The organism is Streptomyces nogalater, assembly GCF_039532885.1.
GTDB lineage: Bacteria > Actinomycetota > Actinomycetes > Streptomycetales > Streptomycetaceae > Streptomyces > Streptomyces nogalater.
In genome coordinates, this window is record NZ_BAAASM010000037.1 from 328,257 (window position 1) to 371,078 (window position 42,822).

Here is a 42,822-nt window from a genome sequence, read left to right on the forward strand (position 1 = left end):
CGCACGCTGATGCCGTGCCGTGGGTCCTGGAAGGTCTCGCCGGGGGTGAAGGGGGCGTCGGAGAGTTCCGCGTGGACGTTGGGGCTGCGGGTGCAGCCGCCGCTGCCGCGGTGGCTGTCGAAGACGGTGACCGGGCCGCGGCCGGTGTCCACCGCCGCGTCGATTCTGTAGATGAGGACGCCGGGACGGCACACCGCCTCGTCGTTGCCGCCCTGGGCGCGGACCTCCAGCGCGTAGGTGGTGCGCGCGGTGACGGGGATGAGGACCAGCTTGCCGCCGCCCTGCTGGTACAGCGGGGAGAGGGTGAACTCGGCGCTGCCCGGCGCCGCCGCGCAGCCGACCTGGCCGCCGTCCAGCCAGCCCAGCTTCCACTTGTGCCAGCCGAGCAGGTCGTTGTTGGCCCCCCAGTCCTCGCTCATGATGTCCCAGTGCCCGACCGTGCCCCCGCCGTCCTGCGTGTACAGGTCGGGCAGGCCGAAGGTGTGGCCGTTCTCGTGCGGCAGCACCCGGTACCCGGTGCGGTCGTAGGACCCGGAGCCGTCGTCCTGGCGGGAGTAGACGAAGGAGGCGTTGGCGATGCGCACGCCGTCGGCCACCGGGGCGTCGTCGTTGCCGGCGAAGGTCACGGACAGCACGGTGTCCAGGGCGGAGGGGCCGGCGTTCGGGGTGACGAGCACGTTCAGCAGGTCGTAGTCCCGGAAGTCCACCGTCGGGTCGGCGGCGGCCACGAGGTCCTGCACCAGGCTGCGGTAGCCGGGGTCGAAGGGCGCGCCGCGCTCTATGCCGTACTCCTGGAACGGCTTCGGCATGCGCAGCCAGGTGGTGACGGGGGTCTCGGGGCGGTAGTCGAGGCGGCCGTACGACGCGGTGTGGAACCAGTCCTGGGTGCGGGGGAAGAACTCGTGGAAGCGGTCCATCGCGTCGCCCTCGCCGGGCGCGTCGGGGAAGTCGACCATCAGGGTCAGGGCGTGGACCGTGCCGGTGGAGCGGGAGTAGCCGGGCGGGGTGGGCAGGCCCTCGGTCATCTGCACGTCCAGACCGCCACGGATCATGCAGGGAAGGAGCGCGGAGGAGCGGGCCGGTCCGACGGGTCCGGCGGTGGTGGGCGCCGTCAGGTGTCCGGTCCCGGCCGAGGTGCCGACCGCGAGGGTCAGTGCGGTCACCAGGGTCAGGGCGGCCACCCGGCGCGGGCGTATGCGGCGGGGCTGCGGCTGCGGCTGCATGCAGGGACCTTTCGCGCCACGGCAGCCGCCGTCTCCGGCTGCACCCTTGCGCTCACCCTGGGGCGGCGGGGCGGCGGGCGCGCGCTGGAGGAGACCGACGGTGGGAAACCGGCCGCGCGACCGGGTGAAACTCGGCGGCCGGTGATTGTGTCCCAGGTCACAGCGTTTCTTCGGGTGGCCGGGAAATAACCGGGGACGCCTTCCCCGTTTAGCCCTGTGTCCGAACGAAACGGGGACTGGCTCCCCGGATCGCCCCCCGACCAGAGGAGTACTCCGTGCCCGCCGCCACCGCCCCCGCCGAGCGCAAGGTGACCCGGCCGCGCGCCGACGCCCTGCGCAACCGGGAGCGGATCGTCGCGGCCGCCCGGGAGATGTTCGTCGAGCACGGCCCGGAGGTGCCGATCGACGAGGTCGCCCGCCGGGCCGGCGTCGGCAACGCCACGGTGTACCGCAACTTCCCCGACCGGGACGCCCTCGTGCGCGAGGTCGTCTGCTCCGTCATGGACCGCACGGCCGAGGCGGCCGAGCTGGCCCTCGCGGAGAGCGGGGACGCCTTCACCGCCCTGGAGCACTTCGTACACGCCGCCGCGGACGAGCGGATCGGTGCGCTGTGCCCCATGGTGTCCAGCACGTTCGACCAGCACCACCCCGACCTGGTGGCCTCCCGTGAGCGCGTCGAGCGGCTCATCGAGGAGGTCATGGGCCGGGCCAAGGCGGCCGGGCGGCTCCGGCCGGACGTCGGCGTGGGTGATCTGATGATCGCCGTGGGCCAGCTGAGCCGGCCCCCGGCCGGCACGGACTGCCTGCGCGGCGACCGCTTCGTCCACCGCCTCCTGCAGTTGTTCCTCGACGGCCTGCGGGCGCCCGCCCGCTCCGCCCTGCCGGGTGAGGCCCTGAGCATCAGGGAGCTGCGCGCCTCCTGACCGACCAGTTCAGCTCCCGCGCCCGGTCCACCGACAGTACGGCGGTCCGTACGGCCGTTCCCTTCCTGTTCACCGTCCCGCCTTACTCCGTTTTCTCATCATTTTTCACCACGCCGACCGTCGCCCTGCCGACCGGCACCACGCCCTGAGTTGTGAAGCTCCGAAGTCCTGAAGTGGGTATCTCCATGTCCGAAACAGCCCGCAAGGCTGCCGGCCTCGCCGCCCCGAGCGGTGACGCCAACCGCTGGAAGGCGCTCGTCTTCATCGCGCTCGCCCAGCTGATGGTCGTCCTGGACGCCACCATCGTGAACATCGCCCTGCCCGCCGCCCAGGAGGACCTGGGCATATCCGACGGCAACAAGCAGTGGGTGATCACGGCCTACGCGCTGGCCTTCGGGGGTCTGCTGCTGTTCGGCGGCCGGGTCGCCGACCTGTGGGGCCGCAAGCGCACCTTCGTGCTCGGCCTGGCCGGCTTCGCCGCCGCCTCCGCGCTCGGCGGTGCCGCCACCACCGGCCCGCTGATGTTCGGCGCCCGCGCCCTCCAGGGTGTCTTCGGCGCGCTGCTCGCCCCGGCCGCGCTGTCCCTGCTCGCCGTGATGTTCACGGACGCCAGGGAGCGCGCCAAGGCGTTCGGCATCTACGGCGCCATCGCGGGCGGCGGCGGTGCCGTCGGCCTCATCCTCGGCGGCTTCCTCACCGAGTACCTGAACTGGCGCTGGACCTTCTTCGTGAACATCCCGTTCGCCGTGGTCGCCGCGGCCGGCGCCTACTTCGTCATCCGCGAGCCGGAGGGCAGCCGCAACCGCAACCCGCTCGACATCCCGGGCGTCCTGCTCTCCACCCTGGGCCTGGTCGCGCTCGTCTACGGCTTCACCCGTGCCGAGTCCGACGGCTGGAGTGACACGGTGACCGTGGCGATGTTCGTCGCGTCCGTCGTGCTGCTGCTCGCGTTCGTGCTGGTCGAGGGCAAGGTCAAGGCCCCGCTGCTGCCGCTGCGCGTGGTGACCGACCGCAACCGCGGCGGTATCTACCTCTCGCTGGGCCTGGCGATCATCGGCATGTTCGGCCTGTTCCTCTTCCTGACCTACTACCTGCAGATCGTGAAGGGCTACTCGCCGGTCAAGACCGGCTTCGCCTTCCTGCCGATGGTGGTCGGCATGATCACCGGCTCCACCCAGATCGGCGCCCGGCTCATGAACCGGCTGCCGGCCCGGCTGCTGATGGGCCCCGGCTTCCTGGTCGCCGGCATCGGCATGCTGCTGCTGACCCAGATGGAGATCGACTCCTCGTACCCGGCGCTGCTGCTGCCCGCCATGCTGCTGCTCGGCCTCGGCATGGGTACGGCGTTCATGCCGGCGATGTCCCTGGCCACCATGGGTGTCCAGCCCCGGGACGCCGGTGTCGCCTCCGCGATGGTCAACACCTCGCAGCAGGTGGGCGGCGCGATCGGCACCGCTCTGCTGAACACCATCGCCTCCTCGGCGACCACGTCCTACGTCAAGGACCACATCGGCGCCGCCGCCGGCAAGCCGCAGCAACAGCTGGTGGGGCTCCAGGGCATGGTGCACGGCTACACCGCCGCGATCTGGGTCGCCGTCGGCATCCTGGCGCTGGCCTCGCTGATCGCCTTCACCTTCGTCAACGCCGGCCGCCCGGACCCCACCACCGTGATGACCGGCGAGGGCGTCGAGGACGAGGTCCCGGTGCCGGTGGTGGCCCACTGACCCGCACGGTGGGCCACCCGGCGCGCTAGCGGCGCCAGGGCAGGTCCGCACCCGCTTCCGTGGGCTGGAGGCCCTCGGCGACGATCTCCATGATCTCGCCGAGGGCCTTCTGCTGTTCCGGGCTCAGCCGGTCGAACAGCGCCTGGCGTACGGCGGCCACATGGCCGGGCGCGGTGCGCCGCAGCACCTCGAAGCCCTCGTCGGTGAGCACGGCGAACTGGCCGCGCTTGTCGGCGGGGCAGTCCTCCCGGCGGACCCAGCCGTTCTTCTCCAGCCGGGCGACGGCGTGCGAGAGCCGGGAGCGGGTGATCTTCGCCTGCATCGCCAGCTCGGTCATCCGCAGCCGGCGGCGCGGGGCCTCGGCGAGGCCGACGAGCAGGCCGTAGTAGACGTGCGGCATGCCCGCGTCGCGCTGGAGCTGCCGGTCCAGGTGGTCGTCCAGAAGGGTGGTGGCGTGCAGGTAGGCGCGCCAGACGTGCTGTTCCTCGTCGGTCAGCCAGCGGGGCCCTGCGGCGGAGTCCGGTGCCTTGTTCATGTATCCCACTCTACGAGCGGCCTTCTTGAAACTTGAATAAGTGACGGGTAATATTCCGGGAGAAATTTTAGAGTTCAAGTATGCCGCCCGGGAGGAACCGCCGCGATGTCCGCCACCGCCCAGGAGCGCATGCCCGCCCTGTACCTCAGCCACGGCGCCCCGCCGCTCGCCGACGACCCGGTCTGGCCCGACCAGCTCGCCGCCTGGTCCGCGGCCCTGCCCCGCCCCCGCGCCGTCCTCATGGTCTCCGCCCACTGGGAGGAGGCCCCGCTCGCCCTCGGCGCGGTCGAGACCGTCCCGCTCGTCTACGACTTCTGGGGCTTCCCCGAGCGCTACTACACCGTCCGCTATCCCGCCCCGGGCGCCCCGGCGCTCGCCGACGCCGTCCGCAAGCTGCTGCGCGCCCCCGGGCTCCCCGTACAGGACATCCCCGACCGGGGCCTCGACCACGGCGCCTACGTCCCGCTCGTCGAGATGTACCCGGCCGCCGACATCCCCGTCCTGCAGATCTCCCTGCCCACCCTCGACCCGGTCCGCCTGATGGACCTCGGCCGCAGGCTCGCCCCGCTGCGCGACGAGGGCGTGCTGATCGTCGGCTCCGGCTTCTTCACGCACAACCTCGCCGCCCTGCGGCACACCGGGCCGGGCGTGCCGAGCTGGTCGGCGGAGTTCGACGACTGGGGCCGGCGCGCCCTGGAGGCCCGCGACTGGGACGCCCTGCTCGACTTCCTGGACAAGGCCCCGGCCGGCCGCTACGCCCATCCGCGCACCGAGCACTTCGCCCCGCTGTTCGTCACCATGGGCGCGGCGGAGGCCGGCGGCGGCCTGGACGCGCAGAAGTCGGTGATCGACGGCTTCTGGATGGGAATGGCGAAACGGTCCGTGCAGTTCGGCTGAGAGGAAGTCCCGCTCAGAGCTCTTTCTCGTACCAGGCGACGTCCCAGTAGCGGCCGAACTTGCGGCCGACCTCGTGGAACGTGCCGACGTGGCGGAAGCCGAAGCGGGCGTGCAGCCGCTCGGAGGGTTCGTTGGGCTGGGCGATCCCGGCGTAGGCGCGGTGGACGTCCTGTCCGGCCAGGGCCTTGAACAGGGCGTCGTAGAGCAGTGTGCCGACACCCCGGCGGCCCGCGTCCGGGGCGACGTACACCGAGGTCTCCACGGACGTCCCGTACGCCGGCTTCGGCCGGTAGGGGCTGGAGGTGGCGTATCCGAGGATCCGTCGCGTGCCGGTGTCCGTGGCAACCATCAGCCGGTGTGGGCCGTCTTCCGGGTGGGAGAGCAGCCAGGGGCGGCGCTCGGCGGGGGTGAACACCGTGGTGTCGAATGTGATGGCCGTCTCACGGACGTAGTGGTTGTAGATCGCCGTCAGGGCTTCGAGGTCCCCCTCGATTCCCGGTCTGACCTGCACTTCGGCCTGCTCCGACGACATCTCGCCTCCCCGTGTGGCCGACAGGGTACTGCATGATCAGAAAATTTGCGGGGCGGGTTGGGAATTCTGTCCGGATTCCAGTCGTTGTTTCCGTCGGATGCAGGGCACTCGAAGAGAGTCCCGGAGACAGCCCCTTCAGTGCCGCGCGTTCGCAGGACCACCCGCCCGACCACCATCGCAAGGGAGCACGCATGGCAACCCGTGCCGTCGCCCGTCGTCAGTCCGCCACCGGCGAGACGGCCGACTCGGCAAGCAGTGTTCGCGCTCATGGCGGCGAGATCGCAGACCGCGACCTGGTCGGCATGTACCTCGACGAGATCGCGCGTACGCCGCTGCTCGACGCCGCCAAGGAAGTCGAGCTGTCCCAGACCATCGAAGCGGGTGTGTTCGCGCAGCAGGTGCTCGACGGCGAGGAGGAGTCCCGTACGGACGCCACCCGCGAGGAGCTCCAGGCCCTGGTCGATGCCGGTGAGCGCGCCAAGGACGTCTTCATCCGCTCCAATCTCCGCCTGGTCGTCGCGGTCGCCCGGCGCTACCCGCGCAGCGGTCTGCCCCTGCTGGACCTGATCCAGGAGGGCAACGCCGGCCTGGTGCGCGCCGTGGAGAAGTTCGACTACCGCAAGGGCTTCAAGTTCTCCACGTACGCCACCTGGTGGATCCGCCAGGCCATCACCCGCTCCATCGCCGACCAGTCCCGCACGATCCGGCTCCCCGTCCACCTGGTGGAGGAGCTGGGCCGCATCCGCCGCGTGCAGCGCGAGTTCAACCGCGAGCACGGCCGCGACCCGGAGCCCGCCGAGGTCGCCGCGGAGCTGGGCTCGACGCCGGAGCGCGTCATCGACGTCCTGGACTGGGCCCGCGACCCGGTCTCGCTGAACATGGCGGTGGACGACGCGGGCGAGACCCAGTTCGGCGACCTGCTGGAGGACACCTCGGCGGTCTCCCCGGAGCAGTCGGTCCTCACCCTGCTGCGCAGCGAGGAACTGGACGACCTGATCGGCCGCCTGGACCAGCGCACGGCCTCCATCATCAAGATGCGGTACGGCATCGACGACGGCCGGGAGCGCACCCTGACCGAGGTCGGCAAGGAGCACGGGCTCACCCGTGAGCGGATCCGCCAGATCGAGAAGCACGCCCTGCTGGAGCTGAAGAAGCTGGCCCGCGACACGGGGTTCGACGCGGCGGCCTGACGGACGGAAGCGCCGTGGAGCGCACCGCGACCACGCCGTGCGCGCGCCGGGTGGCGCGGGTGGCGAAAGACGGCGCAAACATGGCGCGGTCCCGCCGCTTCAACGGCCCGGCCCGAGGGAACAACCCTTCCGGGCCCGCAAGCGGGCCCGGGGCCGGCACTCCCCACCACCCCCACACCGCACCCCCGGCCGTGCCGACGACGACGTCGGCCGACCCACGCGAGCCACGTCCCGACGCAACCCCCCCCGGCGCCGGGACTTCCCGAGCCGGGCTTCGGCGCCTATCCCCCCCCCGGGCGCCGGGGCCCGGCCCCTTTCTGCCCGGTGAGGCGCTCCCCGTGTCCCGTAAGGGCCCCGCGCACTGGAACGGCGGCCCACCCCGTACCTGAACCCCGGGGTGGACCGCCGGATGGCAGATTCTGCCACACGGGCATAGCCTGCCGGGCATGAGCACCACCCAAACCCCCGCCCACCAGCCGTTTTCCGCCTCCGCGCCGGTGTCCCTCACCGAACGCCGGAAGGCCGAGACACGGATGGAGATCGCCCGGGCGGCGGCGGCCCTCTTCGTCCGGCAGGGCCTGCGGGCGACCCGCGCCGAGGACATCGCCCAGGCCGCGGGCATCGCACCGCGCACGTTCTACCGCTATTTCGCCACCAAGGAGGAGGCGGTCGCCCCCCTCTACGCCGCGGGCGCCCAACGCTGGATCGAGGCGGTCCGCACGGCCCCGGCCGACCTGCCCGTCCCGCAGGCCCTGGAACACGCGGTCCGCCACACCCTCACCCCCGGCCTCGGCGTCTCGGCCGCGTCCTGGGAGTGGCTGCGCACCCTGGTCCGCCTGGCCGGCACCAGCCCCGCCCTGCGCAAGGTCTGGGCGGAGGTGTGCCAGGCGTCGGAGGGCGCGCTGGCGGAGATCCTCGCGGCCCGGGAGGGCGGCCCGACGACACCGCCACCCCGCGGCACCCCACCCCACGGCACCCCGGCCCCGGCCAGCCCCGGCCCGGAGTGCGACACCACGGCCCCATCTCGCCCCGGCCCGGAGCGCGGCACCGCCGATCCCTCACCCACCGGCCCGGAGCGCGGCGCCCGGGATCAGGCTCCGTCCGGCGCGGAGCCGGTGTGGCCCACCCCGCGGCTCCGGTTCGCGGCGGCCGTGGCCGGGGCCGCCGTACGTGTGGCCGTGGAGTCCTGGGCCGCCACGGCGTCCCGTCCCACCGGCCCCGAGGGCCCGGCAGGCCTGGCCGTACGCAACCTGCGCGCGCTGCGCGACTTCGAGTGGGGCGGGGATCACGGGGACGACCGGGCCGGGAGCGACGCGCAACGGCCCTGATGTCCCCCTAGCGGGGCCCTTCCTGAACCTCCGGAGCCTGCGGAGCCTCGGAAGTCCCCGGTCCGGCCTGCGCGGCCCTGCTCAGGCGGTCACCCAACCGCCGTACGCACTGCACCAGTTCGTCCGGCGCGTGCACCGCGAACTCCGCCTCCGCCATCGCCAGCCGCACCGCCAGCCACTCCATGGGGTCGCCCGTGGTGCCCCGCAGGACGCAGCCGCCCGCGTCGTCGTCCTCGGGCACCCCGAGCCACGCGGGAACCCGCGCGGAGACCTGTTCCGCCGGCGCGGCGAACCGCACCTCGAAGGCGTACGTCTCCTGCCGCCGGTGGATGGACTGGCGCAGATACTCGGCGGCGCTCCCCGTGGGCAGTTCCCGCGGCGCGAACCGGACGCCGGTCGCGAGCGGCTCGCTGACCCGGTCCACCCGGAACGTACGCCAGTCCGCCCGGTCGACGTCGTAGGCGACCAGGTACCAGCGCCGTCCCGTCGACACCAGCCGGTGCGGCTCGGTCAGCCGGCGGGAGGCGCTGCCGTCCTTGTCGCGGTAGGCGAACCGCAGCCGTTCGTGTCCCGCCACCGTGGACGCCATCACGGTCAGCGTCTCCGGCGCGATGCCCGGCCCGTCGCCGAGCGCCAGCGGCGTCGTCGCGGCCTGGAGCGTGGACACCCGGTGGCGCAGCCGGGACGGCAGCACCTGCTCCAGCTTGGCCAGCGCCCGCACGGCCGCCTCGTCCACCCCCTCGATGGCGTGCCCGGCACCGGCCCGCAGCCCCACCGCGATCGCCACGGCCTCCTCGTCGTCCAGCACCAGCGGCGGCATCGCCTTGCCCGCCACCAGCCGGTACCCGCCGTCCGCCCCCCGCGTCGCCTGCACCGGATACCCCAGCTCCCGCAGCCGGTCGACATCCCGCCGCACGGTCCGCCGGGACACCCGCAGCCGGTCGGCCAGCTCACCCCCGGGCCACTCGCGAGGCGTCTGGAGCAGGGACAGCAGCTGAAGCAGCCGGGCCGGCGTGTCGGTCGTCATACGACGAGCATGGCGCACCTTTAGGACAGGATCTGGCCTATCCGGGCCCTAGGTTCCTCCCATGACCACCACCCCTACGCCGCCGACAGCCCCTGCCGACCGGACCCGCTGGCTGGCCCTCGCCATCGTCATGGCCGCGGCCTTCATGGACCTCGTGGACGTGACGATCGTCAACATCGCCATCCCGTCCATCCAGCGCACCGAACACGCCTCGGTCGGCCAGATCCAGTGGATAACCGCCGGCTACGCCCTCGCCTTCGCCGCCGGACTGATCACCGGCGGCCGGCTCGGCGACATCCACGGCCGCAAGCGGGTGTTCCTCGTCGGCATCGGCGGCTTCACCCTCGCCTCCGCCCTGTGCGGTTTCGCGGCCAATCCGGAGATGCTCGTCGCCTCCCGCTTCCTGCAGGGCGGCATGGCCGCGCTGATGGTGCCGCAGGTGCTGTCGATCGTGCACGCCACCTTCCCGGCCCACGAACGCGGCAAGGTCTTCGGCCTGTTCGGCGCGATCGTCGGCCTCGGCGCGGTCTCCGGCCCGCTGCTCGGCGCGCTGCTGACGCAGTGGAACCTGTTCGGCCTCGAATGGCGGCCCATCTTCCTCATCAACCTGCCCGTCGGCGTGGTCGCCTGGCTGCTGGGCCGCCGGTTCATCACCGAGTCCCGTGCCCCCAGGGCGCTGAAGCTGGACCTCGTCGGCGTCGCCCTGGTCACGCTGGGCCTGCTGATGCTGCTCTACCCGCTGACCCGCGGGCGCGAGCTGGGCTGGCCGCTGTGGGGGTACGCCTCGATGGGCGGCGCCCTCGTCGTCTTCGCGGGGCTGGTGGCGTACGAGCGGCGCAAGGCGGCGCGGGACGGCTCCCCGCTGGTCGAGCTGTCGTTGTTCCGGGTGAAGAGCTTCGCCGCCGGTATCGCCGTACAGACCGTGTTCGGGGTCGCGCTCGGCATCTTCTTCCTGGTCTGGACGCTGTACATGCAGATGGGGCTGGGCTGGAGCCCGCTGCGGGCCGGGCTGACCGGGGTGCCGTTCTCGCTCGCGGTGTCCACGGCGGCCGGGCTGTCGGTGCAGCAGCTGGTTCCGCGGTTCGGCCGCAAGGTGCTCCAGGCGGGCGCGCTGCTGATGGGCGCGGGCGTGCTGCTCTACCTGTGGGAGGCCGACCACTACGGGCTCTCCATCGCCCCCTGGCAGATGGCCCTGCCACTGGTCGTGATGGGTCTCGGCATGGGCCTGATCGTCGCCCCGCTGACCGACGCGGTGCTCTCCGAGGTGCCGCGCGAGCACGCCGGTTCCGCGTCCGGGCTGATCAACACCGTGCAGCAGATGGGCAACGCGCTCGGGCTGGGACTGGTGTCGGTGGTCTTCTTCGGGCAGATCGGCGACCGGCTCGCCCCCGACCGGGTCGGCCCGGCCTTCGTCCACGCCTTCCAGCACGCGCTGTGGTACGTCGCCGGGATCATGGGCGCGATCTTCCTGCTGATGTGCGCCCTGCCGAAGCGCCCGGCCCGGCATGTGGAGGGCGCGGGCGAGGAGACGCCGGCGGGCGAGCGGGCGTCGGAGCCGCAGCTCGTGCACTGAGCGGAGACGGCGACGCGGGGCCCGGGGCCGTACCGGCCGCCGGGCCGCCGCGCTGTCCGGACCGGGCCGAGAAGCCCGGCCGGAAGTCCGTTCATGCCCGAGTCGGGTCTGTATCTGTTTACTTTCCGGGAATCCGGCCGTAGCCTCCCTGTGAAACCACACGTTCGGGCACAGGCGGAGGCGAACGGACATGTACGCACCGGAGCGGCAGCAGGAGATCCTCCGGCTCGCCCGGGACGGCGGCCGGGTGGACGTGCTGTCGCTGGCCGAGGAGTTCCAGGTCACCGCGGAGACGATCCGCCGCGACCTGAAGGCCCTCGACCGCGCCGGTCTCGTCCGCCGGGTGCACGGCGGTGCCATCCCGGTCGGCCGCCTCGACTTCGAGCCGGACCTCGCCGAGCGCGAGTCCACCGCCGCCGACGAGAAGGACCGCATCGCCAAGGCGGCCCTCGCCGAACTGCCCGCCCAGGGCACGGTGATCCTCGACGCCGGTACGACGGTGGCCCGCCTCGCCGCGACGATCCCGCTGGAGGCGTCCCTCACCGTCGTCACGCACAGCCTGCCCATCGCCGCCCGGCTGGCCGACCACCCGGGTATCCAGCTCCATCTGGTCGGCGGCCGGGTACGGCACCGTACGCGCGCCGCCGTGGACGCCTGGGCGCTGCGCGCGTACGGCGAGATCCGCGCCGACGTGCTGTTCGTCGCCGCCAACGGCTTCTCCGCCGAGCACGGTCTGACCACCCCCGACCTCGCCGAGGCCGCGGTCAAACGGGCCGCGGTCGGCGCCGCGCGGCGGGTGGTGCTGCTGGCCGACTCCGGCAAGCACGGCCAGGAGCACTTCGCCCGCTTCGCCGGCCTGGGCGAGGTGGACCTGCTGATCACCGACAGCGGGCTGGGCCCGGACGACGCCGCCGCCATCGAGCGCGGCGGCACGGAAGTGGCGCGCGCATGATCCTCACCGTCACCCCCAATCCGTCCCTCGACCGCACCTACGAGGTGCCCGCCCTGGAGCGCGGCGAGGTCATCCGCGCCGGCGGCGAGCGCGTGGACCCCGGAGGCAAGGGCGTGAACGTCTCCCGGGCCGTCGCCGCCGCCGGCCGGCGCACGGTCGCCGTCCTGCCCCTGGGCGGGGCGCCGGGCGCGCTCGTCGCCGATCTGCTGGCCGCGCAGGGCATCGAGGTCGCGCCGGTCCCGGTGGCCGGCGCGACCCGCTCCAACATCGCGCTCGCGGAAGCCGACGGGGTGCTCACGAAGATCAACGCGCCGGGCCCGGAACTGTCGGCGGCCGAAGAGGAACTCCTGCTGGACACCGTACGGTCGCACTCCCGCGCCGCCGACTGGATCGCCTGCTGCGGCAGCCTGCCCCGGGGGCTCGCGCCCTCCTGGTACGCCGACCTGGTCACGCGGGCGCACGCCGCGGGGGCGCGGATCGCGCTGGACACCTCGGGGCGCGCCCTTGTGGAGGCACTGCGCGCGCGGCCCGATGTCGTCAAGCCGAACGCCGAGGAGCTGGCGGAAGCCGTCGCGCGCCCGCTGGCCACCGTGGGCGACGCGCTCAAGGCGGCCGAGGAGTTGCGCGCGCTGGGCGCCCGCACCGTCCTGGCGAGCCTGGGCGCCGACGGACAGCTCCTGGTGGAGGACACCGGCGCCTGGTTCGGCAGCGCGCGGGTGTCCGCCGTGCGCAGCAACGTCGGTGCCGGGGACGCCTCCCTGGCCGGCTTCCTCATCGCCGGCGGCACCGGCCCCGAGGCCCTCGCCTCCGCCGTCGCCCACGGCGCCGCCGCGGTCCGGCTCCCCGGCAGCGTGATGCCGACCCCCGCCGACCTGGACCCGGCGTCGGTGACCATCACGGCGGACCTCCCGCTCGACCGCGAGCTGACGGAGCCGGTCTCGTGACCTCGCCGGTGACCGTCTACGGCGGACCTCCCGTTCGGCCGGGAGCCGACGGGGTCGGTCTCGTGACCTCGCCGGTGACCGTCGCGGCGGACGCCGCCGGTCTCATGACCTCGCCGGTGACCGTCTACGGCGGACCTCCCGTTCGGCCGGGAACTGACGGGGTCGGTCTCGTGACCGCGTCGGTGACCGTCGCGGCGGACACCGCCGGTCTCATGACCTCGCCGGTGACCGTCACGGCGGACCTCCCGCCCGACCGCGAACCGACGGGTCCGGTCTCGTGACCCCGCTCGTCCGCCACCGCACCCGCCCGGGCTTTGTCCGGCTGGGTGGTCAGGCCGGTCCCGCCCCGCGTACCGGCCCGTCCCCTCACCGCACCCCCGTCCCCCCACCCGCCGACCCCGGTCCCCGGGCGGCCCGCGCGCAGAGGAGCCCGCGATGAGCGACATGATCAGCGCGGACCTGGTCGACCTCGACCTGTCCGCCGACACCAAGGAGGCGGCGGCCCGCGCCCTCGCCGCACGCATGGTGGCCCGGGGCCGGGTGACCGACCTGGAGGGTTTCCTCGCCGACGTGGCCGCCCGGGAGGCCCAGATGCCGACCGGGCTCGACGGCGGCATCGGCATCCCGCACTGCCGCAGCGCCCATGTCACCGAGCCGACCCTCGCCTTCGGCCGCAGCGCCGCCGGTATCGACTTCGGCGCCGCGGACGGCCCGGCCGACCTCGTCTTCCTGATCGCGGCACCCGCCGGCGCCGACGACGCCCACCTCACCATCCTGTCCTCCCTCGCCCGCAAGCTGATGAACGCCGAGTTCACGACCGCGCTGCGGGCGGCGGACAGCCCGGAGACCGCGGTGGCCCTGATCCGCGGCGACCAGACACCGGCGGAGCAGGCACCCCGGGCCGCCGCGAACGCCTCCGGGACCACCGCGGGAGCCACGCAAGCCCCCGAGAACGCTCCCGGGGAAACCCCGAGCGCCCCCGAGACCACCGTCGCAGGAGCGTCCGAGGGCGCCCGGAGCGTCCGTGGCGGCAGCGCGGGCCTTTCCGGCGACACCGTCGGCGCCCCCGAAGCAACCCCGGACGTTCCCGAGGGGGGCCGGAGCGGCCTCAGGTGTGCCGCAGGGGTCCCCGCGAGCGCCCCGGGCGCCCGTGAAGACACCGCTGTGGCTCCGGCGGCGGCCTCCGCCGGAGCCACAGCGGGCAGCACGGCCGGCGCGGCCGGTGCGAGCGCCGCCGAGCCCGGCGCGCCCGCCAAGGCCGGTACGCCGAGCGCGTCCCGTGCGGGCGACGCGGCGGGTACGCCCGGTGAGCCCGGCACGCCCGCCGTCGCCGCCGCCCACGCCCCCGGCCCGGGTGAGGCACGGCCCTTCCGGGTCGTAGCCGTCACCTCCTGTCCCACCGGTATCGCCCACACCTACATGGCGGCCGAGTCCCTGGAGAACGCGGGCCGGGAGGCCGGTGTCGAGCTGGTCGTCGAGACGCAGGGCTCGGCCGGGTTCACCCGGCTGGACCCGGCGGTGATCGCGGCGGCGGACGGCGTGATCCTCGCGCACGACGTCCCCGTACGCGACAAGGACCGCTTCGCCGGCAAGCCGACCGTCGACGTGGGGGTGAAGGCGGGCATCAACCGCCCCGCCGAACTCATCGCGGAGGTCCGCGAGAAGGCGGCGCGCGGCGAGGTCAGCACTCCGGCGCACGCACCGGCGGGCACACCGGTCGAACGCGCGGGCGACGCCACCGAGGGCTACGGCACCAAGCTCCGCACCTGGCTGATGTCCGGCGTCAGCTACATGGTCCCGTTCGTCGCCGCCGGCGGTCTGCTCATCGCCCTCGGCTTCGCGATCGGCGGCTGGCAGATCGACAAGGCCCCCTCGGTCATGGACCACTTCGTGTGGACGCGGGCCGACAGCTGGGGCGCGCTGCTCTTCCAGATCGGCGGCGTCGCCTTCACGTTCCTCGTCCCGGTCCTGGCCGGCTACATCGCCTACGGCATGGCCGACCGGCCCGGCCTCGTCCCCGGCTTCGTGGGCGGCGCGATAGCGCTGGACGCCGGCGCGGGCTTCCTCGGCGGCCTGGCGGCCGGCCTGATCGCCGGCGGCGTGGTGCTGGCGGTCCAGCGGGTGCGGATCCCGCCGGTGCTGCGCGGCATCATGCCGGTGGTGGTGATCCCGCTGCTCTCCTCGGCGGTCACCGGCTTTTTGATGCTCGTCGTGATCGGCAAGCCGATCGCCTCCGCGCAGAAGGGCCTCACCGACTGGCTGAGCGGGCTCACCGGCACCAACGCCGTCCTGCTCGGCGCCCTGCTCGGCCTGATGATGTGCTTCGACCTGGGCGGCCCGGTCAACAAGGTCGCCTACGCCTTCGCCACCGCCGGCATCGCCGTCACCGACCCCAGCGACTCGGCGATGCAGATCATGGCGGCGGTGATGGCGGCCGGCATGGTCCCGCCGCTGGCGATGGCCCTGGCCACCACGGTGCGCGGCCGGCTGTTCACCCCGGCCGAGCGCGAGAACGGCAAGGCCGCCTGGGTGCTGGGCGCGTCCTTCGTCTCCGAGGGCGCGATCCCGTTCGCGGCGGCCGACCCGCTGCGGGTCATCCCGTCCGCCATGGCGGGCGGCGCGCTCACCGGCGCCCTGTCGATGGCCTTCGGCGCCACGCTGCGCGCCCCGCACGGCGGTGTCTTCGTGGTCCCGCTGATCGGCAGCCCGCTGCTGTACCTGGTGGCCATCGCGGCCGGGGTGTGCGTCACCACGGCCCTGGTGGTCCTCCTCAAGGGACTGCGCGGGCAGGCCCTCGGGGCCGGGACCACCGGCCCCGCCGCGAACCCGGCCGCGGCTTTGGAGGAGACCGGGCAGCCGGTGGCCGCCTGAGCGCCGCGGCCCCGGCCGCAACCCTCAGGGCGTCTTGTCCCTTTGGGGTGCTGTGAGTTGTTCACGGCACCTGCGAGATACGTCACGGTCCGGGGCCGAAGTCCCGGACCGTGGTGTGTACTGGGGTGTATGCCTGAGCACGCCCCGACTCTCCAGCTGATCGGCGTGACCGTCCTCGCGGTGGCGGCCGTCGTGTGGGCCGGCGTCCTGCTGCGCCTGCTGCGCCGCGCGGGTCTCTACGCCGGGGCGGCCGGCGCCCGGCGCCGCACCGCGCCGCTCCCGGCCGTGCCGCGCCAGAGGCGGGTCGGCCCGCCGCGGGAGTCCGTCGAGCTGACCCCCGCCGAACAGGACGCCTTCGCGGGCCTGGTACGGCACCTCGCCAACGGCTGACCGTCAGGCCCACCCCGCCGGCCCCGCGCCCGCCGGACACCGCGCCCGCCGGAGACCGGGGCCGCCCGTGTCACCTCTGCCGCGCCGCGCGCCGCTCCATCGCCTCCCGGGCCGCCTCCTGCGACATGTACACCTCGCACATGTGCCGCCCGTCGGGCGTCGCCGTGTGCTCCACCTCCCACAGGGAGACCTCGGTGCCGTCCGGCAGCAGGAAGGCGTGTTCGTACAGCGCGTAGTTCAGACCCGCCCGGCCCGCCCGTCCCGGCCGGCCGAACGCCTGGGTGATCTCGTGCGCGGTCGCCGTCGCCAGCAGCGCCGCCGTCTCGGCGCCGGGTCGGTCGGGGTTCTCCGCGCGGCGCAGCAGCCGGCGCGCGTGGTCCGCCGAGTCGTCCGAGGCGAACACGTGCCGGGGCTCTGGGATCGCCCACAGCCGCATCAGCGCGGGCAGTTCCGCCTCGGGGGTGTCCGGCGGCAGCCCCAGCCGGGCCGCGGCGGTCTGGAGTTCCTCCTCGTCCAGATACACCTCGTGCTCCGGGGCGCTGCCCGGAGTGGAGTTGTGCACCAGCTCCCACAGCGTGATCGCCGAGCCGTCGGCGAGCAGCCAGGTGTGCCGGTGGGTTTCCCGGCGCAGCCCCGAGCTGTGGTAGGCCGAGTGCAGCGAACTGTCGTGCGCCAGCGCGCAGTCCAGCTGCCGTATCACCTCGTCCGGCAGCTCGAAGGAGTTCAGGGCACGGCCGAGGAGTCGCGCGAGATGCTCCTCCGGAGACTCGGGCGACTCGGCTGGTTCGTACGCTTCGGTCTCGTACGGAACGCTCAAGGCTTCTCCCGGCGTTGCTGCATGTCACCTTGTGGGTGCATACCGTAGCCCCTCGGTCGGACATCATGCCCGGGAACCGAGAAAACGTACGCCGGGAAAACGCGCGGGCCGCGCGAAGAGTTCCCGCGCGGCCCGCCGCTCAGTCAAAAACCGCCGGTCAGACGGCGCTTCCCGCGGTCCAGGCGCTCCACGCCATGTTCCAGCCGTTGAGGCCGTTGTCGGGGGAGACCGTGGTGTCCGGGGAGTTCTTCACGATCACGATGTCCCCGATGAGCGTGTTGTCGTAGAACCACTTGGCCGACGTGGCGCCCTGCGCCCCCTGCACGTCCGCGAGGCCGACGCAGCCGTGGCTGGTACCCGTCCGGCCGAACGGCGGGTTGCCCTTGTTGTACCAGTAGTTGCCGTGGATGAACGTCCCCGACGTCGTCAGCCGCATCGCGTGCGGCACGTCCGGTATGTCGTACTCCCCGCCGAAGCCGACCGTCGAGCCGTTCATGCGGGTCTGCGTGAACTTCTCGGAGATCACCATCTGCCCGTTGTACGTGGTGTGCTCCGGGCTGCCCGCCGAGATCGGCACCGACTTGATGGTCTGCCCGTCCCGGACGACCGTCATCGTCTGCGTGTTGGCGTCGACCGTGGAGACCTGCGACCGCCCGACGGTGAAGGAGACGGTCTTCTTCTGCACGCCGTAGACGCCCCGCGCGCCCTGCACGCCGTCCAGGTCGATGTTCATCGTGACCTTGGAACCGGCCTTCCAGTACTCCTGCGGCCGGAAGTCCAGCCGCCGGTCCCCGAACCAGTGCCCGACCACCTGCTGGCCGCTGCTGGTGTTGACCGTGATGTGCGACTGCACGGCCTTCTTGTCCGAGATCGACTTGTCGAAGGTGAACGACACGGGCATGCCCACCCCGACCGTCGCGCCGTTGTCCGGCGTGTAGGTGCCGATGAAGCTGTCCGCCGAGCTGACGGTGGTGAAGATGGAGTTCGCCGCCGCCGTGCGGCCGTCGGGGTCCTTCGCGGTCACGTTTATCTCGTACTTCGTCCCGCGCTCCAGCTGCTGCTTCGGCTTCCAGGTGCGACCGTCCGCCGATATCGCCCCGGGCACGGCCTGCCCCGAGCCCGCCACGGACATCTTCACCTCGGTCAGCTTGCCGTCGCTGACCTTCACCCCGGTGGCGTTGATGGACGCCCCGGTCGAGCCGTCCTTGGCCGATATCGCGATCTTCGCCGTCGACGTCTTGGGGGCGTCGCCGCCCTTGCCGTCGTTGTCGGCGCCGGCGTCACCGCCGCAGGCGGTCAGGGTGAGGGCGCCGACCATCAGGGCGGCACAGGCCCCCAGTACGCGCCGCGCTGCAATGTCCGGCGTTGTCACGGGCTGCTCCAGATTCATGTGGTGTGCGGGATCCGTTCCGGTCGTGAGGAAAGAGGGCGCGGGCACCGGGGAAGGTTCCCTTCGGCCCCCGCTGGCGCCGTGACGTGACAGAACCGCGACAATTCAGCCCCTCCCGCGCTGCTCCGTCCCGTACAACTCCGTGTACGACGGCCAGATTCCGCCCGGCCCGTCGACCGGCCCGGCGGCCCGCACCGCCCGTACGATCGCCCGCGTCACCAGGTCCGCGCCGGCCGCGAGGATGTCGTTCAGTGCCAACGGGTGCGCGTCGAGCGGACGGTCGCCGGTCGCCAGCGCGAACACCGTGTCCCCGTCGTGCAGGAGGTGCACCGGCCGCACCGCCCGGGCGATCCCGTCGTGCGCCGTGCCTGCCAGCTTCTGCGCCTGCGCCTTGGTCAGCCCGGCGTCCGTCGCGACCACCGCCAGCGTCGTGTTGAGCGGCGGCGGCGCGTTGCCGGCGGCGGTCTGCGCCAGGCGCCGCCGCGCGGCCTCGTGCACCCGCTCCTCCGGGTAGGCCACCCGCCCCTGGAACAACTCCCCGTACAGCACTCCCGTCTGCGGATCCAGCACCGCTCCCGCCGCGTTGGCGACCACCAGCGCGGCCACGGTGATCCCCGAGCCGAGCACGGTGCTCGCCGTGCCCACCCCGCCCTTGAGCAGCCCGGCGACCGCGCCCGTGCCGGCGCCCACGCACCCCTCGGGCACCCGAGCGCCCGGCGCGCTCGCCGCCGCGGCCTCCACCGCCGCCCGGCCCGTCGCCGCGTCCGGGCGGGCCCGGAAGTCCCCGCCGCGCCCCAGGTCGAAGATGCACGCCGCGGGCACCACCGGCACCACATGCGCCGGGTCCGGACCCACGGACACCCCGCGGCCCCGCTCCTCCAGCCAGGCCATCACCCCGGACGCCGCATCAAGCCCGTACGCGCTGCCCCCGGTCAGCACCACGGCGTCGACCCGCTGGACCACGTTGCGCGGGTCGAGCGCGTCGGTCTCCTTGGTGCCGGGTCCGCCGCCGCGCACGTCCACGGCGGCGACGGCGCCGCCCTCGGGCGCGAGGACGACCGTGGTGCCGGTGAGCCAGCCGTCGCCGGCCCGGGTGGCGTGACCCACCCGAAGCCCGGCGACATCCGTCAAAGCGTCAGCTGTCATGGACGCCAGTCTGACCGAGCGCCGCCTTCCGAGGGGTCAGCCGGCCGGGGCGGCGGCGTCCGGCCGGCGCTCCCGGCCGGCCGTGCGCGCCGTCAGCACCGCCCCGGCCACCACCGAGACCGCGGACACCAGTCCCGCCGCGAGCACCGCCCAGTCGCCGAGGAACGTGCAGCAGATCACCAGCAGGGCGGTGGCCGGCAGCACCAGCTGCTCGGTGAGGCCGACCTTGAAATGCCGGGAGTGCAGCGCCCACACCGTCAGCAGATACAGGGCCGTCGGCAGGGTGACGGCGGCCGACGCGGCCAGGGTGGAGATGTGCGCCTTGCCGGTCGCCTGCTCCACGGCCACCTCCAGCCCCGCGCCGACGGCCGCCGCCGAGGCGAACACCAGGTAGTGGCCGTAGCCCCAGACGAACGCCCGCTTGCTGGAGCGCAGATGGCCGTGGATGGGGACCACGAAGTAGATCCACCAGGCGGAGAAGACGATCAGCAGCCCGCCCGCCGCGATGGGCAGCAGCTCGGCCGGCGCGCTGTGCTCGGCCACGGCCGTCTTCACGGCGACCGTGGCCGCGGCGATCGTCTCGCCGAGCACGATGATCGTGAACAGTCCGTACCGCTCGGCGATGTGGTGCGGGTGCCAGGACGTCATCTGCTTCCGCTCGGCGTACAGCGGCACGCACAGTTCCACGAGCGCCATCACCAGGAACACCCAGGGCCGCGCGGGCTCCGGCAGCACCACCAGTCCGAGCCAGCCCACCTGGCACAGCAACACCCCGCCCGCGTACCGCAGGGCCGTGGCCCGCTCCGTGCCCCCGGCCGATCTCGCGGCTCTCAGCCACTGCCCGACCATCGCCAGCCGCATGATCACATAGCCGAGCCAGACCAGCAGGAAGTCGTGGTCCGTGAAGGCCCGGGAGATGCCGGCCGCCAGGACCAGCACGCCGGCGATCTGCACCAGGGTGACGACCCGGTACAGCGCGTCGTCGTTGTCGTAGGCGGAGGCGAACCAGGTGAAGTTCATCCAGGCCCACCAGATCGCGTAGAACGCCATCGCGTAGTCCAGGATCCCGGTGCCCGCGTGTCCGCCCGCGACGGCGTGCACCAGTTGTATGCCTGCCTGCGCGACCGCCACGACGAAGCACAGGTCGAAGAACAGCTCCAGCGGGGAGGAGACGCGGTGGGCCTCCTCCCGTCCGCGTGCGGTGAGCCGTCGTAGGTGGGCCGGGGGCCGCGGTGCGCCGGAAGGGGCGGGCGGGGGAGCTGAACTCGACGTCATGATGCCCAGCACAGCAGAAATCGGCCGCGAAATCCTGTTCACGATCTTGTCCGCGTCCGCGCAGGGGGCGGGCCGGTCGCCCGGCGCCGGGGGCGGGCGGCCCGCCGGTACGGGAGCCGTACCCTGGTGGCATGAGCACCGCCCCGGAACCCGCCCCCGAACCCGCCGCCGGGCCCGAGCCGCGCGACCCGAAGCCCGCGCTGGTCTTCGACGACCCGCTGGACCAGCAGTCCTCGGACGACACCGACCGCGGGTGGGGCGAGCGGACCGACGGGGACAGCGCCGCCGACCTCAGGCGGTTCCTGGACGAGAAGCCGCCCCACCACCTCTGAGCGGGCCGCGGGAGCGTCGCTAGCGCTCGTCGCGTCCCGAGCCGCGCTGTGCGACGAGGGCGTCCCGGATCTCCTTGAGCACCTCCAGCTCGCTCACCTCCACGATCTCCTTGGTGCCCTCGCGCGCCGCCTTCCGGTCCGCCTGCCGGGCCAGGTACTTCGACATCGGCAGGACCATCAGGAAGTACACCACCGCGGCGGTGATCACGAAGGTGAGCGTGGCGCCCAGGACGGAGCCCCACAGGATCGGCACACCGCTTTGCACCGTGCCGTCGGCGGACACCTTGCACGGGGCCTTCAGGCAGGAGCTGTAGTGGTCGAGGTTCTGCGTGCCGATCGCCCCGACCAGCGGGTTGATGACCCCCTTCACCACCGAGTTGACGATGTTGGTGAAGGCCGCGCCGATGACCACCGCGACTGCCAGATCGACGACGTTGCCGCGCATCAGGAAGGCCTTGAAGCCCTGCCAGACGCTCGGTTCCTTCTTCGCGCTCACCTCGGGGACTCTCCTCGCATGCACAGGGTGTGGAACGAAACGCTCCGCAACCTACGGCAGGGGGCGGCCCCGGCGTCCACTTCGGTAACTCGATCGAGCCACTTGACAGGAAACCGCCGCCGGGGCGTACGAGCTGGTTCAGCACAGCGTCACCGCCAGGCGCGCGGTGGCGCTCGCGCCGACCAGCCGGGGGGCCGTGGCCCGGGGCACCGACAGCACGACCAGGGCCCCGCTCTCGGCGGCACCGTCCAGCGGCTCCGGCACCTTCGTCACCCTCACACCGCGCGCGAGCACCCGGGCGCCGGCGGCGGGCGGGTCCTGCGCCGCGATGACGTCGACGCGGTCGCCGGGCCGCAGCAGCCGCACCGTGGCGGCGTCGGCGATGCGCACCGGGGCCGTCACCAGCTCCGCCCCCGGGCGCGGCCGTACCGGATCGGCGACGGGGTGCCCCCGGGGCCGCTGCGGGCCGTGCGGTTCCGGTCCGGTCCCAGGGCCGGCGGCCACCAGCGCCGCCGCGGTCACCGCCAGGCCGACGGCCAGGGAGCGCCTGCGGTGTCGTACCAGCCGTTGCAGCCGATACCGCCCACCGCGCACCCGTACCGGATCGAAGGGGGGCACCTCGCGGGTCGCCGGGGCGTCCGTACCCGGCGGGCGCGGCAGCCGGAAGGAGGAGGGGGAGGGGGAGGAGAAGGAGGAGTGGGCGGGCGAGTGCGGCTGTGGGGACGGCGAGGACGGGGCCGGAGGGTGGGGAGGTACGGGCGAGGGCATGGGATCACCGCCTGCGACGAGGGATTTCGGCTTGCGGTCCCACGATGGCGGCTCGCGCCGGATCCCGCCGGGACCGGTGGACGACGAACGGCTTGTGGATAACTCGCCCACCCGAACGAGAGATTCCGCCCACCGCCCGGCCGCCGGCTGCCCGCCGTCCGGCCACCGTCTGCCCGGCTGCCCGCCGTCCGGTCGCCGTCTGCTCGGCTGCCCGCCGTCCGGTCGCCGTCTGCTCGGCTGCCCGCCGTCCGGTCGCCGTCTGCTTCGGCTGCTCACCGCCCGGCCGCTGCCTGCCCGCCGCCTGCCCGCCGTCCGGCCACCGTCTGCCCGGCTGCCCACCGCCTGCCCGGCCGCGCCGCCCGCTCGGCCGCCCACCGCCCGGCCCACCGCCCGGCCCACCGTCCGTCCGACCATCCGCGCCGACCATCCGGCGCGGACCCCCTCAACACCCCCCGACCGCCCCGGCTGGACCACCCCGACAGGCGGCCTACGCGCCGACTACGCCGGCCCATCCAGCAGCCGAAACCCCGCGCGCCGGCCCCCCCGCGCCGGAACGCCGCGCGTCGAAACCCCGCCCGCCGGAACGCCGCGCGCCGAAACCCCCGCCCAACCCCTACGGCAGGGCGAACCCCGGGTTCATCCCACCGAGGGCGTTCACGCACAGGCAGTCCCGGGTCTCGGGGGCCGGCAGGGCCGCCACCGCGTCGAACAGGACGCCGCGCAGGCGGTCGACGTTGGCGGAGAAGACCCGCAGGACCTCCTCGTGCGAGACGCCCTCGCCGGTCTCGGCCCCCGCGTCGAGGTCGGTGACCAGGGTCAGCGAGGTGTAGCACAGCTCCAGTTCCCGGGCGAGAGCCGCTTCGGGATGGCCGGTCATGCCCACCACCGACCAGCCCTGGGCCTGGTGCCACAGCGATTCGGCGCGCGTCGAGAAGCGCGGGCCCTCCACCACGACCAGCGTGCCGCCGTCCACCGCCTCCCAGTCCCGGCCGCGGGCCGCCTTCAGCGCGACGGCCCGACCGGTGGGGCAGTAGGGGTCGGCCATGGACACGTGGACCACGTTCGGCACGGTGCCGTCGGGCAGCGGCAGCCCGTCGGAGTAGGTCTGCGCCCTGGTCTTCGTGCGGTCCACCAGCTGGTCCGGGATCAGCAGGGTGCCCGGGCCGTACTCGGGGCGCAGCCCGCCCACCGCGCACGGGCCGAGGACCTGCCGGACGCCGACCGAGCGCAGCGCCCAGAGGTTCGCGCGGTAGTTGATGCGGTGCGGCGGCAGATGGTGGCCGCGGCCGTGGCGGGGCAGGAAGGCGACCCGCCGCCCGGCGACCTCGCCGAGGAAGAGGGAGTCGCTGGGCGCTCCGTAGGGGGTGTCCACCTGGACCTCGGTCACATCGTCCAGGAAGGAGTAGAACCCCGAGCCGCCGATTACGCCGATCTCTGCGTTCGCCATGACCAGCACACTAGCGGGCCGCGACACGACGGGGGAGCCGGTGCGGGGGCGGCGGAGCCGGTGCCGGGACGCCGACGACCCCGCCGTCGGCCGACGGCAGGGTCACGGATGACGGGTCTCAGGCGGCGGAGCTGCTCGTGGAGCTCGACGAAGACGACGAAGACGAGGACGACGACGTCGAAGAGGACGAGGCCGAGGACGTCTTCGAGTCGGACGAGGAGCCGGCCGGCTTCGACGCCGGGCTGCTGCTCGACGTGGAGCCGCGGGAGTCGTTGCGGTAGAACCCGGAGCCCTTGAAGACGATGCCGACCGCGGAGAACACCTTCTTCAGGCGCCCGTTGCAGCTGGGGCACTCGGTCAGGGCATCGTCGGTGAACTTCTGCACCGCCTCAAGGCCCTCGCCGCACTCGGTGCACTGGTACTGGTAGGTCGGCACTGTCTTCCTCCTGGCACTCTCACTCAATGAGTGCTAACGACGGTCCATAGTGACGTATTCCCGGGGATCAGTCCACCGCTACCGGGGCGCGGTGACCCACGCCACGTGCGACGGTGCGGTTCCGGTCCGGCGCGACCAGCCGCGAGCGCAGGGCCGCGAGGGTGATCAGCGCGAGCACGGTGCCGCCCATGGGCACCAGGAATCCGGCGCCGTCCCACAGCCGGTCCTCCAGCTGTCCCGCGACCGTCACGGCGGCCGCCTGGCCGAGGGCGACCGCGCCGGTCAGCCAGGTGAAGGCCTCGGTGCGGGCGCCGGTGGGGACCAGGCCGTCGACCAGCGTGTAGCCGGTGATCAGGGACGGCGCGATGCACATGCCGACCAGCAGGCCGAGCGCGGCGAGCAGCGGCACGGAGTGCGCCGTCCACAGCGCCGACGCGGCCACCGCGAGGGCCGTGTAACCGATCAGCAGACGCTTCTGGGGGGCGGCCTTCCAGGCGATCGCGCCGCAGACGATGCCGGACAGCATGTTCCCCGCGGCGAAGACGCCGTACAGGACGCCGTTCAGGCCGGGCTCGCCGATCGACTCCGTGAAGGCCGCGAGCGAGACCTGCATGCCGCCGAAGACCGACCCGATGCCCAGGAAGGTCACGATCAGCACGCGCACACCCGGGACGCGCAGGGCCGAGGCGTGTTGCACGCGCGCGTGCCCGCTCTCCTCGGACACCGGCGGCTGGGTGCTCTTCTGGGCGGCGAAGAGGAGACCGCCGACGAGGGTCAGCGCGCCCTCCGTGATCAGTCCGGCGGCCGGCGCCACGGTGGTGCACAGCGCGGTCGCCAGCAGGGGGCCGAAGACGAAGGTCAGCTCGTCCGTGACCGACTCGAAGGCGGCCGCGGTGGTCATCAGGGGCGAGCCCTGGAGCTTGACTCCCCAGCGCGCCCGCACCATGGGGCCGACCTGCGGCACCGAGGCGCCGGTCGGGACGGCCGCGACGAACAGCGCCCACAGCGGGGCGTGCGCCAGCGCGAGCACGGTCAGGGACAGGCCGGAGGCCGTGTGCACCAGCACGCCGGGCACCAGGACGGCGCGCTGGCCGTAGCGGTCGGCCAGCCGGCCGCTGTAGGGCGCGAACACCGCCATGGAGACGCCGGTGGCCGCGGCGACGGCGCCCGCGGCGCCGTACGAGCCGGTGGTGTGCTGGACGAGCAGCACGATGGAGAGGGTGAGCATCGCGAACGGCTGGCGCGCCGCGAAGCCGGGCAGCAGGAACGTCCAGGCGCCGCGGGTGCGCAGCAGCTGTCCGTATCCGGGGCGGGAGGACTCCGGCGAGGTCTTCTCCGGTTCGGTGGTGGTGACCGTGGATCCCACGGCCCGTGCCTTTCTGCCGCCTGGTAGCGCGCGGACCCCGTGCGGGCCGGGCGCCGAGAGCTGTCCTCTTGCGCGGACTGCGGTAGATGCCGGTGCCCACCACCGGTGGGTGCGACCCGGCCGCCATACGGTCGCGCCAGCTCTGCGTCAGGCAGAGTTGGTTCGATCAGGGTGCGCCCCAATCCTACAGGGATCACCGCTTGCGCGACTGTGAAAACGAGCACCATCCAGGCGGCCACCTGGGATTCCACGGGCGTGAAGGCAGGGAGCACAGGGCGTGGAGGCGGGGAACGAGCCTCAGCGCGAGCCGTTCGTCCCCAGCCACCCCGCCAGCTTGCCGCCGTGGGCGACCGCGCGCAGGCGCCGTTCCGCCGCGTCGCGGACCGGATCGGTGGCGACGACCAGCAGTTCGTCGCCGCGCCGCAGCACCGTCGTGGGCAGCGGCACGAACGATTCTCCTTCGCGGACGACCAGCGTCACGGCCGCGCCCGGCGGCAGCCGCAGCTCGCTGATCTCCACACCGTGCATCCGCGAGCCCTCGGGGATGGTGACGGACAGCAGGTGCCCGCGCAGCCGCTCCAGGGGCGCCGACTCGATGCCGAGGTCCGAGGCCTCGCCCTGCTCGCCCAGCCGCAGCAGGCGCGCCAGCCAGGGCAGGGTCGGGCCCTGGACCAGGGTGTAGACGACGACCAGCACGAAGACGATGTTGAAGATGCGGCGGCTGGCGTCGACCCCGTTCACCATGGGGATGGTGGCCAGGATGATGGGCACGGCGCCGCGCAGCCCCGCCCACGACATCAGGGCCTGCTCCCGCCACGGCACCCCGAACGGCGTCAGGCTGCCCACCACGCTCAGCGGGCGGGCCACCATGGTCAGGACCAGCCCGATGACCACGGCGGGCCAGATGTCGTCGCCCAGCTCGTGCGGGGTGACCAGCAGGCCGAGGACGACGAACATGCCGATCTGGGCGATCCAGCCGAGCCCCTCGGCGAAGCCGCGCGTGGCCGGCCAGTGCGGCAGGCGCGCGTTGCCGAGCATCATCGAGGCCAGGTAGACGGCGAGGAAGCCGCTGCCGTGTCCGAGGGCGCCGGCGGCGTACGCGGTGACGGCGATCGCGAGCACGGCGATCGGGTAGAGGCCGGACGCCGGCAGCGCCACGTGCCTGAGCCCCCAGGAGCCGAACCAGCCGACGGCGATCCCGATGGCCGCGCCGATGGCGAGCTCCAGGGCGATCTCGCCGAGCAGCAGGTACCAGTGCTCGACCGGGCCGGCCGTGGAGAAGGCGACGACGAGGATGACCACCGGGGCGTCGTTGAAGCCGGACTCCGCCTCCAGGGTGCCCGTCACGCGCGCGGGCAGGGGGATCCTGCGCAGGACCGAGAAGACCGCCGCCGCGTCCGTCGACGACACCACCGCGCCGATGATGAGCGCCTGCCGCCACTCCAGCCCCACCAGGTAGTGCGCGCCGGCCGCGGTGACCCCGACGCTGATCGCGACCCCCGCCGTCGCCAGCACGGACGCCGACGACAGAACCGGCCGGATCTCCTTCCACTTCGTCCCCAGGCCGCCCTCGGCCAGGATCACGACGAGGGCCGCGTACCCCATGACCTGGGTCACCTCGGCACTGTCGAAGTGGATGCCGCCGATGCCGTCCTGGCCCATGAGGACGCCGATGCCCAGGTAGACGAGCAGGCTGGGGAGCCCGCTGCGGGAGGAGATCCGGACGGCCGCGACGGCGACGAGCAGGACGGCTGAGCAGACGAGCAGGAGCTGGTTGAGGTGGTGGACAGTCAGCGGGCGTTCCTCCTCGGAAAGTGGAGCCGGGGGCCGGCCGGCAGCCTCCGATTACTTCGTTACCTTACCTAACTCTTGACGCTTTCTTGACGATCGGCAGGGCAAGATCGAACGCTCGTGCGCGCTGGTTCCCGACTCCGCGTCAAGCGGGACGGGGCCCTGCGCCTATGGTTGCTCCAGCGCTCATTCAAAGTCACAGCCCGACCTGCCGCTCGCGTTAGGACAGCAAGGACAGCGATGCCCCCCAACACCACCGCCACAACGGGTGACACCGCCACCACGGGTGCCACGTCCGTCAAGTCCGGCAGGAAGAAGGGGCGCAAAGCCCGCCTGATCGTGCTGGTGCTGGTCCTGGCCGTCATCGGAGGCATCGCCTACGGGGCCTACTGGACGATCAGCACCGTCCGCGCCTCCTTCCCGCAGACCACCGGCACGCTCCGGCTCGACGGCCTGTCCGGGCCGGTCGACGTGAAGCGGGACGGTTACGGCATCCCGCAGATCTACGCCTCCTCGGACGAGGACCTGTTCATGGCGCAGGGCTTCGTCCAGGCGCAGGACCGGTTCTACGAGATGGACGTGCGCCGGCACATGACCTCCGGGCGCCTGTCGGAGATGTTCGGCAAGGGCCAGGTGGAGAACGACGAGTTCCTGCGCACCCTCGGCTGGGACCGGATCGCCGAGCAGGAGTACAAGACCAAGCTGTCGGCCCCGACGAAGAGGTACCTCCAGGCCTACGCCAAGGGCGTCAACGCCTACCTCGCGGGCAAGAACGGCAAGGACATCTCGCTGGAGTACGCGGCGCTGGGCCTCACCAACGACTACAAGCCGCAGAAGTGGACCCCGGTCGACTCCGTCTCGTGGCTGAAGGCGATGGCCTGGGACCTGCGCGGCAACATGCGCGACGAGATCGACCGCGCCCTGATGACCAGCCGCCTCGGCCCGCAGCAGATCCAGGACCTGTACCCGGCCTACCCGGCCGCCCGTAACAAGCCGATCGTGCAGGAGGGCCAGTACGACGAACTGACCCAGGCCTTCCAGCAGAGCGGCGCCACGGGCACGACCGGCGGCACGGGCGCGACGGGCACCACCGGCACCACGGGAACGACCGGCACCACTGGCACCACCGGCGCCACCGGCACCACCGGCGCCACCGGCACCACCGGTGCGACCGGCACCACGGGCGGCCTGACCGGCTCCTCCCAGGGCGCGGCGGGCACCTCCGGCTCCTCCACCGCCGCCGGCGGCGGATCGACGCTCAGCGGTCAGCTGGAGGGCCTCACCGAGGTCCTGGACGACCTGCCCACGGCCGTCGGCGTGAACGGCCAGGGCATCGGCTCCAACTCCTGGGTCGTCGCCGGGAAGCACACCATCACCGGCAAGCCGCTGCTCGCCAACGACCCGCACCTGTCGGCGTCCCTGCCCTCCGTCTGGTACCAGATGGGCCTGCACTGCCGGAGCGTCTCCGACAAGTGCCAGTACGACGTCTCGGGCTACACCTTCGCCGGCATGCCCGGTGTGGTCATCGGCCACAACGCGAAGATCGCCTGGGGCCTGACCAACTCCGGTGTCGACGTCACCGACCTCTACCTGGAGAAGGTCAGCGCGAACGGCTACCTCTACGACGGCAAGGTCCGGCCGTTCAAGACCCGCGAGGAGACGATCAAGGTCGCCGGCGGCAAGTCCAAGACGATCGTCGTCCGCCAGACCCAGGACGGCATGCCGCTGCTGTCCGACCGTGACGACGAACTCGTCCAGGTCGGCAAGAAGGCCACCGTGAACACCGCCGCGCCCGACCGCGGCGACGGCTACGGCATCGCGCTGCGGTGGACCGCGCTCGACCCGGGCACCACCATGGACGCCGTGTTCGCGCTGGACAAGGCGGCCGGCTGGAGCGACTTCCGCGCGGCGGCGGCCCTGTTCGACGTGCCCTCGCAGAACCTGGTCTACGCCGGCACGGACAACCACATCGGCTACACGCTGCCCGGCCGGATCCCCACCCGCGCGGAAGGCGTCACCGGCGCCGTACCGGCACTGGGCTGGGACTCCAAGTACCGCTGGACCGGCTTCATCGAGCAGGACGAGCTGCCCTACGAGTACGACCCCGAGCGCGGCTACATCGTCACCGCCAACCAGGCCGTGGTCGACCCGGAGAAGTACCCGTACACGCTGACCGCCGACTGGGGCTACGGCACCCGCAGCCAGCGCATCACCGACCTGATCGAGTCCAAGATCAAGGGCGGCGGCAAGATCTCCACCGACGACATGCGGCAGATGCAGCTGGACAACAGCAGCGAGATCGCCAAGCTGCTGGTGCCCAAGCTGCTGAAGATCAACCTGGCCGACCCCGACGTCCGCCAGGCGCAGAAGCTGCTGGAGGGCTGGGACTACACCCAGGACGCCGACTCGGCGGCCGCCGCGTACTTCAACGCCGTCTGGCGCAACGTCCTGAAGCTGGCCTTCGGCAACAAGATGCCCAAGGAGCTGCGGGTCAAGGGCCAGTGCCTGTGGGTCGACAAGATCGACAGCACCGGCCCGGTGGACGACGACACCAAGGTGCGCGAGTGCGGTCAGCGCGATGCCGACCAGGCGCAGCCGGACGGCGGCGACCGCTGGTTCGAGGTCGTGCGCACCCTGATGGACAAGCCGGACAGCGACTGGTGGAAGGCGCCCAAGTCGGGCACCCGCCCCGGCGCGGCCGACCGCGACCAGCTCTTCGCCCGGGCCATGATCGACGCCCGCTGGGAGCTGACCGCCAAGCTCGGCAAGGACATCGACACCTGGAGCTGGGGCCGGCTGCACCGGCTGTTCCTGAAGAACCAGACGCTCGGCACCGAGGGCCCCAAGGCCGTGCAGTACCTGCTGAACCGCGGCCCCTGGAAGCTCAGCGGCGGCGAGGCCGCGGTGAACGCGACCGGCTGGAACGCGGCCGGCGGCTACGACGTGGTCTGGGTGCCGTCCATGCGGATGGTCGTCAACCTCGCCGACCTGGACAAGTCGAAGTGGATCAACCTGGCCGGCGCCTCCGGGCACGCGTACAACGCGCACTACACCGACCAGACCGGCAAGTGGGCCAAGGGCGAGCTGCTGCCCTGGTCGTTCTCGGGCAAGGCGGTGGACAGCAGCACGAGCGACACCCTCGTCCTCAAGCCGTGACCCCGACGGCACCCCGCTGAGAACGGCCCTCCACGCGCGCGTGGAGGGCCGTTTCCGTCACGGGGGCGGGTCCCTCCGGGGCGGGGGAGCGGGAAGCGGCGCGGTCAGGGGAGCGGGAAGCGGCGTACGCCCGACGGCGTCACCACGGCGTGCACCGGTCTGTCGTGCGCCTCGGCCGGAACGCGCGCGACGACCTCCGTGTCGTAGAGCAGCACCACGAGCCGGGGGCGCGCGCCCGCCCGCTCCAGCCGGGCCAGCACCCGGTCGTAGGAGCCTCCGCCGCGTCCCAGGCGCATCCCGCGCGCGTCCACCGCGAGGCCGGGCAGCAGGACGACGTCCGCGGCCGTCACGGCGTCCGGACCGAGACGCGCGCCGGAGGGTTCGAAAAGCGCCATCTTCCCGCTGTGCCGGATTTGTTCGAGAGAGTCCGGGCCGGTGTACTCGCCCCAGTCCAGGTCGTTGTCGGGCAGCAGCGCGGGGAGCAGCACGCGCACCCCTCGCGCGCGCAGCGCCTCCAGCAACGGGAGGGTGGCCGGTTCGCCGCCCACCGAGACGTACGCCGCCACCGTCCGCCCCGCGGCCAGCTCGGGCAGCTCCAGGGCGCGTCGTGCCAGCTCGCGGCCCGCCTCGCCGATGTCGGCCGCCGTCAGCCTGTTCCTTACGCCCAGGAACTCCCGCCGCAACACCCGCTTGTCACGATCGCCCGTAGGTCCGTCGTGTTCCACTGGCCGTCTCCGCACCTTCTCGTCATGCAGCTCATATGAGGGGCAAGCCGCCGGAGCCACAGTTTCCGCACAAAGGCACCGGATATTGTGGCGGGCATGACTCAGTCCCACCCCAGGATCAGCAAGGCTGTCATTCCCGCAGCCGGCCTCGGTACCCGGTTCCTGCCGGCCACCAAGGCCACTCCCAAGGAGATGCTGCCCGTCGTCGACAAGCCGGCGATCCAGTACGTGGTCGAGGAGGCCGTGTCGGCGGGGCTCGACGACGTCCTCATGATCACCGGACGCAACAAGCGCCCGCTGGAGGACCACTTCGACCGCAATTACGAGCTGGAATCCGCGCTGGAGAAGAAGGGCGACGCCGAGCGGCTCGCGAAGGTGCAGGAGTCCAGCGACCTGGCCACCATGCACTACGTCCGCCAGGGCGACCCCAGGGGACTCGGTCACGCCGTGCTGTGCGCCGCCCCGCACGTCGGGCACGAACCCTTCGCCGTCCTCCTCGGCGACGACCTGATCGATCCCCGCGACCCGCTGCTGCGGCGCATGATCGAGGTCCAGGAGCAGCACGGCGGCAGCGTCGTCGCCCTCATGGAGGTCGCCCCCGAGCAGATCCACCTCTACGGCTGCGCCGCCGTGGAGGCCACCGCCGAAGGCGACGTGGTGAAGGTCACGGGACTGGTCGAGAAGCCGGATCCGGCGGACGCCCCGTCCAGCTACGCGATCATCGGCCGCTATGTGCTCGACCCGGGCATCTTCGGCATCCTGCGCGAGACCGAGCCGGGCCGCGGCGGCGAGATCCAGCTCACCGACGCCCTCCAGCAGCTCGCCCAGGACGAGAAGGCCGGCGGCCCCGTGCACGGCGTCGTCTTCAAGGGCCGCCGCTACGACACCGGCGACCGCGGCGACTACCTGCGTGCCATCGTCAGACTCGCGTGCGAACGTGAGGACCTGGGCCCGGACTTCCGGACCTGGCTCCGCAGTTACGTAGCCGAGGAGATGCAGCAGTCTTGAGCAGCGCCGCGACACCTCCCGCCGGCCCGGACGACCTGTGGTCGGTGGACGAGCACCTGGACGACATCCTCGCCACCGTCCGCCCCCTGGAGCCCATCGAGCTGCAACTGCTCGACGCCCAGGGCTGCGTCCTGGTGGAGAACGTCACGGTGCCGGTCTCCCTGCCGCCGTTCGACAACAGCTCCATGGACGGGTACGCGGTGCGGGTCGCGGACGTCGCCGGCGCGAGCGAGGAGTTCCCGGCCGCCCTGGAGGTCGTCGGGGACATCGCGGCCGGCGCCGCCGATCCGGTGCGGGTCGGCCCCGGGCAGGCCGCGCGCATCATGACCGGCGCCCCGCTGCCGCCCGGCGCCGAGGCCGTCGTCCCCGTCGAGTGGACCGACGGCGGGCTCGGCGAGGGCCCGGCGAGCGGCATGCGGGCGCGCAGCCTGTCCCCCGAGGGCGCCGAGGGCCAGGTGCACGTGTACCGGCCCGTGGAGGCACGCGCGCACGTGCGGGCCGAGGGCAGCGACGTACGGGCCGGCGAGCTCGCCCTGGAGGCCGGAACGGTCCTCGGCGCGCCGCAGATCGCCCTGCTGGCCGCGATCGGCCGGGGCACGGTCCGGGTGCGCCCGCGCCCGCGCGTGGTCGTGCTGTCCACCGGCAGCGAACTCGTCCAGCCCGGCGAGGAACTGGCCCCCGGGCAGATCTACGACTCCAACAGCTTCGCCCTCACCGCCGCCGCGCGGGACGCGGGCGCCATCGCCTACCGGGTGGGCGCCGTCGCCGACGACGCCGAGACGCTGCGCACCACCATCGAGGACCAGCTCATCCGGGCCGACCTGATGGTGACCACCGGCGGGGTCAGCGTGGGCGCCTACGACGTCGTCAAGGAGGCGCTGTCGTCCGTCGGCGACGAGGACGAGGCGGGCGGCGGCGTGGAGTTCCGCAGGCTCGCCATGCAGCCCGGCAAGCCGCAGGGCTTCGGCACCATCGGCCCCGACCACACCCCGCTGCTGGCCCTGCCCGGCAACCCGGTGTCGTCGTACGTCTCCTTCGAGCTGTTCGTCCGCCCCGCCATCCGCGCCCTGATGGGCCTGACCGGACTCCACCGGCCCCGCACCCGGGCCACGCTGAAGGCGCAGGAGGCGCTGCGCTCGCCCCGGGGCCGCCGCCAGTTCCTGCGCGGCCGGTACGCCGACGGTGCGGTGACCCCCGTGGGCGGCGCCGGTTCCCACCTGATCGCGGCGCTGGCCAAGGCCGACGCGCTGATCGTCGTCCCCGAGGACGTGGAGTCCGTGGAGCCCGGCGGCGAGGTGGAGGTCGTGCTGCTCGGCTGAGGCACGCCCGTGTGCCCGTCCACAGGACGATCCTGGTCCGCTTCCGGGCCCGGCTTGGCGGTACCGTTGCGCGCACAGCAGGCCCGCGCTCCGCACCGCGGGCCCGGACCGGGAGCGCCACAGCATGAGTACGCAGGAACGGCTGACGCACATCGACGAGGCGGGCGCGGCCCGCATGGTCGACGTATCCGGGAAGGACGTGACCGCGCGCACCGCCCGCGCCAGTGGCCGGGTCCTGGTCTCACCGCGCGTGGTCGAGCTGCTGCGCGGCGAGGGGATGCCCAAGGGCGACGCCCTGGCCACCGCGCGCATCGCCGGGATCATGGGGGCCAAGCGGACCCCTGAGCTGATCCCGCTGTGCCACCCGTTGTCGGTGTCCGGTGTGACACTGGACCTGTCGGTCGCGGACGACGCCGTGGAGATCCGGGCCACCGTGAAGACCACGGACCGCACGGGCGTCGAGATGGAGGCGCTCACCGCGGTGTCGGTCGCCGCGCTCACCGTGGTCGACATGGTCAAGGCGGTCGACAAGGGGGCGGTCATCACGGACGTACGGGTGGAGGAGAAGACGGGCGGCAAGTCGGGCGACTGGAGCCGGGCATGAGCTACCGCGCCCTGGTGATCACCGCTTCGAACCGGGCCGCCGCGGGCGTCTATCCGGACAAGGGCGGCCCGCTGGTCGCCGACGGCCTCAGGGCCCTCGGCCTCGACGTGGCGGGGCCCCGGGTCGTCCCGGACGGCGCCCCCGTGGAGGAGGCCCTGCGCGCGGCCGTGACGGCCGGGTACGACGTCGTGGTCACCACCGGCGGCACCGGCATCTCGCCCACCGACCGCACCCCGGAGGCCACCCGCGCGGTGATCGACCGGGAGGTGCCGGGCATCGCCGAGGCCATCCGCGCCCACGGGCGGGAGAAGGTGCCGGCCGCCGCGCTGTCCCGGGGTCTGGCGGGCGTGGCCGGCCGGACGCTGATCGTGAACCTGCCCGGGTCGACCGGCGGGGTGCGCGACGGCCTGGCCGTGCTGGAGCCGCTGCTGGTGCACGCCGTCGACCAGATCCGCGGCGGCGACCATCCGGGACCCGGCAGTGGGGGTGCCAGCTGAACAGCCCTTCCTGGCCCGTCGTGCTGGCGGACGGCGAGGTCGTCCTCCGGCCGATAAAGCTGCGCGACCAGCGGGCCTGGCGCGAGGTGAACCGGCGCAACCGCGACTGGCTGCGCCCCTGGGAGGCCACCATCCCGCCGCCTGCGCCGAGCGGGCCGGTCGCGCACCGGCCGACCTACCGCCAGATGGTCCGGCACCTGCGTTCCGAGGCCGGCGCGGGCCGGATGCTGCCGTTCGTCATCGAGTACCAGGGGCGGCTGGCCGGGCAGTTGACGGTCGCCGGGATCACCTGGGGCTCGATGTGCTCGGGGCACATCGGGTACTGGGTGGACGAGGCGGTGGCCGGGCGCGGGGTGGTGCCGACGGCGGTCGCGCTCGCGGTGGACCACTGCTTCCGCACCGTCGGCCTGCACCGCATCGAGGTCTGCATTCGCCCCGAGAACCGGCCGAGCCGGCGCGTGGTGGAGAAACTCGGATTCCGCGAGGAGGGGCTGCGGCCGCGCTATCTGCACATCGACGGCGCCTGGCGCGACCATCTGGTCTTCGCGCTCACCGCGGAGGAGGTGCCCGACGGGCTGCTCAGACGGTGGCACCGGGCACGCGCGCAGCGGGCCCAGCGCACCGAGAGCCAATGAATTGAAAATATGTTCGATTATTGAAAATCGCATCGGTCGCAAAAAATGCTGGAAATATCAGCCAGATCGTGCGACACACCGGCCCAATTGGCGGATGGCCCCACACAAATCCCTCTACCGTGTGAGGCGTGAGCAGCAGCGGCCTCATCTACGCAGTCATTGTCGGGGCCTGGGCCGCCTACTTGGTGCCGATGTGGCTCCGTAGGCAGGACGAGCTGAACGAGGCCCGTCCGACGGAACGCTTCAGCACCGCCATCCGGCTGCTTTCCGGACGGGCGGGCATGGAGCGCCGGTACGCCAGGGACCTGCGGGCGCGCTCCGCCCAGGAGGGGGAGCCGGACGCCGTCGACCCGGACGCCGTCACCGACTCGGTGGACGTCCGGGCCTTCGCCGTGCCTCCGACCCGCCGTCAGAACGGCCCGGACGCCGAGCCCCTGGACGCCGAGCCCGTGGACGCAGATCCCCTGGTGGCCGGCCCGGAGGCACCCGCGGGTGCCGAGCCGGCCCGTGACCAGCCCCCCGTGCCGACGCCCGACCCCGCCTCCGTGCCCGCCCCCCAGCGTGAACCGGTGGCACGGCGCGCGCCCTCGGCGCAGACGGCCGCAGCGCGCGCCCAGCGCTCGAAGGTGCTCGCGCGCCGCCGGCGCACCACGGTGATGCTCTTCCTCGCCTTCACCCTCGGCACGGTCATCGCCGCCGTCGGCGGGCTCGCCTTCCTGTGGGCGCCCGGTGTCCCGGCCGTGCTGCTCAGCGCCTACATCGCCTATCTGCGGGCGCAGGAACGGCGCCGCTTCGCCTACCAGATGGACCGCCGCCGCGCCGAGGCCGCCGCCCAGCGACTGCGGGAACGCCGGCCGCGCGCGCACCCGTCCCCGGAGGAGGACGCGGGCGCGGACGAGGCGGAGGCGGGCCAGGACCCCGGCGCGGACGACGCGGAGCTGTCCGCGCTCGCCGCCGACCGGCGGGCACTCGTGGAGCAGACCGACCACGCCGAGTGGGTCGACCAGCAGCGCGAGCGGCAGCGGCGGCCCGGACACGGCGAGAGCTGGGACCCGGTGCCGGTGCCCCTGCCGACGTACGTCACCGCGCCCGTCGCCCCGCGCGCCACCCGTGACGTGGACCTCGGGGCGCCCGACACCTGGAGCTCGGCGCGGTCCAGCGCGGTCGTGCCGGAGCAGGAGGCGGGCCGTACGCCGCGGGACGGGACGGGCGGGCGCCCGGAGCCGGCCGCGGCGGACCGGCCGACGGACGGCCGCGGGGACGCCCGCCCGCAGCCGCGGACCCGCTCGCGCGGCGGCGGCCCCGCCGCGGCCCGCCGGGCACGGGAGCGCGGCCGTACACCCCTGTTCGACCAGTACGAGGACGGCGACCGGCCCCGCGCCGCCAACGAGTGACCCCGGTCACCCCCTCCCTGACCAGTCAGGGAACGGATTTCCAAGCACCCGGATCGGGATGCTAGAGTTTCACTCGTTGCAAGGGCCTGTGGCGCAGTCCGGTAGCGCACCTCGTTCGCATCGAGGGGGCCAGGGGTTCAAATCCCCTCAGGTCCACTGCACGATGAGATCCCGTCGGTCATCACGACCGACGGGATCTTCGTCGTTTCCGGGGTCCCCAGGGGCCCGGGGGTGCCGGGCGGCACCCCCGGTGTCCGGGGTCCGTGGCTCACAGGAGCTTGGCGTAGCAGAGGCTCTCCTCGTAGTGGCGGTAGTAGCCGAACTTGGCGCACGGCTCGTAGCCGCTGGAGGTGTACAGGGCGATGGCCTCCGGCTGCTTGGTGCCCGTCTCCAGGACCATCCGGACCCGGCCGGCCGCGCGGGCGTCCTCCTCCAGGGCCGCGAGGACGCGGCGGGCCAGGCCCCGCCCGCGCATCTGCTCGATCACGAACATGCGCTTCAGCTCGGCGTCGCCGTCCTCGTTGCCCTCGTCGTTGCGGTCCTGGCCGCGCCAGCCGCCGGTCGCCACCGGGCGGCCCAGCTCGTCGTACGCGATCAGGAACACGCCCCGGGGCGGGTCGAAGTCCTCGGGCGCCAGGACCGTGGCGTCGCCCCCGTCGCCGTAGCGCAGGTGGTACTCGGCCTGGACCTCGTCGTTGAGCTTGACGGCGTCGGGGTGATCGAAGCGGACGCGACGTATGTTCATGCTGGGCATCGTCTTCTGTGCGGTCGGCGGGTGGTCCCGGGTTTTCGGACCCAGACCAGTGTGCCGGTATCGTGCCGGGGTGCTGACTGTGACCACCGTGAACGTGAACGGGCTGCGGGCCGCCGCCAGGAAGGGCTTCGTGGAGTGGCTCGCCGGGACGGACGCGGACGTCGTCTGCCTCCAGGAGGTGCGCGCCGAGCCGCACCAGCTGCCCGAGGAGGTGCGGCAGCCCGACGGCTGGCACGTCGTGCACGCCCCGGCCGCCGCCAAGGGCCGGGCGGGCGTCTCCCTCTACACCCGGCGCGAGCCCGACCGGATCCGGGTCGGCTTCGGCTCCGCCGAGTTCGACGGCAGCGGCCGGTATGTGGAGGCCGAGCTGCCCGGCCTCACCGTCGCCTCCCTGTATCTGCCCTCCGGCGAGGTCGGCACCGAACGGCAGGACGAGAAGGTCCGCTTCATGGCCGAGTTCCTCGTCCACCTCCAGGAACTGCGCAAGCGCGCCGCCGCCGACGGCCGTGAGGTGCTGGTGTGCGGTGACTGGAACATCGCCCACCGCGAGGCGGACCTGAAGAACTGGCGCGGCAACACGAAGAACTCCGGCTTCCTGTCCGAGGAACGGGACTGGCTCGGCCGGGTGTTCGCCGCCGGGGAGGGCGGGTACGTCGACGTGGTGCGCGCGCTGCACCCCGACACCGAGGGGCCCTACAGCTGGTGGTCGTACCGCGGGCGGGCCTTCGACAACGACTCCGGCTGGCGCATCGACTACCACGTGGCCACCCCCGGGCTCGCCGGCCGGGCGGTCAAGGGATTCGTGGAGCGGGCCGCCACGCACGCCGAACGCTGGTCGGACCACGCGCCCGTGACCGTCGTCTACGACCTCTAGGGCCGGCCCGGCCCGTTCTCAGTCCCTTTTGTTCAGCCGGCGGTCCAGGGCCAGGGAGAACTCCGCCTCCACCACGCTGCGGGCCAGCGGGCGCAGCCGCCGCAGGTCGTCCTCGGGGCCGTGGCGCGAGATCACGTCGGCGAACAGGCCGGCCAGCGCCTCGGCGTGCTCGCGGACGCGGGCGGCGGCGGCCAGCACCTCGGCGAGCGGGATGCCCTCGCGCACCAGCGCCGAGGAGACGTCCAGCAGCCGCCGGCTGATGTGCACGATCTCGTCGCCGTCGGTGCCGAGATAGCCCAGCTCCATCGCGGCGGCCAGGTTCTCGGGCGTGACCTCGCCCTCGAAGCGGGCGGCGAGTTCCTCGGGGGTGAGGCGGACCGGCTCCTCCTCGGTGGGCGGGCCCACGCCCAGCAGGTCGGCGACGTCGCGGCCCTGGTCCAGGGCCTCGGCGAGTTCCGCTATACCGCTGAGGGTGTGGCCGCGCTCCAGCAGGGCCGCGATGGTGCGCAGCCGGGCCAGGTGGTGGTCGTCGTACCAGGCGATACGGCCCTCGCGGCGGGGCGGCGGGAGCAGGCCCCGCTCCCGGTAGAAGCGCAGGGTGCGCACGGTGATGCCGGCCAGCCGGGCCAGTTCCTCCATGCGGTACTCGCGCGGGCCATCCCTGTGCTCTGCGTCCTCTGCCACGCCCGCAGCCTAAGGTGTACCGCCGGTAACTTTCCCTTCCCCGCCCCCTACCGCTCGGTACGGAGCTGCTCTACAGTCCCATTGCGCCAGTGTTCACTGGCACAGTTCCTAGGTGACGCGTGGAGGCTTCGGGATGGCCGAGCACGAGCATGTACGGGTGGCGGTGATCGGGTCCGGGTTCGGCGGGCTGGGGGCCGCCGTGCGGCTGCGCCGGGAGGGGGTCACCGACTTCGTGGTCCTGGAACGGGCCGGCAGCGTCGGCGGCACGTGGCGGGACAACAGTTACCCCGGGTGCGCCTGTGACGTGCCCTCGCACCTGTACTCCTTCTCCTTCGCGCCCAACCCCGACTGGCCGCGCACCTTCTCCGGGCAGCGGCACATCCGCGCCTACCTGGAGCACGTCACCGACCTGTTCGGGCTGCGCCCGCACATCCGGTTCGACTCCGAGGTCAAGCTGATGACCTGGGACGCCGACCACCTGTGGTGGACCATCGAGACCACCCGCGGCACGCTGCGCGCCGACGTCGTCGTCTCCGCCACCGGACCGCTGTCCGACCCGAAGATCCCCGAGATCCCGGGCCTGGACTCCTTCCCGGGGAAGGTGTTCCACTCCGCCCGCTGGGACCACGACTACGACCTGCGCGGCAAGCGGGTCGCCATGGTCGGCACCGGCGCCTCCGCGATCCAGATCGTGCCCGCCATCCAGCCGGAGGTCGGCCGGCTCACCCTCTTCCAGCGGACCCCGCCGTGGGTGATGCCCCGCGTGGACCGCGCCATCAGCGGCGCCGAACGCTGGCTGCACCGGCGGCTGCCCCTCACCGCGCAGGCCCGGCGCGGGCTGCTGTGGGGCATCCGGGAACTCCAGGTGCAGGCGTTCACCAAGCGCCCCGACGAACTCGGGCTCGTCGAACAGCTCGCCAAGCGGAACATGGCCCGCGCCATCAAGGACCCCGCCCTGCGCGCCAAGCTCACCCCCGACTACCGCATCGGCTGCAAGCGGATCCTGCTGTCCAGCGAGTACTACCCGGCGCTCGCCCGGCCCAACGTGGACGTCGTCGCCAGCGGGCTCGCCGAGATCCGCGGCTCCACGGTCGTGGCGGCCGACGGCACCGAGACCGAGGTCGACGCGATCATCTTCGGCACCGGCTTCCACGTCACGGACATGCCGATCGCCGAGCGGGTGGTCGGCGCGGACGGGACCACGCTCGCCGAGACCTGGAAGAACGGCATGCGGGCGCTGCGCGGCGCCTCGGCGGCCGGGTTCCCGAACTGGATGACGATCATCGGGCCCAACACCGGCCTGGGCAACTCCTCCATGATCCTCATGATCGAGTCCCAGCTGAACTACCTGGCCGACTACCTGCGCCAGCTCGACGTCCTCGGCGGCCGGACCGCCCTGGACGCCCGGCCCGCCGCCGTGGACGCCTGGAACGAGCGGGTCCAGGAGCGCATGAAGCGGACCGTGTGGAACACCGGCGGCTGCACCAGCTGGTATCTGGACCCGAGCGGCCGCAACACCACCATCTGGCCCGGCACGACCACCGAGTTCCGGCGCGCGACCCGGCGGGTGGACCTCGCGGAGTACGAGGTGATCCGCAAGCCCGCGCCGGTGGCCGGCCGCAGGAACGAGGCCCTCGCGTGAGCCGCCGCGCCCCGGCCGCCCCCGGCACCTGTGCCCCGCCGGTGGCCGGCCGCACCCTGACCACCGTCTCCGCCGACGGCGCCCGGCTGCACGTGGAGGTGCACGGCCCTAAGGACGCGCCCGCCGTCGTCCTCTCCCACGGCTGGACCTGCTCGACGGCGTTCTGGGCGGCGCAGATACGCGACCTGGCCGCCGGTCACCGGGTGATCACCTACGACCAGCGGGGACACGGGCGCAGTCCCGCGCACCCCGTGTGCTCCACCGAGGCGCTGGCGGACGACCTCGAAGCGGTGCTCGCGGCAACCCTCGCGCCCGGGGAGAAGGCGGTGATCGCCGGCCATTCCATGGGCGGCATGACGGTCATGGCCGCCGCCGGGCGTCCCGGCTTCCGGGAGCACGCCGCCGCCGTCCTGCTGTGCAGCACGGGCAGTTCGCGGCTGGTCGCCGAGTCGCGCGTGGTGCCGTTGCGGGCCGGCCGCGTGCGCACCTGGCTCACCGGACGCGTCCTCGGCTCGCGCGCCCCGCTCGGGCCGGTCACGCCGGTGGCGAAGAGCATCCTCAAGTACGCCACGATGGGCGCCGGTTGCGCCCCGGACCGGGTGGAGGCGTGCGCGCGGATCGTGCACGCCTGCCCGCGCGCGGTGCGCCACGCGTGGTCCGAGGTGCTGGCCACGCTCGATCTCGACCACGGCGTACGGCGGCTGACCGTGCCCACCGCGGTGCTGTGCGGCACGTCCGACCGGCTCACGCCACCGGTGCACGCCCGCGCGCTGGCCGCCGCGCTGCCGCACTGCCTCGGTCTCACCGAGCTGACCGGCGTCGGCCATATGACCCCCGTCGAGGCGCCGGAGACGGTGACCGGCCGCATCCGGGACCTCGTCGGCACGTATGTCACGGGGGCCGCCCCCGTACGGATCAAGGAGGGCGCATGAGCAGGGTGAGCCTCGAAGGACAGGTCGCGGTCGTCACGGGAGCGGCGCGCGGCGTCGGTGAGCTGCTGGCGCGCAAACTCTCCGCGCGCGGGGCGAGGGTGGCGCTGGTCGGGCTGGAGGAGGAGGCGCTCAAGGAGGTCTCCGGGCGGCTGCACCACGACAGCGCCTACTGGTACGCCGACGTCACCGACCACGAGACCATGAGCCGGGTCGCCCGGGAGGTGAAGGAGCGCTTCGGGAAGGTCGACATCGTGGTGGCCAACGCCGGTGTGGCGACCGGCGGTCCGTTCACGGACTCCGATCCGGTGGCCTGGCGGCGGGTGATCGAGGTGAACCTGATCGGTTCGGCGGTGACCGCGCGCGCCTTCCTGCCGGTGCTGGCGGAGAGCCGGGGCTATCTGCTGCAGATCGCCTCGCTGGCCGCGCTCACGCCCGCCCCGATGATGACGGCGTACTGCGCGTCCAAGGCGGGCGTGGAGGCGTACGCGCACAGTCTGCGCGCCGAGGTCGGCTACCAGGGCGTGCGGGTCGGCGTGGCCTATCTGTCGTGGACCGACACCGACATGGTGCGCGGCGCCGACCAGGACGACGTGATGCGCGAGCTGCGGCAGCGGCTGCCCTGGCCGTCCAACAAGACCTACCCGCTGGGTCCGGCGGTGGACCGGCTCGTCGCCGGGATCGAGCGGCGCTCGGCGCATGTGTACGGGCAGTGGTGGCTGCGCGGCATGCAGGGGGTGCGCGGTTATCTGCCGGCGCTCATCGGGACGGTCGGGCAGCGGGAGATGAAGCGGTTCGCGCCCCGGCTGCAGGGGATGGCCTCCGGGCTCGTCGGCGCAGGTGGGGCGGCCGACGAGGCGGCCCGCGCCACGCACCGTAACTGATCGACATGCGGGGCGTGTTGGCCCGTGTGAATCTGGTCGAGGCCCCAGCGAGGGGCTGTGAACCCACCCACTACGGGAGTGAACCCACATGGGTATGAAGGACCAGATGCAGGACAAGTCGCGCCAGGCCAAGGAGCAGGCCAAGGAGAAGGCGGGGCAGGCCCGCCAGAAGGCCGGTCAGCAGGGCCGCCAGGACCGGCCGCAGCGCGGCACCCAGAACCACCGTGACATCGAGGACACGGAGCAGCAGGTGCGGGACCGGTTCAACCAGGACTACGACGCCTAGGCCGTTTCTTTCAGATCATCGGATCGTTGGTCTGGGTGTGTCGTTGACTGACGCCCAG

The 42,822-nt window shown here is 73.0% G+C and carries 40 protein-coding genes and 1 tRNA gene; 24 read left to right on the forward strand and 17 right to left on the reverse strand.

Annotated elements, in window-relative coordinates; translation table 11 throughout:
* Nucleotides 1-1,223: M6 family metalloprotease domain-containing protein (locus ABD350_RS26585; protein WP_344350911.1), on the reverse strand; the 1,223-nt coding region annotated here is incomplete at its 3' end.
* Between the two features lie 275 nt (nt 1,224-1,498).
* Here ABD350_RS26585 and ABD350_RS26590 point away from each other — a divergent pair.
* On the forward strand, nt 1,499-2,146 hold the full coding sequence (locus ABD350_RS26590) for a TetR/AcrR family transcriptional regulator (protein ID WP_344350913.1): 648 nt from the start codon (nt 1,499-1,501) through the stop codon (nt 2,144-2,146).
* A 185-nt stretch (nt 2,147-2,331) separates the two neighbouring features.
* Entirely contained in the window at nt 2,332-3,870 is a 1,539-nt protein-coding gene (locus ABD350_RS26595) for an MFS transporter (RefSeq protein WP_344350914.1), read from the forward strand.
* A gap of 25 nt (nt 3,871-3,895) precedes the next feature.
* On the opposite strand, the gene ABD350_RS26600 is transcribed toward ABD350_RS26595, so the two are convergent.
* A complete protein-coding gene (locus ABD350_RS26600) occupies nt 3,896-4,405 on the reverse strand; it encodes a MarR family winged helix-turn-helix transcriptional regulator (protein ID WP_344350915.1) in 510 nt (169 codons plus the stop codon).
* Nucleotides 4,406-4,510: 105 nt separating this feature from the next.
* On the opposite strand from ABD350_RS26600, the gene ABD350_RS26605 reads away from it, so the two are divergent.
* Entirely contained in the window at nt 4,511-5,302 is a 792-nt protein-coding gene (locus tag ABD350_RS26605) for a dioxygenase family protein (protein ID WP_344350916.1), read from the forward strand.
* A 13-nt stretch (nt 5,303-5,315) separates the two neighbouring features.
* Here ABD350_RS26605 and ABD350_RS26610 read toward each other — a convergent pair whose 3' ends face one another.
* Nucleotides 5,316-5,834 carry a GNAT family N-acetyltransferase gene (locus ABD350_RS26610; protein WP_344350917.1) on the reverse strand — a complete coding sequence of 173 codons (519 nt, stop codon included), beginning with the start codon at nt 5,832-5,834 and terminating at the stop codon, nt 5,316-5,318.
* 191 nt (nt 5,835-6,025) lie between these two features.
* On the opposite strand from ABD350_RS26610, the gene ABD350_RS26615 reads away from it, so the two are divergent.
* The gene (locus ABD350_RS26615) at nt 6,026-7,024 is read left to right on the forward strand and encodes a sigma-70 family RNA polymerase sigma factor (RefSeq protein WP_344350919.1); all 999 of its coding nucleotides are present in this window, start codon (nt 6,026-6,028) and stop codon (nt 7,022-7,024) included.
* 446 nt (nt 7,025-7,470) lie between these two features.
* Nucleotides 7,471-8,352, forward strand: coding sequence for a TetR/AcrR family transcriptional regulator (locus ABD350_RS26620; protein ID WP_344350920.1), 882 nt, complete (start codon nt 7,471-7,473; stop codon nt 8,350-8,352).
* Nucleotides 8,353-8,359: 7 nt separating this feature from the next.
* Here the strand turns inward: ABD350_RS26620 and ABD350_RS26625 are convergent, their stop codons facing one another.
* Nucleotides 8,360-9,379, reverse strand: coding sequence for a helix-turn-helix transcriptional regulator (locus tag ABD350_RS26625; protein WP_344350921.1), 1,020 nt, complete (start codon nt 9,377-9,379; stop codon nt 8,360-8,362).
* Nucleotides 9,380-9,440: 61 nt separating this feature from the next.
* Between ABD350_RS26625 and ABD350_RS26630 the strand changes: the two genes are divergently transcribed.
* The 5 genes from ABD350_RS26630 (at nt 9,441) to ABD350_RS26650 (ending at nt 16,109) form a co-directional block, all read left to right on the forward strand.
* Nucleotides 9,441-10,952: an MFS transporter gene (locus ABD350_RS26630; protein WP_344350922.1), complete on the forward strand. Its 1,512-nt coding sequence runs from the start codon at nt 9,441-9,443 to the stop codon at nt 10,950-10,952.
* Nucleotides 10,953-11,142: 190 nt separating this feature from the next.
* Complete coding sequence (locus tag ABD350_RS26635) at nt 11,143-11,904, forward strand: DeoR/GlpR family DNA-binding transcription regulator (protein WP_344350923.1); 762 nt, start codon at nt 11,143-11,145, stop codon at nt 11,902-11,904.
* Nucleotides 11,901-12,848: a 1-phosphofructokinase gene (pfkB, locus tag ABD350_RS26640; RefSeq protein ID WP_344350924.1), complete on the forward strand. Its 948-nt coding sequence runs from the start codon at nt 11,901-11,903 to the stop codon at nt 12,846-12,848. The genes ABD350_RS26635 and pfkB overlap by 4 nt, the downstream gene beginning before the upstream one ends.
* Before the next feature lie 435 nt (nt 12,849-13,283).
* A complete protein-coding gene (locus ABD350_RS26645) occupies nt 13,284-15,719 on the forward strand; it encodes a fructose-specific PTS transporter subunit EIIC (RefSeq protein ID WP_344350925.1) in 2,436 nt (811 codons plus the stop codon).
* 129 nt (nt 15,720-15,848) lie between these two features.
* Nucleotides 15,849-16,109, forward strand: a complete 261-nt coding sequence (locus tag ABD350_RS26650) for a hypothetical protein (protein ID WP_344350926.1) — start codon at nt 15,849-15,851, stop codon at nt 16,107-16,109.
* 70 nt (nt 16,110-16,179) lie between these two features.
* On the opposite strand, the gene ABD350_RS26655 is transcribed toward ABD350_RS26650, so the two are convergent.
* The 4 genes from ABD350_RS26655 to ABD350_RS26670 form a co-directional block, all read right to left on the reverse strand.
* On the reverse strand, nt 16,180-16,926 hold the full coding sequence (locus ABD350_RS26655; RefSeq protein WP_344350927.1) for a DUF6227 family protein: 747 nt from the start codon (nt 16,924-16,926) through the stop codon (nt 16,180-16,182).
* Nucleotides 16,927-17,083: 157 nt separating this feature from the next.
* Nucleotides 17,084-18,298 carry a L,D-transpeptidase gene (locus tag ABD350_RS26660; protein WP_344350929.1) on the reverse strand — a complete coding sequence of 405 codons (1,215 nt, stop codon included), beginning with the start codon at nt 18,296-18,298 and terminating at the stop codon, nt 17,084-17,086.
* A 123-nt stretch (nt 18,299-18,421) separates the two neighbouring features.
* On the reverse strand, nt 18,422-19,462 hold the full coding sequence (locus ABD350_RS26665; RefSeq protein WP_344350931.1) for a P1 family peptidase: 1,041 nt from the start codon (nt 19,460-19,462) through the stop codon (nt 18,422-18,424).
* 36 nt (nt 19,463-19,498) lie between these two features.
* Nucleotides 19,499-20,737: a low temperature requirement protein A gene (locus ABD350_RS26670; RefSeq protein ID WP_344350932.1), complete on the reverse strand. Its 1,239-nt coding sequence runs from the start codon at nt 20,735-20,737 to the stop codon at nt 19,499-19,501.
* Between the two features lie 131 nt (nt 20,738-20,868).
* On the opposite strand from ABD350_RS26670, the gene ABD350_RS26675 reads away from it, so the two are divergent.
* Nucleotides 20,869-21,069 carry a hypothetical protein gene (locus ABD350_RS26675; protein WP_344350933.1) on the forward strand — a complete coding sequence of 67 codons (201 nt, stop codon included), beginning with the start codon at nt 20,869-20,871 and terminating at the stop codon, nt 21,067-21,069.
* Between the two features lie 19 nt (nt 21,070-21,088).
* Here the strand turns inward: ABD350_RS26675 and mscL are convergent, their stop codons facing one another.
* The 6 genes from mscL to ABD350_RS26705 form a co-directional block, all read right to left on the reverse strand.
* Nucleotides 21,089-21,565 carry a large conductance mechanosensitive channel protein MscL gene (mscL, locus tag ABD350_RS26680; RefSeq protein WP_344350935.1) on the reverse strand — a complete coding sequence of 159 codons (477 nt, stop codon included), beginning with the start codon at nt 21,563-21,565 and terminating at the stop codon, nt 21,089-21,091.
* A 138-nt stretch (nt 21,566-21,703) separates the two neighbouring features.
* A complete protein-coding gene (locus ABD350_RS26685) occupies nt 21,704-22,333 on the reverse strand; it encodes a CpaB family protein (RefSeq protein ID WP_344350936.1) in 630 nt (209 codons plus the stop codon).
* Nucleotides 22,334-22,946: 613 nt separating this feature from the next.
* On the reverse strand, nt 22,947-23,780 hold the full coding sequence (locus ABD350_RS26690; RefSeq protein ID WP_344350937.1) for an S-methyl-5'-thioadenosine phosphorylase: 834 nt from the start codon (nt 23,778-23,780) through the stop codon (nt 22,947-22,949).
* A 118-nt stretch (nt 23,781-23,898) separates the two neighbouring features.
* Nucleotides 23,899-24,216, reverse strand: coding sequence for an FmdB family zinc ribbon protein (locus tag ABD350_RS26695; protein ID WP_344350939.1), 318 nt, complete (start codon nt 24,214-24,216; stop codon nt 23,899-23,901).
* Nucleotides 24,217-24,283: 67 nt separating this feature from the next.
* A complete protein-coding gene (locus ABD350_RS26700) occupies nt 24,284-25,582 on the reverse strand; it encodes an MFS transporter (protein WP_344350940.1) in 1,299 nt (432 codons plus the stop codon).
* Between the two features lie 297 nt (nt 25,583-25,879).
* Entirely contained in the window at nt 25,880-27,376 is a 1,497-nt protein-coding gene (locus tag ABD350_RS26705; RefSeq protein ID WP_344350971.1) for a potassium/proton antiporter, read from the reverse strand.
* A gap of 237 nt (nt 27,377-27,613) precedes the next feature.
* Between ABD350_RS26705 and ABD350_RS26710 the strand changes: the two genes are divergently transcribed.
* Nucleotides 27,614-30,529 (forward strand): penicillin acylase family protein, encoded by a 2,916-nt coding sequence (locus ABD350_RS26710; protein WP_344350942.1) that lies wholly within the window; start codon nt 27,614-27,616, stop codon nt 30,527-30,529.
* Nucleotides 30,530-30,633: 104 nt separating this feature from the next.
* On the opposite strand, the gene ABD350_RS26715 is transcribed toward ABD350_RS26710, so the two are convergent.
* The gene (locus tag ABD350_RS26715; protein WP_344350943.1) at nt 30,634-31,254 is read right to left on the reverse strand and encodes a 5-formyltetrahydrofolate cyclo-ligase; all 621 of its coding nucleotides are present in this window, start codon (nt 31,252-31,254) and stop codon (nt 30,634-30,636) included.
* 96 nt (nt 31,255-31,350) lie between these two features.
* On the opposite strand from ABD350_RS26715, the gene galU reads away from it, so the two are divergent.
* The 7 genes from galU to ABD350_RS26750 all read left to right on the forward strand — a co-directional run bounded on the left by galU (nt 31,351) and on the right by ABD350_RS26750 (nt 36,867).
* Nucleotides 31,351-32,262 (forward strand): UTP--glucose-1-phosphate uridylyltransferase GalU, encoded by a 912-nt coding sequence (gene galU, locus ABD350_RS26720; RefSeq protein WP_344350945.1) that lies wholly within the window; start codon nt 31,351-31,353, stop codon nt 32,260-32,262.
* Entirely contained in the window at nt 32,259-33,581 is a 1,323-nt protein-coding gene (glp, locus tag ABD350_RS26725) for a molybdotransferase-like divisome protein Glp (protein WP_344350947.1), read from the forward strand. The genes galU and glp overlap by 4 nt, the downstream gene beginning before the upstream one ends.
* Nucleotides 33,582-33,705: 124 nt before the next feature.
* Nucleotides 33,706-34,185, forward strand: coding sequence for a cyclic pyranopterin monophosphate synthase MoaC (moaC, locus tag ABD350_RS26730; RefSeq protein WP_344350948.1), 480 nt, complete (start codon nt 33,706-33,708; stop codon nt 34,183-34,185).
* Nucleotides 34,182-34,682: a MogA/MoaB family molybdenum cofactor biosynthesis protein gene (locus ABD350_RS26735; protein WP_344350949.1), complete on the forward strand. Its 501-nt coding sequence runs from the start codon at nt 34,182-34,184 to the stop codon at nt 34,680-34,682. The genes moaC and ABD350_RS26735 overlap by 4 nt, the downstream gene beginning before the upstream one ends.
* Nucleotides 34,683-34,702: 20 nt before the next feature.
* The gene (locus ABD350_RS26740; protein WP_344350950.1) at nt 34,703-35,317 is read left to right on the forward strand and encodes a GNAT family N-acetyltransferase; all 615 of its coding nucleotides are present in this window, start codon (nt 34,703-34,705) and stop codon (nt 35,315-35,317) included.
* Between the two features lie 128 nt (nt 35,318-35,445).
* Complete coding sequence (gene sepX / locus ABD350_RS26745; protein ID WP_344350952.1) at nt 35,446-36,711, forward strand: divisome protein SepX/GlpR; 1,266 nt, start codon at nt 35,446-35,448, stop codon at nt 36,709-36,711.
* Between the two features lie 82 nt (nt 36,712-36,793).
* Nucleotides 36,794-36,867 (forward strand) — tRNA-Ala (locus tag ABD350_RS26750).
* Nucleotides 36,868-36,979: 112 nt separating this feature from the next.
* Here ABD350_RS26750 and ABD350_RS26755 read toward each other — a convergent pair.
* Nucleotides 36,980-37,456 (reverse strand): GNAT family N-acetyltransferase, encoded by a 477-nt coding sequence (locus ABD350_RS26755; protein WP_344350954.1) that lies wholly within the window; start codon nt 37,454-37,456, stop codon nt 36,980-36,982.
* 79 nt (nt 37,457-37,535) lie between these two features.
* On the opposite strand from ABD350_RS26755, the gene ABD350_RS26760 reads away from it, so the two are divergent.
* Nucleotides 37,536-38,339, forward strand: coding sequence for an exodeoxyribonuclease III (locus tag ABD350_RS26760; RefSeq protein WP_344350955.1), 804 nt, complete (start codon nt 37,536-37,538; stop codon nt 38,337-38,339).
* 18 nt (nt 38,340-38,357) lie between these two features.
* Here the strand turns inward: ABD350_RS26760 and ABD350_RS26765 are convergent, their stop codons facing one another.
* Nucleotides 38,358-38,978, reverse strand: a complete 621-nt coding sequence (locus ABD350_RS26765) for a MerR family transcriptional regulator (protein ID WP_344350972.1) — start codon at nt 38,976-38,978, stop codon at nt 38,358-38,360.
* Between the two features lie 178 nt (nt 38,979-39,156).
* Between ABD350_RS26765 and ABD350_RS26770 the strand changes: the two genes are divergently transcribed.
* The 4 genes from ABD350_RS26770 (at nt 39,157) to ABD350_RS26785 (ending at nt 42,764) form a co-directional block, all read left to right on the forward strand.
* Entirely contained in the window at nt 39,157-40,665 is a 1,509-nt protein-coding gene (locus ABD350_RS26770; RefSeq protein WP_344350956.1) for a flavin-containing monooxygenase, read from the forward strand.
* A complete protein-coding gene (locus ABD350_RS26775; RefSeq protein WP_344350957.1) occupies nt 40,662-41,597 on the forward strand; it encodes an alpha/beta fold hydrolase in 936 nt (311 codons plus the stop codon). Before ABD350_RS26770 ends, ABD350_RS26775 begins: the two co-directional genes overlap by 4 nt.
* On the forward strand, nt 41,594-42,478 hold the full coding sequence (locus tag ABD350_RS26780; RefSeq protein ID WP_344350958.1) for an SDR family oxidoreductase: 885 nt from the start codon (nt 41,594-41,596) through the stop codon (nt 42,476-42,478). Before ABD350_RS26775 ends, ABD350_RS26780 begins: the two co-directional genes overlap by 4 nt.
* Nucleotides 42,479-42,566: 88 nt before the next feature.
* Nucleotides 42,567-42,764: a hypothetical protein gene (locus tag ABD350_RS26785; protein ID WP_344350959.1), complete on the forward strand. Its 198-nt coding sequence runs from the start codon at nt 42,567-42,569 to the stop codon at nt 42,762-42,764.
* Nucleotides 42,765-42,822: the final 58 nt, after the last annotated feature.

Bases quoted from the DNA above. Each gene is read 5' to 3' on its own strand.
- ABD350_RS26780 (WP_344350958.1), top strand. From the start codon at position 41,594: ATGAGCAGGGTGAGCCTCGAAGGACAGGTCGCGGTCGTCACGGGAGCG.
- ABD350_RS26685 (WP_344350936.1), bottom strand. From the start codon at position 22,333: ATGCCCTCGCCCGTACCTCCCCACCCTCCGGCCCCGTCCTCGCCGTCC.
- ABD350_RS26625 (WP_344350921.1), bottom strand. From the start codon at position 9,379: ATGACGACCGACACGCCGGCCCGGCTGCTTCAGCTGCTGTCCCTGCTC.
- ABD350_RS26690 (WP_344350937.1), bottom strand. From the start codon at position 23,780: ATGGCGAACGCAGAGATCGGCGTAATCGGCGGCTCGGGGTTCTACTCC.
- ABD350_RS26765 (WP_344350972.1), bottom strand. From the start codon at position 38,978: ATGGAGGAACTGGCCCGGCTGGCCGGCATCACCGTGCGCACCCTGCGC.
- ABD350_RS26615 (WP_344350919.1), top strand. From the start codon at position 6,026: ATGGCAACCCGTGCCGTCGCCCGTCGTCAGTCCGCCACCGGCGAGACG.
- galU (WP_344350945.1), top strand. From the start codon at position 31,351: ATGACTCAGTCCCACCCCAGGATCAGCAAGGCTGTCATTCCCGCAGCC.
- ABD350_RS26630 (WP_344350922.1), top strand. From the start codon at position 9,441: ATGACCACCACCCCTACGCCGCCGACAGCCCCTGCCGACCGGACCCGC.
- ABD350_RS26670 (WP_344350932.1), bottom strand. From the start codon at position 20,737: ATGACGTCGAGTTCAGCTCCCCCGCCCGCCCCTTCCGGCGCACCGCGG.
- ABD350_RS26755 (WP_344350954.1), bottom strand. From the start codon at position 37,456: ATGAACATACGTCGCGTCCGCTTCGATCACCCCGACGCCGTCAAGCTC.
- ABD350_RS26595 (WP_344350914.1), top strand. From the start codon at position 2,332: ATGTCCGAAACAGCCCGCAAGGCTGCCGGCCTCGCCGCCCCGAGCGGT.
- pfkB (WP_344350924.1), top strand. From the start codon at position 11,901: ATGATCCTCACCGTCACCCCCAATCCGTCCCTCGACCGCACCTACGAG.
- ABD350_RS26665 (WP_344350931.1), bottom strand. From the start codon at position 19,462: ATGACAGCTGACGCTTTGACGGATGTCGCCGGGCTTCGGGTGGGTCAC.
- ABD350_RS26605 (WP_344350916.1), top strand. From the start codon at position 4,511: ATGTCCGCCACCGCCCAGGAGCGCATGCCCGCCCTGTACCTCAGCCAC.
- ABD350_RS26610 (WP_344350917.1), bottom strand. From the start codon at position 5,834: ATGTCGTCGGAGCAGGCCGAAGTGCAGGTCAGACCGGGAATCGAGGGG.
- ABD350_RS26675 (WP_344350933.1), top strand. From the start codon at position 20,869: ATGAGCACCGCCCCGGAACCCGCCCCCGAACCCGCCGCCGGGCCCGAG.
- moaC (WP_344350948.1), top strand. From the start codon at position 33,706: ATGAGTACGCAGGAACGGCTGACGCACATCGACGAGGCGGGCGCGGCC.
- ABD350_RS26600 (WP_344350915.1), bottom strand. From the start codon at position 4,405: ATGAACAAGGCACCGGACTCCGCCGCAGGGCCCCGCTGGCTGACCGAC.
- ABD350_RS26620 (WP_344350920.1), top strand. From the start codon at position 7,471: ATGAGCACCACCCAAACCCCCGCCCACCAGCCGTTTTCCGCCTCCGCG.
- ABD350_RS26735 (WP_344350949.1), top strand. From the start codon at position 34,182: ATGAGCTACCGCGCCCTGGTGATCACCGCTTCGAACCGGGCCGCCGCG.
- ABD350_RS26770 (WP_344350956.1), top strand. From the start codon at position 39,157: ATGGCCGAGCACGAGCATGTACGGGTGGCGGTGATCGGGTCCGGGTTC.
- ABD350_RS26635 (WP_344350923.1), top strand. From the start codon at position 11,143: ATGTACGCACCGGAGCGGCAGCAGGAGATCCTCCGGCTCGCCCGGGAC.
- ABD350_RS26645 (WP_344350925.1), top strand. From the start codon at position 13,284: ATGAGCGACATGATCAGCGCGGACCTGGTCGACCTCGACCTGTCCGCC.
- ABD350_RS26710 (WP_344350942.1), top strand. From the start codon at position 27,614: ATGCCCCCCAACACCACCGCCACAACGGGTGACACCGCCACCACGGGT.
- ABD350_RS26785 (WP_344350959.1), top strand. From the start codon at position 42,567: ATGGGTATGAAGGACCAGATGCAGGACAAGTCGCGCCAGGCCAAGGAG.
- ABD350_RS26650 (WP_344350926.1), top strand. From the start codon at position 15,849: ATGCCTGAGCACGCCCCGACTCTCCAGCTGATCGGCGTGACCGTCCTC.